Here is a 57,671-nt window from a genome sequence, read left to right on the forward strand (position 1 = left end):
CAGCGTCTCGTGCCGATGCACCAGGGCGGCGATCGCGGCCAGGAATTCCGCCACAGTGGTGTCCGCCGGGACGGGCACGCTGAAGCAGAGGTCGTAGTTCAGGCTCCGGCCCTGTTCCAGGCCCGGTCCGATCCACCCCCAGACGTGTTCCTGCGCCCAGCTCAGCGTCCCGGAGCGGTGTGAGCAGCCGATGAACGGGATCGGGCAGGGTGCGGCCATGAACACGGCGGACGAAAAGCTGGTGTGCATGTCGGGATCCACCTCGTTCTGTCGGGCGGGGGAGCAGGCGCCGGGCGCGGCCGGATCATCGCAGCAGGGCTTCGAGCGCGTCCAGGCCGAAGGCCAGAGAGCCGTGGCGGTAGCGGATGTCGGCTTGGGGGTCGATCCCGGCCGCCGGGAAGGCCGCGAAGAACGCCGGCAGGACGGTGTACATCTCCAGTCGCGCCAGCGGCGCGCCCAGGCAGTAGTGGATGCCGTGCCCGAAGGCGAGGTGCGGTGCCGCCTCGCGCAGCGGCCGGAACTGCCCGGCGTCGTGATACCGGCGCTGGTCCCAGTTGGCGACGGGGATCGAGCACAGCACCCGGTCACCGGCTTCGATCACGGTCCCTGCGATGGTCGTCCGGAACACTGCGGTGCGCGGGAAGGAGAAGTGAAAAACAGTCAGGTACCGTAGCAGCTCTTCCACACCACGCGTCAATGATTGCTCGTCGTGCAGCACCTGCTCGCGCAGCGCCGGCTGCCCAAGCAGGAACAGCAGGCTCTGCGCGATGAGGCCGGCGGTCGTCTCGTGGCCGGCCAGCAACAGCATGTTGCCGGTCGCGACCAGCTCGGCGTCGCTCATGTCCGCGCCGTGGCGGGTGATCAGCGCCCCGAGCAGCCCGGTACCTGGGTCGTCGCGCAACTCGGTGACGAGCCGCAGCATGTAGGCCAGCATCTCGGCCCTGTTGTCGGCCCGCGTCAGAGCGGGCAGCCGGGTGTCGAGGGCCACCGCGCTGCGTCGGCAGAATTCGCCGCGATCGGTCGGCGGCACGCCGAGCAGTTCGGCGATGACCACCGCCGGGATCGGCTGGGCGACGGTGGCGACGAGATCAGCACGGTCCTGGCCGCCGATCGCGGCCAGCGCGTCCGCTGTGGCGGCCTCGACCGCTGGGCGCAGGGCCGCGACCCGGCGCGCGCTGAACTCGGCGGAGACCAGTCGGCGTAGCCGGGTGTGCAGCGGCGGGTCGAGCCCGGGCAGCGATCCCTGGCCGGTGGGGGAGATGGTTCCGCCAGGCCCGCCTTCGGGCAGCCGCAGGACATTGCTGAACGACATGGGGTTCCCGAGTACGGCACGCACATCGTCGTACCGGGTGACCAGCCAGGTCCGTCCGGCTCCGGGCGTGGGGACCGGCATGGAGATCTCGGTGATGCCGCCCGCCGCGTCGACCGCCAGCAGGTCAGGAGCCGGACACAATGGCTGGCGGGGGTCGCGCCGCATCGCCAGCGGCGCATCCGCATGCGCGTCCGGTGCCGTCATCAGCTCATGGCCAGCTTCGTGGCCAGCGCTGAGGACAGCGCCGAGACGGACGGGTAGTCCCACATCATGGTCGCGTCGATGGCGATATCGAGGTAGTTCTCGATCTCATCGACGATCGCCAGCGCGTACAGCGAGTCGAGGCCGTAGTCGGCCAGCGGGGTATCTGCGTCGATGGCGGACGGCTCCCGTTTCAGGTGTCTGGCCAGGCGCTCGGTGAGCCAGGTGCGGAAGTCGGCCTCGTCGAAGGGCGTCGACGCCATGGTGTCTCTCCTGTGCGTCTAGGCGTGATCGGTGGTTGATCTGACGAATGGTTGACGATCGGTTGCGTACGCTCGTCGTCGCTTGCCCGTGCACGTCCGGTCCGGGTAGCCGTCAGAGTGCACGTTGACGCGATGAAGGAGCGGAGCCTCCGCTCCCCGTGACGACACCCGGTCCGCGGACGGACACTCGGGTCTCACCACCCGTCCCCACGGACAGGGGAGGCTCTGATGAGGACAGGGTACGACGGACAACAGATCGCCGGAATGGACCTGCACCGTCAGCGCGGCTGCTGCGCACCGCCCGGTGGGACGCCAACGGGGCATCGCCGAACACGGCCGACATCTTCGGACCCGGTGACCGCACCCTGCTCGCTATCCGTGGCAGCTACCACGTGATCCAAGCCTGCGACGAGGTCGGCTCGGTCCTGGCCGCCGTCATCGTGGCCGAGATCGGCGACATCCATCGATCCAAGGGCCCCGGACAGCTGTCCAGGAAGCCTCTGAGCTGGTGGTTCAGAAGTTGAGGGCTGGCCAGGTCGTCTCGCGTCTTCTGCGCGGCGAGATACGTTTTAAAACAACTCGGTCTTGCGCTGGAGGTAGTTCATCCCGGCGATCCAGCGGCCGGTGTCGGCGGCCCTGGCCTGGTAGAGGCCGGCGGTCTCCGGGTGGGTCAGGATGAGGAACCGGCCGTCGGCCATGGCCTCGAAGACGGTGTCCGCGACCTGCTCAGGGCTGATGGCGGTCGGGTTCACCAGGGCGCGCACTCTCCGGCCCGCGCCGGCCAGCATGTTGGTGTGCACTCCCTGGGGGCAAAGGGCCTGCACGGTGATGCCCCGGTGGGCGTAGGTGGCGGCGAGCCATTCCGCGAAGGCGAGCGCCCCGTGCTTGGTGACCGTGTAGGGCGCTGAGCCGAGCATGGTGAGCAGCCCGGCGGCGGAGGCGGTGGCCAGGAACCGGCCGCGTCCGCGTTCCAGCCAGGCGGGCAGGAGCAGTCCGGCGGCCCGGACGTGCGCCATCACGTTGACCTCCCAAGCGCTGGCCCAGGCAGCCTCGAGGGCTTCCGGGCCGCCTTCCGGCGCGACGCCGGCGTTGGCGCAGTACAGGTCGATGGCGCCGAGTGCGTCAGTGGCCGTGGCGATCAGCCCCCGGACCCCGGCTTCGCTGGCGGCGTCCGCGGCGACCGCGATGCCCCCGATCTGGCCGGCGATCTCGCGGGCCGCGCTGCCATGGGTGTCTGCGACCACAACCCGCGCGCCCGCCGCCGCGAACCGGCGGGCCAGCGCTGCTCCGATACCGCCGCCACCACCGGTGATGACCACACCCGCATCTTTGAAATCAAATCCGGTTCCCGGCATGATAGGTGATCCTTCCGTCCGCGCTGGCAATTGAATTTCCCTGGCGGTGCAGAGCCCGTCAAATTATCGTGCGATACATGACGGACGCATTACCGCTGATATCTCTTGATCAAGAATCCTATTTCCAGTCTCCGGCGAATTTCTTCGCGCAATTCCGGGAATCGCAGCCGGTCACCCCGGTGCGAATGCTGGACGGCAGGCGGGCCTGGATCATCACCCGCTATGCGGACGCGCGGGCGGCCCTGACCGACCGGCGGCTGGCGAATGATGTCCGGCGCTGGCCAGGCGGCTCCAGGTCCTGGCCGAGCGAGGACGCGGGCGGCGTCCATGCGCACCTGCTGCACAACGACCCGCCGGTGCACTCCCGGATGCGCCGCCTGGTGCAGAAGGCGCTCATGCCGCGCAACGTCGCGCGGCTGCGGACCCGCACCGAAGAGATCGCCGCTGACCTGCTGGACCAGATGTCAGCCGTGCCGAGCGATGTCATTGACCTGCTCCCCGCCTTCGCCAGCCAGCTCCCGCTCACCGTCCTCGGTGAGCTGCTGGGCATCCCACCGGAGGGCCGGGGCATGATCCTGGCCGCTCTGGCGGCTTACGACGATCCGGGTGAGGCCAACCGGGTGACCAGGGAACTGGCGGCCCTGTTCACTGACCTGCTCGCCGCTAAGCGCGCCGTCCCCGCTGATGATGTGCTCTCCGTCCTGGCAAGCGTCCGTGATGACGGCGAAGGAGACGCGGGTGAGGGACTGACCAGCGCCGAGATTCTCTCCTTGGCCTTCCAGCTCGTGATGGCCGGGTTCGACACCACCGTCAACCTGATCGCCTCCGGCACACTGGCGCTGCTGACCAACCCCGAGGAACTGGCCAAGTTGCGCAAGACCCCGGCGCTGATTCCGGCGGCGGTGGAGGAACTGCTCCGGTTCGTGAACCCGGTGAGCCATTCCAGCGACCGGTTCACCCTTGAGGACCTGCCCATCGGGGATGTGGTGATCCCGGCGGGCGAGTGGGTGTTCATCGCGATCAGCTCCGGTAACAGGGACCCGGACCGATTCCCGGAACCGGACCTGCTCGACCTGGGCAGGGAGGCTACCGGGCACATCGCCTTCGGGTACGGGATCCACTACTGCATCGGCGCTCCGCTGGCCCGGATGGAGGGCGAGGTCGCACTCTCAGCACTGCTTGACCGCTTCCCGAACCTGGCGCTCGCAGTCCCGCCTGATCAGCTCCGTTGGCGCCGCAACAGCCTGATGCACGGCCTGGCGGCCCTGCCCGTACGACTCAGGTGAAGCCGTTCGTCGACGCTTCCAGCCGCCCAGGTCAAAGGACGCCTCGTGAGTGCGGTTCTTTCGCCCCGCTACACACACCGCTGCTGCCGGGTGCGCGAGTGCTGTGTGCTGGTGCGCCGGCTGAACGTGCTGACGGTCACGTCGGCGACGCCGCCGGCCGCGACAAGGCTGCGCGGGGGCAACGCGGGGCTCGGCGCGGGGCTCAGATGGCGGCCAGCACTGTGACGCAGTTCTGGCCGCCGAACCCGAAGGCGGTGGTCAGCGCCGTGCGTACCGGCAGCCTCCGCGCCACGTTCGCCACGTGGTCCAGGCCGCAGTCAGGATCGGGTGCGGTCAGGTTAACGGTAGGCGGCACGATGCCGTCCCTGATAGCGAGCGCGCAGACCATGGCTGACAGCGCGCCGGCAGCGCCGATCAGGTGGCCAGTCACTGATTTGGGGCTGGAGACGGCGATCTGGCCGGCGGTGCACCCGAGGGCCTGGCGGATGGCGGACGCCTCGGCGCGGTCCCCGGCGACCGTGCCCGTGGCGTGCGCGCAGATGAAGTCGAGACTGGCCGGGTCGATGCCCGATCGCCGGACCGCCAGCCGGATCGCCTCGGCGGCGTGCCGGCCCGCAGGGTCGGGCGCGGTGATGTGGAAGGCATCGGCGGTGAGCGCCCCCGCCCGCAGTTCGGCGTACGCTTTGACGCCGCGCCTGGCGGCGTGCCCGGCCGATTCCACGATCGCGATGACGGCACCCTCGCCGTAGACGAAGCCGTCGCGTCCGGCGTCGAACGGGCGGCAGGCGCGGGCCGGGCAGTCATTGCGCCGGGACAGTGCGCCGGACGGAATCAGGCCGGCGAAGGTCACCGGCGTGATCCCCGCGTCCGTCCCGCCGGCGATCACCACCTCAGCCTCGCCTGCCAGGATGAGCTGCCTGGCCCGCAGCAGCGCCTCGCTGCCGCTGGCACAGGCGTACGCTCCGGCGTGCACGGGACCGTGCACGCCGAGGTCGATGGCGACCTCGCAAGCGGGCATGTTGTTCAGCGAGGACGGGACGAAGCTGGGGCTCAGCGGGCGATCAGCCAGCAGCCGTCTGGTCGCGGCCTCGATGGTGTCGAACCCGGCGACGGCGCTGTTGATCACTATTCCGGTGTCCCGTCCATCACCGATGTCCAGGTGCGCGTCGGCCACCGCTTCACGTGCGGCGGCCACCGCGAACTGGGTGAACCGCGCGGTACGGCGTACCCGCTTGCGGTCCAGGTAGTCGGCCGGGTCGAAGCCCCGGACCTCGGCGGCGATCCGCACCGCCAGGCCGCTGGCATCAAAGGCGGTGATCGGGCCGACACCCGAGTTCCCCTCGATCAGGTTCTGCCAGGTGATCTCCCGGCCGATGCCGACGGGCGTGACCGCCCCGAAGCCGGTGATGACGACCGGTTCCATCATGTCTCTTCGGGCGGGTACCAGTGGGGCTCGTTGATCGGCCGGTCGTCGAGCCGGATGCCGGAGGCCGCAGCGACGCTGTCGGCGATCAGGAAGCGGCCGGCGGCGACCTGCCGGGACGAGGACCGGATGCGCTCGAGGTAGCGGCTGGGCCATGCGGTGGTTTCCGTCCAGGTCACCGCGCTCAGCAGCGCCCCCTGCAGGCTGGCGCCGCGTAGGTCCGCGCCGCCTACGTCGGCTTCGCGCAGGTCGGCGCCGGCCAGGGTCGCCTCACGCAGGTCCGCTCCGGTCAGGTCGGCGTCGCCGAGAAAGGCGCCGCACAGGTCAGCACCGTTCAGGAACGCTCCGCGCAGGTTCACTTCGCGCAGGTCGGCGCCGCGTAGGCACGCACCGCTGAGGATGGCCTCGGTCAGCAGGGCCGATTTCAGGCACGCGCCGTCCAGGAACGCCATGCTCAGATTCGCCTGGCGCAGGTCGGCCTCGACGATCGAGGCCCCGTTGAGGGCGGCCTCGCGCAAGTCCGCTCCCGCCAGATCAGTGCCGCGCAGGTCGTGCCCGCGCATGAAGCCGCTGCTCAAGTCCTTGCCCTCGCTCACTGCCTCGGTAAGTACTGCATGAGGTGCGCGCGGTTCTCGGACGAGCGCGCGCACCTGGTCATCGGGAGTCCGGGCGACCGGGTGCAGGAAGAACGCGCTCGGGTGATCCAGCGCGAGCGCGAGGTCCTGCGCCGTCTGGAACGGCCGGTACCGGTTGAAGAGGGATATGGCATCCGGGTAGGACCGGGCGGTCAGTCCGAACCGATCGGCCAGGGTGGGTAGGAGCAGTTCTTGCAGCGAGTACGAGTGGCCGGCTCGCTGGTTGCGTTCGACGAAACCGCGCAGCGCCGGATAGATATCGCTGGTCACGACGGCGCGGAGGTAATCGCGGCCGAATACCTGGCCTGGACTGAAACTGCGGTTGGTGTGTGTCATGCCCAGGATCGACAACAGCTCGGGCAGCTCCGGCTTCAGGCTGAGGTAGGCGGGCCACTGGGAGCTGGCTGGGATGTTGCGCCGCAGTCCGGGAGCGAGGTAGTCGGCATCTTTCATCTGCTCCGCGATGAACCGGGTGAATCCCGGTTTGATGAAGACCATGTCGGTCTCGACGGTTATCACATGATCGTAGTCCTGGCCCGCCGCCCATTCGAATATGTCGAAGTAGGCCGGCATGATCTTCCGATACATGAGTGGACGCGAGAGCGGTATCGCGAGCGTGCCTTCCAGGGTCCGGCGCCGTGATCCTGAATTGTACCAGGCGATATCCGATTCCGGGCAGAAATGTTGGAGTCGGCGTATCAGGTCGAGGAAATATTCATCGGACCGGTCGCTGATGATGACAAAACATGTGCGTGTCGTCACGCGGGCACTGTACTTTTACGGACCCGTGCGGTCAACAGGTTGGCGCGGGCGGCTGGTGTTCGTTTTAAACCAGTCTCAAAATTGTTGATCTGTGGCAATCACGGATCTCTGCAATTTCGAAAATAACTGACCTGCGACGATGGCGATCGCCTGGTGCAGAAAGCCACGACCGGCTTGGATCTTGATTGATGGGTGTGCCGGTACGGGATCGGGGCATCGTGCTCGTGTAACTCGCGGTGGCGATGGCGCTAGGGTGACCAGCATGCGGACCACATGCAGTTGATCGATGCCGTCCACCGTGATCATGCCGAGGTCGAGGACGGGGTGCGCTGCAACAAAGCGATGGGCCCGCGCGACCTGCCGTTGGCGCGAGCCGAACCGCGGACTCTGCACCAACACGAAACCGAACCCCGTACGCCGAACCGAGTTGGACAACCAGGCGAAAATTTCCGCCACATCGATCAATTCAGCCATGACGAATACGGTCTGCGTCGTCGAGGCTGATCCGTGTGCCTTTCTAAAGACGCTTCTGCGGAACCCGGGGTACAGTACGACGAAAGTCGCCTGTGCTGTGCAGGTAAATACTGGGTGCCGAGTGAACCCGTGCGACATCGTGGATAGGGAAATGCCGTATGAGGTATGAAGAGAGATTCTATGCTGACCACGGCGGAATTTATGCTGCGACAAGCGCTATCGGCGCAGAGTGGGTGGCAACGCAGCAGCCGGAGACTCCCGCGGATCGGATCTGGCCCCAGGATCTGAAGATCGATCGGCTGCGGGCCGCGCATGAACGCGACCGCATCGGGGTGAACGCCGTACACCCCGTGCTCCGGTTGGGGGTGTACTCATGAGTGCCGACCGGCGCTCGACGAGGAGGCTTGCCATCGAGGGAGGGCGGCCTGTCGGTAACGCCACTGTGCCGTCGTGGCCCCAGCTCGCACCCCGGGCGCTCGCCGCTGTGGCTGCGGTGCTCGAATCGGGCCGCTGGTCCCTGCCCGGTGTCCGGCGCGGCGGGCCGTCGGCGGAGGAATGCTTCGCCCGGCGGTTCGGGCAATTCCTTGGCGCGCCGCACTGCGTGCCCGTCAATAACGGCAGCGCAGCGCTGGTGATCGCTCTGGAAGCACTCGATGTCGGTGCTGGCGATGAGGTCATCATTCCGGCTCTGACCTGGGTCGCGAACGCCACATCGGTGCTCGCCGTGAATGCCACGCCAGTCATGGCCGACATTGACCCGGCAACGCTGTGCATCTCCGCCACCGCGATCGAGGCGGCGATAACAGAGCGCACCCGGGCCATCGTGGTCGTACACCTGTTCAGCTCGGTGGCCGACCTGGATGCGATCACGGCGATCGGGAAATCTCTCGGGATACCGGTCATCGAAGACTGCTCCCATGCCCACGGGGCGAGCTGGCGGGGGCGCCGGGCCGGTACTTGGGGGGCCGTCGGCACCTTCAGTATGCAGGAACAGAAACTGCTGACCTCGGGGGAAGGCGGAGCCGCGGTCTGCCAGAACCCTGAGCTCTATGACCGGCTCTACCAGTTACGGTCAGACGGCCGGCGGCCCCGGGCGCACACGGTTGACGGCGAGAGCGACCTGCTCTTCGATGGGTCGGTCTCCGGGACCAATTACTGCATGGCGCAGGTGTGCGCGGCACTGCTCGATGCGCAGCTCGATCTGCTGTCCGAGCAGAACGACCGCCGCGCCAAGAGAGCGGCGGTACTGGATGAGGTGATCAGCGCGGTGCCGGGAGCGACTCCGGTCAGCGCCCTGGACGGGGTGACCGAGCGCACCTACTACCGCTACGCGCTGCGCATCGACCCGGACGGTTTCGACGGAGTCAGCGCCGCGACGCTCTGCCGGGCGCTGCACGCGGAGACGGGCCTGCCATGGCAGCCGGCCTATCCGCCGCTGTATCGGCATCCGCTCTACAGGCCGCGCACGAAGCGGCGATTCACCGGCGGCGGTCCGTCCCAGCGGCCCGCGCCCGATGCCTACCCGGAGGCTGAGCGCGCGCACAGGGAGATCATGACGCTGCAGCATCCGGCGCTGCTCGCCGGGCCGGACGCCTTCGACGTGCTGCCGGCCGCCTTCGGCAAGCTCCGTCGCCATATGGCGCGGCTGAGGCTGATCGACAGGACAGGCGATGCGTGAACCGGGCACGTTCGACGCGGTGATCGTCGGCTCTGGGTTCGCCGGCTCCTGGGCCGCCAAGGAGCTGACCGAGGCCGGGTTCCGCACGCTGCTCCTGGAAGCCGGGCCGCTGCTGACTCCAGGTGACATCCCGGTCAGGAATCACCGCCGGGACGGCATCAGCAGCGGGCCGGGGGACTGGCAGTCCCAGCGGATCCAGCACGAGCATCCGGCGTTCCTCGAACGTGGCCCGCACCTGTTCGTCGATGACGGCGAGCACCCGTACGAGACGCCGGCCGGGCTGCCGTTCTACTGGATCCGGGGTATGCAGGTCGGCGGCCGCTCGCTGACCTGGGGCGGCACCGCGCTCCGGCTGTCACCGCACGAGCTTGACGCCGCTGACCTGGATGGCTGCGAGCTGCGCTGGCCGCTGCGCTACCGCGACCTGACCGGCGCCTACCGTGCGGTCGAGGAGATGATGGGCCTGTGCGGGACGGCCGAGGGGATGGCGCGGCTGCCGGACAGTTCCTTCCGGACCCGCGGCGGGCCGCTGACCCCAGCCGAGCAGGACTTCCAGCTCGGCTACCGCGCGACGGGCACCCGCCCGGTGCCGGTCCGCTACATCCCGGACATGCCCCGGCAGGGAGAGTGGCCAGGTCACACCATGCAGGCGACCGCGCTCGCGGCGGCCATCCGGACCGGGCTGCTGCGGGTCCGTACCGACTCGGTCGCCACACAGGTGACCACCGATGCCCAGACCGGCCTTGCGACCGGCATCCGGTACGTCGATACCCGGACCAGGACAGTGCGGCACGCCCGTGGCCGGGTCGTGTTCCTGTGCTGCGGGACGATCGAAACCGCCAGGCTGATGTTGAACAGCCGTGGCGACCGGCACCCGGACGGGCTCGGGAACTCCAGCGGATGGCTGGGCCGCGGTCTGATGGATCACCCGGTGCTGTACGCCGATGGCATCCTGGACAGCTACCCGCCGGTGTCTGGCTACGATCCCTCGTTCCGGCAGAGCGGCCTGTTGGTGCCGCCGCCGACCCGCGAGCAGGACAACGTGCGGCCGTTCGGGATCTGGGCCAATCTGCAACGGCGTACCGAGGCCGGCTCTGGTGCGCCGCTGGGCTTCTTTTCGGCGCAGGGCGAAGTGCTGCCGTACTGGGGGAACCGGGTCACGCTGAGCGAGCGGCGGGACAAGTGGGGAGTGCCCGTCCCGGTCATCGAGTGCCGCTACGGGTCGCACGAGAAGCGGCAGTATGAGGCGATGCGTGCCGCTGTGGAGCATGCGGCGACCGTCGTCGGACTCCGGATCACGGCCATCGCGGCCAGCCTCACGGCACCGGGGCTGAATGTACACGAGTTGGGGACCGCCCGGATGGGATCGTCTCCAGGTACTTCGGTGCTCAGCTCCGAGAACCGCTGCTGGGACTGCCTGAACGTCTTCGTGACCGATGGTGCCTGCTTCCCGTCCGCCGGGTGGCAGAACCCGACGCTGACCATCATGGCGCTGTCGGCCAGGGCCGGGCGCATCGCGGCGACGCTGCTGCGCGAATCGACGTACTAGCTAAGGAACGGGTTCCCTCATGCTGCTACTCGGCCTCAGCGGGCACCTCTCGGCTGACGATGGCGACCTGACCCCGCAGATGCAGATGGGGACGGCGTTCTTCAGCGATGGCGGTGCCTTCCACGATGCGGCGGCCTGTTTGATCTCCGGCGGTGAGCTGCTGGCCGCAGTGGAGGAAGAGCGGTTCAACCGGATCAAGAAGACCACCCGGTTCCCGGTCAACGCGATCAGGGCTTGCCTCCAGGTTGCCGGGGTCGCGCCGTCCGAAATCGACGCGGTCGGGCATTTCTTCGGTGAGGACATGCTCGATGAGTGGCTGGATACCACCTACCTGAGCAACCCGCGGCTGCCGCTGCACAGCTCCCGCGAGCTGATGGCGGGCCAGCTGGCAGCGGCGCTGGGCCGGGACATACCGGATGAGCGGCTGTTTTTCGTCAAGCACCATGTCGCCCACGGCCTGTCCGCCTACATCCGCTCCGGGATGAGCGACGCGCTGGTCGCGGTCATGGACGGACGCGGGGAGAAGCACTCGATCACCATCTATCGCGGGAAGAACAGGGAACTGGAAAGCCTCGCCACCTACGGCCTGGGGAAATCGCTCGGCGGTCTCTACCTGGCCAATACCCATCTGCTGGGGTACGGGCTCGGTGATGAGTACAAGGTCATGGGCCTGGCTCCTTACGGGAACCCGGAGACGTTCCGCGATCTCTTCCGGTCCATGTACGAGCTGCGGGACAACGGGGATTTCATCCTGCGCCGGCTGGTCGCGCCCGGCTTCGCGCCGCGCCGCAGTGGCGCGGAGTTCACCCAGGCGCACATGGATTTCGCAGCGGCCCTTCAGGAGACCCTGGAAGAGATAGCCTTGCACGTCCTGTTCCACTGGGCGCGGGAGACCGGGCTGCGGGACCTGTGCTTCACCGGCGGCGTGGCGCACAACAGCACACTGAACGGGCGCATCCTCGCGTCGGGGAAATTCCGCGAAGTGTTCATCCACCCCGCCTCGCATGATGCGGGAGCCGCCGAGGGCGCCGCCCTGGCCATCGGGCCGCTGCTCGGCGCAACCCCGGTCAGGCAGTCCCGGATGTACAGCGCCAGTACCGGGCCTGATCTCGGTACCACCATCGGTATCGAGAAGGAGGTGGCGTCCTGGAGCGACCTCGTCGACTATGAGCGGCCGACCGACATCGTGGCGGAGGCCGCGCGGCTACTGGCCGGCGGCGCTGTCCTCGGCTGGGCGCAGGGCCGCTCCGAATTTGGACCGCGCGCGCTCGGCAACCGGAGCATCCTGGCGGATGCCAGGCCGGCCAGCAACAAGGAGCGGATCAACGCCATGATCAAGAAGCGGGAAGCGTACCGCCCGTTCGCCCCGGTTGTCACCCAGCTGGACGCGGACACCTACTTCGAGCTGCCGCCGACCCGGGCGAATCATGACTTCATGTCGTTCGTGGTGCAGGTGCGCCCGCAGCGCCAGGCTGAACTCGGGGCCGTCACGCATGTCGACGGCAGCGCCCGGATCCAGATCGTCAACCCGGTCGCCAATCGGCGGTTCCATGATCTCGTCCGCGCCTTCGGGGAGTTGACCGGCACGCCGGTGCTGCTGAACACCTCGTTCAACAACAATGCCGAGCCGATCGTGCAGACGGTCCAGGATGCCCTGACCTGTTTCCTCACCACTGGCCTGGACTTCCTGGTGATCGACGAGTTCGTGGTGCGCCGCCGCCCGGGCGCCACGCTTGCCCTCGGCGGGCTGATCCCTCAGCTCCGTCCACAGGCCCGGCTCATCAAGCGGATCAGGCAGACCGCCCAGGGACATCGCCAGGTATGCCACGAGATACGCCTGGAGCACAGCAAGGGGCCGGTGGCCGAGATCTCTCCCGCGCTCTTCGCCCTCCTGGAGGGCGCTGACGGCGTGCGGCCGCTGCGGGATATCGCCGGCCCAGCCGGGCTGAGTCCGGATATCCGGGATGAGCTCTTCGGCCTGTGGCGGCAGCGGTTCTTCACGCTCCGCCCGGTCCGATAGTCACGGGCCTTTCCGGGCCCAGCCCCAGTTGCTGTCGCGCCGGAACTGGCGGTAACCCGGATGGGGCCTTACCAGCAGGTCGAATACCTTGCCGATTTGTGGTGTGTCCCGTTCTTCGGCGGGCATGGCCCGGACGTATCCGGTCTCGCGCAGGCTGGGGCTGCTGCCGTAGGTCCAGTCCAGATCGTCGAACAGCACCCACCCGCCCGGCTTCAGCAGCCGGTCCACCAGGAAGAACGCGAGCCCATCCACGAACCAGCTGTGCGCACCGTCGATGAAGGCGAAATCGAATCGCCATTGGCCGGCCGGGGTGTTTTCGAGCAAGTGCATCAGCTCCCAGTTGTAGGACGTGGGAGTGAAGACCGGCTCGACCCAGTCTTCCAGCTCGGTGGTTTTCAGCAGAGTTCTGATGTCTGGGTCCCATGGGCTTATGTCGAGCAGGTTCGCCAGCTCGGGACGCGGACGGGTGCGATCCAGATCCATGGTCGTCAGCAACCCGCTCCCGTTGGCTTTCAGTGCCGCGCCGATATAACAGGATGAGACGCCGTGCGCGAATCCGAGCTCCAGCACGGCCTCGGGTTTGTTCGCGCGGACGAATTCGTAAAGTTCCCGCCCGCGCTCCTTCGGTATGAAGGGAATCTCGCCGATAGCGCTGATGACCTGCTCGATGTCCATGGTTCTCGACTTTCACTGTTTCTGAGATCTTGGGTGCTGTCCGGACATGCCGGTTCGGGTTGATCGCATGAAGAAGTGAGCATCGGTGCTGACTGCGTAGGCTGACGCAGGAGATGGATGTACGCCGTGGCGAAGCCGGTCTCGGTCTCCCATGGGTAACCGTGCGTACATGAAGTGCGGCCGTTTGTCTTGATCTGGTCTGTCGAAGAACCGATCTTGAGAACGACCGCGAAGCCATCATGCGCCATGAGTGCGTCTGCGGGGAAGCGTGCAGGTGGCCGGGTGAGCCGGAAACCCCTCACCCGAACCGGTCATTGTTTACGTCACAGCACCAGCGAATGCCGGCTGCTGTACCGGCCGCGGGCACGTCGGCTCATTCTAAAACCACACCTGACGAGAGAGCGCGGCGCCACCGCCTCGCCCGGCCGCACCGCTCCGTTGAATGCCGCCGCCACTCCCGGCTGTGGCGATACCGTGAGCTCTGTGGGTAATCGCGAGATAAGGGTTCCGCCGTACATCACCGCGGCTGAGAAAAGGCGGCCGGGCGGCCTGCTCCGCACCCGGAACTTCGGCCTGCTGTGGGCCGGGGAGTCGGTCAGCGGGTTAGGCTCGGCGATTACCACGGTGGCCGTCCCGTTCCTGGCGATAACCGTCCTGCATGCCAGCACCGGCACGGTGGCCCTGCTGACCGCAGCCAGCTGGCTGCCCTGGTTCCTGATCGGCCTCCCGGCCGGTACCTGGGTTGACCGCTGGCCACGCCGCCGCATCCTCGTGTCCGCCAACCTGGTGTCCGCCGCGGTCCTGACCGCCATCCCGGTCGCCGCCTGGACCGGTGTGCTGACCGTGCCCATGCTGCTGGCCGCGGTGCTGATCGCCGGCACGTCCAGCATGTTCTTCACCCTGGCGTTCAACGCCTACTTGCCGCACCTCCTGGCCCCGGAGGAGCGGATGGAGGGCAACGCCAAGCTCCAGGCCAGCGCCTCGGCCGCCGAGGTCGCCGGCCCGGGTCTCGGCGGTCTGCTCACCGAGGTGGCCGGAGCGGTCGGCGGCCTCCTCATCGACGCGGTCACCTTCATCGTCTCGGCCACCTGCCTGCTCAGACTGCGGACCACGCCCGAGCCGAGGGCGGCGGCGGGCGAGCGGCCCAGCATGCTCCGGCAGCTCAGCGAAGGCCTGAGGTACTTCAAGTACGGCGAGTTCATGCTGCCCATGCTCATCGTGGCGGCGATGATCAACCTTGGGATGCTCGGCGTGTTCTCGTTGCGCATCGTGTTCCTGGTGCGCGCCGAAGGCGTCGCGCCGGGAACCGTGGGTGTCCTGATCAGCCTCGCCAGCCTGGGCGGCCTGCTGGGCGCCGTGCTCGCGTCCCGGGCCGTCGCCCGCTTCGGCAGCGCGCGCACCTACGTGGGGGTCAATGTCGTGACCGCGCCGTTCATGCTGCTGCTGCCAGCCAGCGGTCCTGGCTGGCAGCTGGCGCTGTTCACGGTGGGATCGTTCGTGGTCATGCTCGGCGCCACGCTGTCGGGCACCGTCACCGCTACCTTCCGCGTGAACTACATACCGGCGCACCTCCTGGGCAGGGTCACGGCGGTCTCCCGCTTCGTCATCTCCGGCACCGTGCCGCTCGGTGCAGCCATCGCCGGCGTCCTGGCGACAGCCTTCGGGATCGGCACCGCGATGTGGGTGTTGGCCACCTTCTTCGCCGTCACCCCGCTGCTCCTGCTCGCCACCTCGATGCGCAGCATGCGTGACTTCCCGGCCCTCTCCAGCCAGCCTTCCGTATCCAGCAATCCGGCCAGCGCACCCGGCTGCGGCGATCAGGCGGGGGGCTGAGTAGGGGGCACGCAGGACATAGGCCTGGTCGTGCTCTTCCAGGAACGATCGCACATGGCTCGGCGACCAGGCGGTCGGGCTTCAGTGTGCGGCCAGCCGCATCTCGGGGGTCGGCCGGGCGTAGCAGAATTGCACTTACGTGTGTCCTTTGAACGGGCGGCCGGAAACGATAAGAAATCCCCTTGCGGATTTCACGCCGGCTGTTCTTCGTTGACCGGCCCGATATTGGCGTCAACGCGCATCCGGTAATAACATCAGAAATGGCAGCGTTCACGTGTGTGCATCATGTTCAGACCCTTAGATTAATGGCGGGAGCTCAACGATGCGGCTGCTAGTAAAACAGGTTACGGGTCGCGTCGCTGGCGACCTGATAATTCCCAGCTCCAAGTATCACGCACACCGAGCGCTGATCCTCGCGGCGCTGGCTCCGGGTCTGAGCCGGATAGCGGGCCTGTCCGATGCCGGTCACGTCCGGCACACGATCGCGGCGCTGCGCGCGCTCGGCACCGAGATCACGACTGAAGGAGACGTGTTCCTGGTCCGCGGCGGTCAGCTCCGCCCGGCCCGCCGCAAGATCTGGGTGGGCAGCTCGGGGACGACGCTGTATTTCCTGACGGGCCTGGCCGGCTTGGCCAGTGCCCCGGTCCTGATCACCGGACAGAAGTATCTCCAGCGGCGCCCGATCACCCCGCTGCTGGCCGCGCTGAGCGACCTGGGTGTGCAGCTCAGCTCACCGACAGGCGCCCCGCCCGTCCAGGTCTGGCCAAGCCGGCCCTCGGGCGGGCGGGTGACGATCGCCGGCACGCTGTCGCAGTGGATATCCGGCCTGCTGCTGCTCGCCCCGTTCGCGACAGGCCCCAGCGTCATCGAAGTCGAGGGGCCGCTCAACGAGCGCGGCTATATAGACCTGACCATCGCCATGATGGCCCGGTTCGGTCTGCACGTGGCGGTCAGCCCGGACGGACTACGGTATGAGATCGAGCCGGGGCAGCAGGCCGTTCCCGCGTCCATCACCCTGCCGCCCGACATCGGCGCGGCGGCGTTCGGGCTCGCCGCCGCCGCGCTGCATCCAGCCGACGTGCGGCTGGTCGGCCTGACCGCCAGTTCGTCCGCCCAGGCGGACCATCCCGAGGCCGCCGTGCTCGACATCCTGGCCCGGATGGGGCTGTCCATTTCCGCCGAGGAGGGCAGCGGGTTCGTACGGGTGCGGCACGACGGTATCCGGCTCGCCCCGGTAGAGGTGAACTGCAGCTCGGTCCCCGACATGCTGCCGGTGCTCAGTGTCCTGGCCAGCACCGCCAGCGGCACCAGCGTGCTGTCCGATGTCGCCCATGTGCGGTTGAAAGAGTCCGACCGGGTTTCCGCGATGATGCAGATCAACCGGATGGGCGGACATGCCGAGCTGGCGGGTGACCGGCTGTTTGTGACCGGCACCGGTGTGCTGCACGGCGCGGACCTGTCCTCCTACAACGATCATCGGGTGCTGATGGCGCTGGCGATCGCCGGCTCCCGCGCCGAGGGCGAGACCCGGCTCACCTACCCGAACGCCTACCGCATCTCCTACCCCCGGTTCCTGCAGGAGATGAACGCGATCGGCATCGAGATGGCGGTCAGCCGTGCGGATCGGTGACCAGGTACGCCGCTGGGCGCGGGAGCTGCCTGCCGAGCCGGCAGTGATCAGCGCCCACGGTGAAACCGGACAGAGCGGGACCGCGCGGTGCTGGACCTGGCGGGATCTGGACGCCGAAGCGGACCGGCTGGCCATGCTGCTTCTCGAACTCGGTGTCGCGCCGGGTGAGCCGGTCGCCTGGCAGTTGCCCAATGTCGCTGAGTTCGCCGCGCTGACCCTGGCAGCCACCCGGATCGGTGCGATCTGCTGCCCGCTGATGCCGATCTTCCGTGCCCGGGAACTGAGCGACATGCTTCGGCGCTCCAAGGCACGGATCATCGTCATCCCGGACTCCTACCGGGGCCGCGACTGCCCGGGGGAGATCGCCGGCGTGGCGCGGGCCGGCGGCCTGCGCCTGGAACATGTGGTGGTGCTCAGCGACAAGCGCCGCGAGCCAGGCATCGCACCAGGCGACGAGCAGTCTCGTCAAGGGCCCTGTCTGTCTTGGCACCGGTATGCCGATGCGACCGCGCGCCAGGTGCCGGACCGGCGGCTGCTGGAGCGCCTGGCGCCAGAGCCCGGCGCGATCGCCCAGCTCATGTTCACCTCCGGCACCTCCGGTGAGCCCAAAGGGGTGCTGCACCGGATGGACGTACTGACCCGCGCGGCGGCGGCACAGGCCCGCGCGCTCGGCCTGACCGGCCAGGACCGCATCCTGGTGCCGTCCCCGCTGGCGCACCAGACAGGTTTCCTGTACGGAATGTGGCTGGCGTTCAATTTGGGCGCCCCGCAGATACTCATGCCGGCATGGGATGGCGGTGCCGGGCTCGACCTGCTGCGCCGCCACAAGGTCACCTTCATCCAGGCCGCTACGCCTTTCCTCGCCGACCTGGTGGAGATCGTCCAGGCCACCGGACAGCGGCCAGGCACCCTGCGGATCTTCGTCGCGACCGGCGCCGCGATCCCCCGCCACCTGGCGGAGCGGGCGACGCGGGTGCTGGGCGCCGCCGTCTGCGGGGCCTGGGGCAGCACCGAGACCTGTCTCGGCTCGCTGTCGGTACCCGGCGACGAGCCCGCCAAGGCATGGGGCACCGACGGGCGGGCGCTGCCAGGCACGCTGCTGCGGGTCACCGACGACCGGGCGAACGTTCTCCCGCCAGGCCAGGAAGGCAACTTCGAGGTGCACAGCGACTGCCTGTTCGCCGGCTACCTGGACCGACCGGACCTGACCGAGCAGGCGGTGACACCGGACGGCTGGTACCGCAGCGGGGATCTCGCGGTGCTCGACGACCAAGGGTACGTACGGATCAGCGGCCGGGTGAAAGACATCATCAACCGGGGCGGGGAGAAGATACCGGTCGCTGAGATCGAACAGCTCCTGATGCGGCACCCGGCGGTGCGGGATGCCGCCCTGGTCGCCATCCCCGATGACCGGCTCGGGGAGCGGGCCTGCGCTTTCATCACCACGGTGCCCGTGCCTGACGGACCGGGCGGACCCGGTACGGAGTTCGGCTTCACCGAGATGCAGCACTTCCTGGACCGCGCCCAGGTGGCCAGGCAGTACTGGCCGGAACGGTTGGAGATCATCGACGCCATGCCGCGCACCCAGACCGGAAAGGTGCGCAAGTTCGTGCTGCGCGAGCATGCACGGGCACTGATCGACGCCGGGAAACACGTGAGCGGGACCGGACGGGAGCGTGAATGAAGTCCGTGCGTACATCCGTCGCCCAGGAGAGCAGATGAGCATGACCGACAGCAGGGTAACCGAACTGAGGAAAGAGATAGAGGACTGGGTCCGCGGTCCCGGCGAGGAGTACGCGGCGGAGATCGAGCGGACCCGTCAAGCTCCGGCGAGGCTGCGGGCCGAGCTGCGGGAACTCGGATATCTGCGGCTGGCGGCGCCGGAGAACTACGGCGGCCAGGGGATACCGTTCTCCCGGTACCTCGAACTCGCCGAGCTCTTCTCCATGTCGCACGCATCAGTGCGAATGATCGTGCACGTCGCCAACGGGATATGGCGAGCGATCAGCCAGTTCGCTGATGATGAGCAACACAGAAAATTTGTCCTCCCCCAGGTGGCGGGCGCGATCAACGTGGCCTTCGCCCTGACCGAGCCCGCCCATGGGACCGGAGCGGACCTGCGGTCCGCGGTGACCCGTGACGGCGGCACCTATTATCTGTCTGGGGAGAAGCACCTGATCACCTTCGGTGTGGACTGCGACTACTGGCTGGTCTTCGCCCGGGTGGCGGGCAGCACAGGCAAGGACGGCACGGTCGCGCTGCTGGTGGACCGGCACTCTCCCGGCGTCACGGTCACGGCCATGCCCCTGACGATGGGCGTGCGCGGCACCGACCACGCACATCTGCTCTTCGACCGGGTGCCGGTCCCCGTGACCAGCCGGCTCGGCGCGGAAGGGCAGGGGCTGGATGTGGCGCTCGGCGGTTTCCTCACCCCCAGCCGGATCTCGGTGGCGATGAGCTGTGTCGGGCTGGCCCGCCGGGCCCAGGAGCTCGCGGTCGGCTACGCCAGGAACCGAGTGACGTTCGGCAAGCCGTTGACCGCCCGGCAGGCGGTCGCGTTCGCGCTCGCGGAGAACGCCGCCGATATCGAGGCGGCCCGGCAGCTCACGCTGCACGCCGCGCGGCAGTGGGAAGACGGTGCCCCCGGGGCGGGCGCGCTGGCCTCGATGGCCAAGCTGACCGCAGTGGACATGCTCACCAGGGTCACCGACAAGGCACTCCAGGCCCACGGCGGCATCGGCTACTGGGAGTCCAGCCCGATCGAGCGGGTGTACCGGGACGCCCGCGCGCAGCGCTTCGAAGAGGGCACCAACGAGATACAGAAGACCGTGATCGCCCGGATGATCTTCGAGGAGGGTCAGTGAACGGGCCGACGGACGGCAAGGTCGTACTGATCACCGGCGCGTCGCGCGGCATCGGCAGGACGCTCGCGCTCACCCTGGCGCGCGATCGGGCGTCGGTGGTGATCGGCTACAAGAAGAACGCGGACCTGGCGAAGAAGACCCAGGCGGAGGTTGAGCAGCTTGGCGGGCAGGCCATGACCATCGCCGCCGATATGGAGCGGCCCGAGGACATCGCCCGGCTGTTCGCCGCGGCCGCCGATGCGTACGGGCGCCTGGACTACTACGTGTGCAACGCGGCGGCCAGCGCGTTCAAGAACATCACCGACCTGAAGATCCACAATCTGGACCGGACGTATGCGATGAACGTGCGCGCGTTCGTGCTCGGCGCGCAGCACGCGCTGCCGCTGATGAGCGGCGGGGGCCGGATCGTGGCGCTGACCAGCTACGGTGCCTCCCACGCCTACCCGGCGTATGCGGCCCTGGGCTCGGCCAAGGCGGCGATCGAGGCCTGGGTGCGGTACATGGCGCTGGAGTTCGCCCCGCACGGAGTGAATGTCAACGCGGTCAACGCCGGGCTGGTCGAGTCCGATTCCCTGGACTACTTCTACGCGGTACCGGGGATAGCGCCGCTGTCCACGGTGCTGGCGAAGATACCGAAACGCAGACCGGGGACCCAGCAGGAGGTGGCCGACACGGTCGCGTTCCTGCTGTCGTCGGCGGCGGAGTACATCACCGGGCAGGTGATCGTCGTGGACGGCGGGCTGTCGGTCGTCTCGCCGCCGTTCACCAGCGACCTGCCCGCCGGCGACTGGCCCGATGACCGGCCTCAGCATCCAGGTCAGCCGTGAGCGATCCGCTCCCCGCGGTGTTCTCCCCTGCCGCCATTGGCACCCTGTCGTTGCCGCACCGCGTCATCATGGGGGCAATGCACCTGGGGCTCGAGGCCCGCGACGACGGCGGGGCCGCGCTGGCCGCCTTCTACCTGGACCGGGTGCGCGGCGGCGCCGGCCTGATGGTGACCGGCGGCGCGGCGGTCAGCCAAGCCGGGGCGGGCGGGCCGCGGTACGGCGTGCTCACGGATCCCGCGTTCACCCGGCGGCTGGGCCATGTCGCCGCACGGGTGCACGGCGCCGGCGGGCTGATCGCCCTCCAGCTTTTCCACGCCGGCCGCTACGCGCCCGCTGGGGCCGGCGGGCCGGTGGCGCCGTCACCGGTATTCAGCAAGCTCTCGGGCGCGTTGCCGTCGGAGCTGACCGGCGCGCAGATCGACAGGACGCTCCTGGACTTCGCCCATGGCGCGACACTGGCTCGCGGCCTCGGGTTCGACGCGGTGGAGATCATGGGCTCGGAGGGGTACCTGATCGACCAGTTCCTGTCCCCGCTGACCAACCGGCGCGACGATGACTGGGGCGGCGATGCGGTCCGGCGTGCGCGGTTGGGGATCGAGGTCATGCTGCGGGTCCGGGCCGCCGTAGGGGACGGATTTCCGGTGATCTTCCGGATGTCGGGAACCGATCTGATGGACGGCGGGGTAACCCGCCAGGAAACGATGAGTTTCGCCCGCGCGCTGGTCGCGGCGGGTGCGGACGCGCTCAGCATCGGCATCGGCTGGCATGAGTCGCCGATCCCCGCCGTCCAGGGCGGCGTACCGCCCGGTAGCTGGTCGCCCGTCGCCGCCGCCATCAAGGCCGCCATCACAACAACGGCGTGCACGGTACCGGTGATCACCAGCACTCGGGTGAACCGGCTGGAGACCGCGCAGCGGATCCTGGCCTCCGGCCAGGCCGACTTCGTGTCGATGGCCCGTCCGTTCCTGGCCGATCCGGACCTGATGCGTTCCGCGCGCCGGCGGCGCCCGGTCAACATCTGCGTGGCCTGCAATCAGGCGTGCATCGACCGCTCACTCACCCATTCCGGGCCATCGGTTTCCTGCATGGTCAACCCGCGTGCCGGGCGTGAAGCGGAGCTGCCGCCGCCCACACGGACCGTCCGCCCGGCGGCTGTCGCCGTCGTCGGCGGTGGTCCCGCCGGGCTCGTGGCGGCGCGGGAACTGGCCGCCGCCGGCCACAGGGTCACGCTGCTGGAGGCCGCAGGGCAGCTCGGCGGCCAGTTCTGCCTGGCCACGCAGGTGCCGGGCAAGGACGACTACATCTCCTCGATCCACTACCTGACCGCGGAGCTGGCCGCGCTCGGCGCCGAGATCAGGCTGGGGCACGCTGTCCCAGGCGGCAGCGACCTGCTGCGCGGCTTCGCCGGCGTGATCGTGGCCACCGGCACGAAGCCGCGCCGCCTGGACATTCCCGGCACGGCGCTGCCTCATGTGCTCAGCTACCCCGCCGCGTTCACGGCGCAGCTCGGGGAACGGGTGGTGATCATCGGCGGCGGCGGCGTCGCGGTGGATGTCGCGCACTACGCCAGTCAGACCGGCCCGCCGGGCAGGGCTGTGACCGTGCTGCACCGGGGCGGCCGGATCGGCGCGCGCCTGGGTAGGTCAACCCGGTGGGCTGTCTTGGGCGCGCTGCGGGCCCGGGGCACCGTCCTGCGCACGCAGGTGCGCTGCGAGCGGATCACCCCGCACGAGGTCTGGTTCGCGCGCGGTGACGGTACCCCGGATCGGGTGCCCGCGGACACGGTGGTGATCGCCGTCGGGCAGGTAGCCGACGCCTCGGCCGCTGCGGCGGCCCGGCGGTCCCACGTGTGGCACCGGGTGGTCGGCGGCGCCCGCGACGCGGCTGGAATGGACGCCGTACAGGCCACGGCGGAAGGATTGCACGCCGCCCGTGAATTCATCAGGCGAGGTTGACGTACCAGCATCGCCGTTGCGTTTTCGCATCAAATCAACTCGCCTGACTTCAATGAGGAAATCGGATGCCGATGACATCTCGATCCAGTACGGCCCGCTGCTTCACCAAGGTAATTCAAGAACAAGTGGCTGATTACCCCAGTTCTCCGGCTGTTGAGTATGTCTCTTATAGTGGAACTCCGGCTGACATTGTTTCCCTCTCGTACCGTGAGCTGGACCTGGCGGCTCGGCAGGTGGCAGCCGCGCTCATGCGGGTGTGCGCGCCGGGAGATCGCGCCCTGCTGCTTTTCCCCGAAGGGCTCGACTTCGCCACGGCATTCCTGGGCTGCCTGTACGCGGGCGTGATCGCGGTGCCCTCGCCGCTGCCCGGCAGGTACGCCCACCAGCAACGGCGGGTCGCGGCGATCACTCTCGACGCCAGACCAGGCGCCATCCTCACCACCGCCGCGACCCGGGACGAGGTGCGGACCTTCGCGAGCTCCTACGGCCAGGGCCAGGTCCCGCTGCTGGTTCTCCCGCTGGCTGATGAGGCGCCTGCCGATGCACTGCGCCCGCGCCGCGCGGACTCGCTCGCCCTGCTCCAGTACACCTCGGGCTCAACAGGCCGCCCCAAGGGCGTGATGCTGACCAACGGCAACCTCATCGCGAACGTGGCGAACCTGGTGGCCACGTTCGGCCTGACCGCACAGACCAGGCTGGGCGGCTGGGTCCCGCATTACCACGACATGGGGCTGATGGCCCTGATCCTCCCGGCCTGGTATACGGGCAGTTCGGCCACCATGATGAGCCCGGCGGCGTTCCTGCGCCGCCCGGTGCGCTGGCTGGAAATGGTGGACAACCGTAACCTCACCTGGTCCGCCGGCCCCAATTTCGCGTATGACCAGTGCACCCGGACGGTGACCGATGAGCAGATCGCCGGCCTCGACCTGGGGAATTGGCGGTACGCCTCCAACGGTTCCGAGCCGGTGCGGGCCAGCATTCTGGATGCCTTCGCGCAGCGCTTCGCCCCGGCCGGGTTCCGGAGAGAAGCGCTCAATCCCTGCTACGGCCTCGCGGAGGCCACCGTATTCGTCTCGGGGACCGGCTGCCGCGCCCCGGTGATACTGCGCGCCGACGAGGCGTCACTGGCTGCTGGAATACTCCGCGCGGCCGATGCCGCCGAGGAGCAGACCGCCACCCGCGACCTGGTGAGCAACGGAACGGTTCGCGGGCTGGAGATCCTCGTCGTCGATCCGGACTCCGGCGCGATATGCGGTGATGGCCAGATCGGGGAACTGTGGCTGCGCGGCACCAGCGTCGGCGCCGGCTACTGGCGAAACCCCGGCGAGACCGAACGGGTCTTCAACGCCACGACGGCGGATGGCCGCTCGGGTTACCTGCGCACCGGCGACCTCGGCGCCATCCGCCAGGGCGAGCTGTTCGTCACCGGGCGGATCAAGGAGCTGATCATCGTACGGGGCCGCAACATCTACCCCCAGGACATCGAGCACATCATCCGCGAGGAGATCCCCGACCTGCGCGGCCTCTTCGGCGCGGCTTTCAGCGTGACCGGCGCCGACGGCGACGAGCTGCTGGCGGTGATCCACGAGATCAGGCCGAGCACGAAAGCGGACCGCCTGGCGGGCATCGGGGCCGAGATCAGGCAGGCAGTGGCACGGGAGACCGGGGCGACAATCATGGGGCTGGCGCTCGTCCGGCGCGGGACGGTGCGGCGGACCACCAGCGGGAAAATACAGCGCCTGGCCATGCGTGATCTGTTCCAGGCCGGGGAGATCGCCGCGCTCTGGTCATCGGTGCACCCGTCAATGCCGGCCCAGCCGCTCCAAGCCCCGCCGGAGCGTGCCTGGTGACCTGGCATGTCAGCGCGGCGCTGGATCAGACTGAGCTGGCTCAGGCCGAGGAGGCGATAAGCGCCGCGACCGGTCCTGGCGGGCCGCTGTCACTCGATGTCCTGCTCGCCCTCGATGACCGGCAGGAGTTCCCGGCGGACGCCACGGCATTCCTGGACGCCATCGGGGCCGCGGAGTTCTACGCTGACCACCCGGACGGCGATGTGCTGCGGCGGCTGCCCGCACTGACAGCGCTGATCAGGCTGCTGGCCCGCCAAGATCTCACACTCGCCGTGGCGCACGCCAAGACCTACCTGGGTGCGGCCTGCGTCTGGGTGGCCGGTGACGACGCGCAGCGCAGGCGGCTCGCGACCCAGGTACGTGACGGCGCCATCGTCTCCTGGGGGCTCACCGAGCGCGGGCACGGTGGCGACCTGCTCGCCGGCCAGGTACACGCCGAGCCGTCCGGGGATGGATGGTCCTTGACCGGGGAGAAATGGCTCATCAACAACGCCACCCGCGCCCAGCTCATCTGCGTCCTGGCCAGGACCAGCCGCGAGGGCGGCCCGCGCGGCTTCAGCCTGCTCCTGTTCGACAAGCGGCACGCTGAGCCGGGCACCTGGTACGCGCTGCCCAAGGTGCCCACCCACGGTGTCCGGGGAGCGGACATCAGCGGGATCGGGTTCACCGGGGCGCACCTGCGCTCCAGCGCCCTGATCGGCCGGCCGGGCACCGGCCTGGAAACGACCCTGAAGACACTGCAGCTCACCAGGGTCGCGGCCTGCGGGCTGTCGCTCGGGGCACTGGAGCACGCGCTGGTGCTCGGTGCCGATTTCGCGCAGCACCGGACCCTGTACGGCAAGCGGCTGGCCGAGGTGCCGAATATCCGGCAGACGCTGGGACGGTGCCTGGCGACGCTGCATGTCGCGGAGGCGGTCACCTTCGCCGCCGCAAGGCTCGCTGCCACCGCGACCAGCGAGATGGCCGTGGCCAGCGCGGTCGCCAAGGCTCTCGTACCCGAGCTGTGCCAAGAAGCGATATCCGCGATCGGCGAACTGCTCGGGCTGCGCGGCTTCCTGACCGCCGATGAGCCATACCGGGCCTTCCAGAAACTGGACCGGGATCACCGCATCGTCCCCATCTTCGACGGAAGCACCGCGGTCTGCCGCTCCCTGCTCGTCGAGCACTTTCCGCTGCTGGCCCGCGGCGCTCCCACCGCGACCTGGGACAACGATCTCCTGGCGGTTCCGGCGCGGTCCGCGCACGTGTCCCTGCTGAGTTTGCTGTCCCGCCGGTGTTCGCTGACGGACCAGCTCGGCCCACTCAGCGAGCAGATGACGATTGAGGCCCAGGCAGGCCGCCTGCCGGACCGGGTACCGGCGCTGGCCGCCGCTGCCTCGGCGGCCCTTGACGCGACCCGCGCCCGGATGGCCGGCCTCTCCTGGAGGCCGCACCAGGTACCGCAGGAAGCCTTCGATGTCGCCCGCGACTTCGAGCTGTGCTTCGCCGCATCAGCCAGCTGCCATCTGTGGGCGCACTGGCGGGACCACGGCCCCGCCAGTGCGCCGCCACTGTCAGGCCAATGGCTGGGCAGCGCACTCGCGGTGATCGAGGAGAAACTTCCGGAGCAGCACCGCACCGAGCTCACCCACGGCGCTGCCTTCGACTCACTGGCCCAGATTCTGCTGGACGCCCGCGATGACGACCGGATGCCATCGCTGTCCCGCTCCGGGGTGACAGCGATATGAACCTGGCTGACGGCCCAGCGCGGCTCGCCCGCCTGGAGCACGAGTTCGGGGATCCCTTCGAACCCGGCAATCCTCTCGGGTTCGCCCCGGTTCTCGCCGCGGATGAGGCCGGGACCCCCTTCGGCCCCGGGGAGGACACGCTCGCGGAGTTCGGACTCAACGCGGAGTTCGTGCCGTCGCGGCTCGGTGGGCGGCTGGACCGGCTCGATGACCTGGTCCAGATCATGCGGGCGATCTACCGCCGTGACCCCTGCCTGGGGCTGGGATACGGCGTCAGCTCGTTCATCGCCGGCGTCAACATCTGGGCGGCGGGCACCCCGGAGCAGCAGCAATCCGCCGCTGACCTGCTGCGTTCCGGGCAGCGGATCGCCGTCGCCTACCACGAGCTGGCCCACGGCAACGATATGGCGGGTACCGAGTGCCGGGCTGACTGCCAGGCCGGGCGAATCACGCTCAACGGGCGCAAGGAAGTCGTCACCAACCTCCAGCGCAGCGAGGCGTTCGTGCTCTTTGCCCGCACCTCCGCCCAGCCTGGTCCCCGGAGCCACTCCCCGCTGCTGATCAGCAAGGCGTCGCTGGACCCCCGGCGGTTCCGTTACCTGCCCCGGTTCGCGACGATGGGGATGCGCGGGGTGCAACTCGGCGGCATCGAGTTCCGCGATTGCCCGGCGCCGGAGTCAGCGCTGCTCGGGCAGCTGGGCCATGGAATGGAGATCGCGCTCCGCTCCTTCCAGATCACCAGGACGACCCTGGTGTCGATGTTCTGCGGGATACTGGACACGGGGCTTCGCACCGTCATCCGGCACACGACCAGGCGTCGGTTGTACGGCGGCCCGGTCATCGCCATGCCGCATGTGCGGTCGGTGATCGCCGGCGCATACGCCGACCTGCTGGCAGCCGACTGCCTCGCGTCCGTGGCCACTCGCGCACTGCACCTGCTGCCGGCACAAACCCCTGTATACGCCCAGGCGGTCAAGTTCTTCACGTCCAAGATCCTCATCGACGCGATGAACGACCTGTCGCACGTCCTCGGCGCGCACTTCTACGTCCGCGACGGTGAGGCGGCCATCTTCGCCAAGCTGTTGCGCGACATCCAGCCCGCCGGCTTCGGGCATGCCGCCCGGGCCGCTTGCCAGGTGTCGCTGCTGTCCCAGCTCCCGCCGCTGGCCCGGCGCGGGTGGGCGGAGCCCGCCGTCGTTCCCGGCGAACTGTTCGCCATCCGCCCCGCCCTGCCGGAGCTGAGCCTGGCCGGCCTCGCCATCAGCGCCGCTGGCCGGGAAGTATTGTCCGGTGCGCTCGCCGCCGGGCTCGCGGCCTCCCCAGCCGGTGCCCTGGACGAGGACGTCGCCCAGCACGCCGGGTACTTCGCAGCCGAGCACCGCCTGCTGACCGCGCAGTGCCGGGACCTCGGCATCGACTCGCTGGGCATCATGGCGGACCCCCGGTCCTATGACCTGGTCACCAGGTATGTCAGGGTCCTGGTGGCAAGTGCCTGCTTCGAGACCTGGCGGCGCGCCAGCAGCACCGGCAGCACTGGTGGCATCGGCGACGGAGCCGGCGACCCGGCGGCGTTCATCGCGGACCAGCGCTGGCTCGCGGCGGTGCTGCATCGACTGCGGGCCGCTGCGCGGAACCGGCCCGCGAGCCTGCCGTCAGAACTGGCCGACTTCCTGGTCCACGAGGCGGCCGGCCGGCTGGACCGGCGGCAAGGGCTGGGCCTGGAGGCTCCGATCTGTCTGTGAATCTTCCTGACGATGCGGCTTGCTGAAGACGGCTCCCGTGAGGTCCCAAGGCCGCGGGGACAAAATCTCGGGGTGGTGGGTGTGACTGATTTTGAGGTTTATCGGCGCGCGGCGGTGGCGGACCCTGAGGGTTGGCCAGACAATGAAATGAAGGTTATTGTTAAATGGCATGATCCGCGATATCAAAGACTCTTCGTGGGGCCCTATGAATAATTTCATACCGCGCTGTCCATTTGTCTCGGATGCCACCGATCTCACGGCGCTCGTCGACTCCGCCTTTCACGGCGAGGGCGTGCCGCATGGAGTATGGGCGCGGCTGCGCAGGGACAGCCCGGTAGCGAGCCACGCGCTGCCGGACGGGCGGACGTTCTGGTCGGTCGCGTCGTACCGTGACGTTGACGCGGTACTCCGGGACACCCTGACGTTCACCTCGCAACGCGGGACCCTGCTGGACCAGCTCGGCACCGACGACCCGGCGGCCGGCATCCAGCTCGTGGCGACCGACCCGCCGCGCCACGCCACGCTTCGGATGCCGCTGCAGCGATCACTCGCGGCCAAGCGGATAGCCGCGATGCGCGGACGGCTCCGCGTGGTCACCCGCGAACTGCTTGCTCCGCTGGCCGATGGCGGACCCTATGATCTCGCTGACCACATGCGTCGCCTCAGCATGGCGGTCATGGGCATCCTGATGGATCTTCCGCCCGGCGACTGGCCCCGTCTGGCGGCGCTCAGTTTCGCCGCCATCGCGCCCGAGGACCCGATCTTCGGCCAGCCGGGCTCGGCGGAGTCCGCGCTGCGGGCAGCACACCGCGAGCTGTTCGCCTATTTCCGCGACATCGCCCGCCGGCGGCGTGACCGTCCGGGTGATGACCTGGTCAGCCTACTGACCCGGACCAGGTGGGATGACCGCCCGCTGAACCAGGGCGAGGTGGTGGCCAACTGCTACAGCCTGCTGGTCGGTGGGGCCGTGACCACGTCCCAGGTCCCGGCCACCACGCTGGCGGACTTCATGGGAACCGCGACACTGGCCCAGTGGGCCGCTGCCCCGCACCTGCTGGCGGGCGGGGTGGAGGAGGCGCTGCGCTGGGCCACCCCGACGATGAACCTGCTGCGGTACGCCGTAACGGACACCGTTCTGGGGGGATACCGGATTCGAGCCGGCGACGCGGTCGTCACCTGGCTGGCCTCGGCCAACCGCGACGCGGACGTCTTCCCGGACCCGTTCACCTTCGATATCCGGCGGCAGCCGAACAAGCACCTGACGTTCGGAATCGGAGCGCATTATTGCGTGGGCAATTCCATTGTCCGGGCAACCCTCGGCCTGGTCTTCGCTGAATTGTTCAGCCATTTCACCGACCTGGCTCCGGCCGGGCCCGGCACGAGGCTGCGTTCCAACACGATATCCGGGTGGGTGACCCTGCCGATGACAGCTCAAACCCGATCATGAGGAGGACCGCGTCGTGGGGCGATCTGTGCTGGTAACAGGGGGCAACCGGGGGATCGGGCTGGCAATCGCCCGGCGGATGGCCGCCGGAGGGGACAGCGTCACGGTCACCTCGCGTACCGGTGAGCCGGTCGAGGGAGTGGCGGTGGTGCGGTGCGACGTGCGGGACGCTGCCTCGGTGGATGCCGCGTTCACCGAGGTGGAGCAGGATCAGGGACCGGTCGAGGTGCTGGTCGCCAACGCGGGCATCACGTCGGACCAGATGCTCGCCCTGATGAAGGAGGAAACGTTCACCGACGTGGTGGACACCAACCTGACCGGCTCCTACCGGGTCGCGAAGCGTGCGGTGCGCCCCATGATGAAGATGCAACGGGGAAGGATGATCTTCATCTCCTCCATCACAGGGCTACATGGGTGGCCGGGCCAGGCCAACTACGCCGCCTCAAAGGCGGGGCTGGTCGGGCTCGCCAGGTCGCTGGTGCGTGAGCTCGGCTCGCGGGGGATCACCGCGAACGTGGTGGCGCCGGGGCTGATCGCCACCGACATGTCCGCGGTGCTCCCCGCAGCACGTAAGGCGGCGATTCTCGGTATGGTGCCGCTGGGCAGGGAAGCGGACCCGGACGAGGTCGCCGGCCTGGTGGCGTTCCTCGCCGGGCCGGACGCAGGCTACATCACCGGCGCCGTGATCGCGGTCGACGGCGGCCTTGGGATGGGGCACTGACCTCGATGGGTGCGGTTCCTTTCCACGACTGCTCGGCCGCCTTCGAGCAGTCCTGTCAGCGGCTCGGGATGGCCCGCTTCACGAGGCTCGGCCGGCACCAGCGCCGACGGGCTTGTCCAGCGTCAGCGTGTGGTGCTGGCCGCCGCTGAGGCGGATCCGGGGCGATGTACTGGCCGGCCTTGTCCGGTGTGATGTCGGTGATGAGCAAGCGGGCGATGCGTCCGCGTTCCCGCATCGGGGTGGCAAGGGCGTGCGGCGAGCGCGGTCAGGCGCGCCCGGGTGGCCTGCGCGAGCGGTGCGAGGCTGCTGGTGGCCGCCTCGTACTCGGCCTGGGCGGTGCGTACGTCGCGCATGGCGCCGTTCCGGTCGGCTTCCAGGTGTCGGCGACCAGTCGGTTGTCGGAGTCGACGGCCAGGTAGCGGCGGCGGGCCAGGTCGGCGCGCTGTTCGGCGCGTCGGACGTGAGCCGCGCAGGCGGTCGGCGTCACGTTTGCACGCGACGATCTGGTCGGTGACGGCCAGGGCGGTCTCCACCGCGGACGTCTCCCTGCCGGCGCGTAGCACGCTAAAATCCATACCGATGAGCCGAACTCGCCCCGGAGCGGTCCTGATCGGTGTCGATCACGGTGGTCTGCGCGTCCGTCCAGCCCGGTGTGACCGCTCGTCCGCGTAGGTCATACCGATCATCGCCACCTGAACGATCAAGAGAACTGCTGCTCAGAGGACGTCATGCAATAATGACGCCCTACCCGATGGCATTGGACCTTGCCGGATCAGGCCCAGTCATCGATGCCATTGGCTCCGACCATATTGGTGGCCAGGCTAGCGACCTTGGGCCATCGCGTCACATATCAGACGGGCGGCGACGGCGTCCTGGGTCAGGTTCATTTCCTTCGCTCGCGATTGAAGAGCCCGGTGCACGGCTTCCGGCAGTGTCACCAGAATCTGTCGGTCCCGCTCATTCTCGTTCCAGAAGTTCTCCAGGATACCCCGGATAGGCTTTTCCGGATTCGCGCGCTTCTCCTGGAGAATCTGCCGCCGTTCGGCCCCGGTCATCGTCTCCAGCGCCTCGGCCAAGTCTAGCGCTTCTGCTGATCTCGCGGACCCGCCCAGGCTCTCGACAGCATCCTGCGCCTTCAGCGCGATATTGAGGCTGACCTCACCGGAATCAACCTTGGACTGAAGCTCAGGGGTCAGGCGGTCATACTTGAGGTGCTTCAAGACCTGCGCATACGGGATACCGGTCTCCTTCGCCACGGCGCGGGCGCTTCCGTACCTCTTGTATAACCAGGAGCAGGCGTCGATGATGTCTTTCGCGTCCAGGTCCCGCCGGATAATGTTCTCCGTCAGTGAGATGGCCTTGGCGTTCTCCCCATCGACCGGCTCGTCGACAATGGCGGCCATGATCTTCTCCCGGCCCAGCCTCTGGTGGGCGAGAACCCGGCGTTGCCCCGCTAGGACTTCAAAGGCCCCGCCCCCGTTATCGGACGAGCAGACCAGGATGGGTTCCAGGAGGCCGTGGATACGGATACTGGTGGCGAGCTCGTCGATATCGGCCTCTATCTTGCGAACTCTCGCTTGCCCTTCACTCATCACCAGTGAAGCGATCTCGATCTCTCGTACCTCAAGAATTTTAGCCACCAGTGCTCTCTCCTTCTCTTCATTCTTGACTGCGTGGACAGCTTGTCACCTGTAGTGTTCAACTATCACTCTGAGCAATGAAGAGTCTTCTTTGTCTATTACCGAATCCTTTCCGAGTATGCGATTTCGAGTTCGTTGAGGGCTTCGCGCCGGCCTTGATGCACGGGCCCTCGATGAGGCGGGCGGGCTGATCGCCGCGTTCGCCTTCTTTGGTCCGGCTGGCCGCCCCAAAATCGCCCGGCCCGTCGACGGCGGCGATGACCATGTCGCGCACGCCGCCGTTTCCAGGTCGGTCATGACGCTTGTCCACAAGCGGACGGACTCACCCATGGCGGCGTCGAGCGGGGTTTTGGCCAGCCGGATGCCCTGCACGTGCTTGTCGCCGCCGACGTAGGCGGGGTTGGCGGCCACGGGTTGTTGTCGCGGACCTTGACCACGATCGCGCCGAAGAACACCGCCGGGTAGCAGGGGTCCAAGAGCCGGGACTGCCAGGCCCGCGCCTCGGGCAGCACCGGGTCGGCACCGCCGGCCGCATCGGACCCACCCCGGCCTGCACCGTCTTGCCGATCTTCCCGTTGCGGGCGTTCCCGGCCGCGACGCTCACGCCCTGCTCATGCCGCTCGAACCCCAGATGCGCCGACGTCTCGGCCTCCAACGCCCGCATCGGCGCCGCCTGGACGACCTCACCGAGCAAAGACGCCTGCCTGGTCAGCCGCAGCCCGCCCTCGCCAGCGCGCGAACCGGCCGGCAGCAGGTAGGCCCAGCGCAGCGCTATTCCTCGCGTTTTGAACATGATGTGCATTCCCCGATGTCATGCAGTGATCTTTATTTCCGTCATCCACCTGTGAGGTGATCATTTCCACATTTGAAGCCCCGTGGGGGGTGCGGCTCTTGGTAGGGGTGCTTCTTACTGGAGGTCATTGATGGTGGGGCACTCGCGTTCATGCTGCTTCCGCTGTGGCGAGTGGATGGCCAAGGAACAGAGGGCAAGGACGATTTGGGCTCCCTCCGCGGTCCAGCGGGCGCCGACGATGTCGAGCCGGTCGTCGATGACCTGGCAGCAGGCGCCTTCCATCAGGCCGGTGGCGATCGGCCAGCCGGCTTCCAGAGTGGTGGGATGGTCCAGGGAGGTCAGGTGTTAGTCAGTAGGTGACGCACGCGTCGATCTTGTCGCGGTCGAAGGTCTTGGCGTGAGCGTGGAGATGACGCCTTGGGCCTGGCCGTTGCCCCAGGCATGAGCGGTGGCTATGAAGTCCAAGATGACAGAGACCTCCAGGTGCCGGGCCTGCCGCTGGGCGATGGCGGTCAGCTGAGTCTTGTTGCCGTCGACCAGGAAGATGCGCGGGCGGTGGTGGCCGGGGTCGCCGCGGTCGGCTTCCTCGAACGCTGCTGCAATCGTGGTGGGGGTGTCGTCGCCGATGCCGGCGGTGGGTGCATGGCGAGGGTGTCAGGTAGGCGACCGTGACGATCTCGGCGAAGAGGTTGGTTCCGGAGTGGGTGGCGTCGGTGCGGCCGACGTTCTCGCGGAGTTCGGACGGCATCAGGATGCCCTTGCCGTCGGCTTGCGTCATGAGCACGTCGCTGTCGGGCCGTTGGCCGTCGACGGCGCGACAGCTGTGGTAGGCGCGGATGTGCGCGCCTGGGCTTCGGTGATCCCGGCCAGTTGGCCGTTGCCCACCATGACGCCGGTGACCTGCTCGATGGTGGCCTCGGCGGCCGGCCGAGGCGTGGTGGCGACCTGCCGGGCCATCAGGCCACGCAGGCCATGGAGTTGCGGTCAGGCAGTAGCCGCAGCCGGGGATCGGCCGGTCACTGAAGCTGGGCTCACGTGCCTTGCGGTAGGCCAGGCGTTCCCCAGTGACCTGCCCGAACACCGTGGTCAGGGTGCGCTCGTGTCCGGCGCCGATGGTGCCGTGACGGCGCCCGTCACTGCTGGTCACATCGACAGCCCGCGCCTCGCGCAGCGTGTCCAGCTCCAGGCTGTCTTGCGGCAGGCTGCGCACCAGTTCCCGGCCGGCGGGTCTGTAGATGCGCTCCCCGCGCGGCATGGTCATCGCCTCCGGCGTCCTGGGCGGCCCAGTTCAGCGTCGCCTCCATCCGGCCGATGGTGCCTGACGGGACCGCCGGCAGCTCCTCGGTCACCGGGCTCCTGGCACCGTCCGAACCGCTGCACAGGTACTTGCGCGTACGCCGTCCACGACAAGCGGCCGTATGTGCGGCTCACATGTCGTAACCTGCGCATACCACACTCCGTAGCGTCCATGTTGCGCGGAAAACTATGACACTCCGAAAATCCTGAACATCGATTCGCCCGAAGGTCCGTAACTTCGCAAGAATGAAGCACCGCAGCCGCTGCCAACGCCGACCGCCATGATCACGAGCCCGAATGTCCACCTTCAGGAAGGCTGTACTCCTAGCGGTTCCCTCTATTATTCGAACATGAGCGGCATGTCACGGCAACCGCTTTCCTGCGTCCGAAGATATGTGATCTATGTCACATGTTGTCAGCTGCTGCACGCCACACGCCGTTCCCGCCGAGCTGGTCGTGCACGACGATCAGACGCTGCGGACATTCGCCCCGGACATCGTGTCCTACCTGCACACCACGGGATAGTACGCGGTCGGCCTGCGCATGGCGGAGGCGGTCGCCGCCGGCTGGGAGGCAGACGACGACCGAAACAGGCCACTCCTGGCGATTCGTGAACAGGCCGCGTTCCCGGGGTGCTGGGACGGTATCAGGAAGCCGCGGAGATGACCGAGGCCGTTTGAGCCAATACGCCGCCGGTGGATGGGTCCATGATGATCGACGGGACGGTGACCTGCTCGATCGCGGCGGCAGCGGCGTTGAGCGCCTCGACCTCGAAGCAGGGGGCAGGCGCGGGCCAGGACCTACACCGGGCCTGCCGGTGGGCGGCGGCGCAGTGCATGTGGATGGCACTGGCCTTCCGCGCGTCAGTATGCGCTCTCCTGTCGTGTTCGCCGATGCTCCGGCAGCGTCGATCGAGTAGCTGCAGGCGGAGTTACGAGGGCGCAGGCGACGCGGTCGGTGTATGCGGCCCATCAATGTCGACTCACGTCTCGCATGAACGTCGTAATTGTTCAGGGTCTTCTGTGTGCCCCCGGAGCGGCACAAATGCACCTACAACCCGCCGAGGATCTCCGTGACGAAGTGGAACAGGCCGGGCGTGTACGAGTTGCAGAGTGCGGCGACTCCGGTGCGACGGCCGGGGAGCCACCACAACTCGGCGCGGTAGCCGGGCCAGGCACCGCTGTGGCCGACGGCGAGTTCCCCGCCGATCTCCCGGCTGCGTACGCCAAGTCCTTGGCGGGCTGGGTGGCGGGGAATCTCCACCGCGCCCTGGTTCATCAGCCCGATCGTGTCATCCGTGAGGAATCCGTCCGGGCGACCGGGCAGCAGCCCGATGCACAGGCGGGCCAAGTCCGCGGCGGTGCTCGCCAGGCCGCCGGCGCCGGGCACCAGGACGGCGCTGTCGCGCACAGTGTGCAGGCGGCCACGGTCGACAACATGGCCCATGGCTGCCCCGGCAGGCAGGCGGTCGCCGTGAGAGGAGGCCGTCATGCCGAGCGGCGCGAGGACCTGCTCGTGGTGGTCACGGCCGGACACGTCCGCGATCACCTGGGCGAGGACGGCGTAACCGAGATTGCTGTAGCTCCATCTCCCCGGGTCGGACTCGGCGCGCAGGCCATCGCGGTACCGCTGCGCGAACGGGACGACCGGGCCGTCGTATTGGCGCAGCCCCTGGCCCGGGGCGAGGCCGGCGGTGTGGGTGAGCAGTTGCCGGACCGTGGCAGAGGAGGGCGTGCCGTCGGGCGCGTGCAGCGGCAGGGAGTGCAGGTAGGCGCCGGCGGGCTCGTCCAGGCTCAGCAGCCCCTTCTCGGCCAGCCGGAGCACCGCCGCGGCGGTCACGATCTTGGTCACCGAACAGGCGTGGCTGGGCACGCTGGGCGTCAGCGCGCGGCGCGGGTCCAGCGATGCACAGCCGAAGGAGACCACTTCGGCGATCGCGCCGCCGGTGACGGTGGCCAGCGACAGGCCCACGATCGGCTCCCTGGCGAACAGCCTGCCCACCGCTGCTGCCACCGGCGGAGAGGCATGCCCGTCCACCGGGTCTTCGAGCACCAGATCGACTGGATGCTCTCTCACCGACTGCCATGTCCCGCCGGGGCTCGTGTCGAGAGCCGAGCGCCACAGCTGCGCCCGCAGCATTTTTGGGCTGGTCCCGAACTTCCGCAGAATCCTGGACCAGCGATCGGGGGCCAGGTCGAGAGCGGCGTCCACCAAGTGCTCGGTGCCGACGAACTCGTGGTCGGCGCGGTGGGCCGCCGCGGTTGCGCGGGCGCGCCAGCCGTCGCGGCCGATCGGCTCTACGTGCCCGTCCACCTCCTCCGCCGTTCTCCGGACGAACGTGTCCACGTCGATGTCCAGCGCCTGGAACGCTTGCGCGGCCACACCGGCGGGCACCCGCAGCACGGCGGCGAGCACCGCGCTCGCGCCACCGGCCAGGTCGGTTTCGTCGAGCGCTGCCGCCAGGCGCGGCCGGAGGACTTGCGTCATGTGCAGCATGTTGCAACGAACGCGTAGCTCTCGGCGCAGCGGGGCCGCCTCGTGCCGCCGGTGGCGTCACGCGTACGGAAAGGTGCCGCTCGCGCGTCACGAGCGCGCCGAGTCATTCAGCGCCGCCTTGATCTCCTTGGCCAGCTGCGGCTTGGCCTGCGCGGGCTTGAGGTCGGGCCGGAAGACGACCTTGCCGCCCTCGGGCATGTCGCCCTTGAACGCCTTCCTGGCGACGTCCGGAACAGAACTCACGGCAGCGAAGGCCAGATCAAGGGGAAGGGCTCAGCAGGGGATGTTCTCGCGAGACGCCTCAGGCGACACCACGGTCCTGTCCCTGGTGGCCAGGTAGCGCTCGCCCAGGTAGTGGTAGGTCTGCCGGTCGAAGATCATCTCGGAGCGGATGCCGTTGCCCTCGTCCATGCCGACGGCCAGCCCGGGGCGGCCCGCAACGTCCACCGCGTCGCCGTGTCGGCCACGATCTTCGCGCGACCGGCGGGGGGCGGGACCCTCGGCCGACAGGCTCTGCTCGCGGCTCAGCCAGGGGCTTGCCCACGTCGGCCGCCTCCCAGCGTTCCTCGCCGGCCAGCACCTTGGTGTGGAGCGTCCGTCCCGACTCGTCCTTGGTGTAAAGGCTGCGCTGGGCCGGCAGCTCGGTGAAGTACCGGTCGTACAGGAGGGCGAAGAGCTCGGGATCGTCCAGCGGCCGGTCATCCGTCAGCCGGGGCCGAAGGCCTGGATCATCGCCTGCGCGGCTGCGATCAGAGGGGCGTTGCCCGTGGCGGGAGACCCGTCGGGCAGGTGAAGCACGTCCTCCAAGCCGATGCGGGTGTCCAGCCCGCGAGAGACCGCCTTACGCAGGACGCTCCAAGCCGCGTCCCCCTCCCCGTGCAGAAGAACCGGCAGGCCATCCGCGCCGCCGAGCTCGTCCAGCAGGGAGACGGCGACGTCCGGGGCGGTCCGCGGGTCGGTGTCGGTGATCTCCGCCAGGACCCGCAGCACGTGGCGTCGCTGCGGCCAGGCGAGGAAGCGCCGGGCGGCCGCTGTCCCGGAGTAAATTCCGGCCTCGATGCCGACACCCCGTTCCAGCAGGGCGTTCGCGACGATCGTGGCGCCGTCCTCGTGCCAGTTCACGGAGGCGTGATCGGGCAGCACGCTCCAGGAGCCGACGAGCGCGGCTCGCTGCCGGGCGTCGGGCACGGCCCACGCCCCGGTGGTGACCCCGACGGGGATGCCCGGGACGGCCGCCCGTACGGCGGTGACCGCCGCGGCGACGGGTGCGGGCTGGAGGGTGTCCTCGCCGTCGGGGTTCTTGGGGTGGAGGTGGATGTCCTGAGCCCCGGCCCCGACGGCTTCGCGGGCGGCCTCGGCCAGCTCTTCCGGGGTCATGGGGAGGTACGGGGACTCGCTCCGGTTCCTGGCGCCGTTCAGACAGACCTGCAGCATGTGCTGCATCGTCTCAGCGTTGTCAACGCGGCCTGTCCTCAGGCGCGGGCGAGTTCTAGGCTGGCGGGGATGACGGGATCGGCGGCGGGCGCGCGGACGCAGGAGCAGATGCGGCAGCGGAACCTGAGCGAGGTGCTGCGGCGCGTCCACAAGGACGGGGCGATCTCGCGGGCCGCGCTCAGCCGCCGGATGGGCCTCAACCGCAGCACCATCATGGACCTGACCGCCGAGCTCACCGCGGCGGGGCTGGTCCGCGAGGGTGTCCCCACCGGGCAGGGCCGCGCGGGGCGGCCGTCGATCGTGGTCATGCCCGAGCGGGGGACGGTGTACGGGCTCGCGTTCGACGTGGCCGTGGACCGGCTGCTCGCGGCCCGGGTCGGGCTCGGCGGCCAGGTGTTCGAGCGCCGCGAGGCGGTGCGCGCCCGCGCCGGGGTCGATCTGGAGAACGTCGTCGACGTCCTGGCCGCGTTCGGCCGCGAGCTGGTCGCCGGGGCCGATCCGGAGGCGTTGTGCGTGGGGGTCGGCGCGTCGTACTGCGGGCTGATCAGGCGCGCCGACGGCACCGTCCGGTACGGGCCGCACCTCGGCTGGGTGGATCAGGCGTTCGGCGCGAAACTCGCCGCCGGGCTGGGTCTCGGCCTGCCCATCGAGGTGGGCAACGAGGCGCACCTGGGCGCGATCGCCGAGCACGTACGCGGCGCGGGACGCGACGTCGACAACCTCATCTACCTGCACGGGGACGTCGGCGTCGGCGGCGGGATCATCGTCGGCGGCAGACTCCTGGACGGCGATTCCGGCTACGGCTGCGAGCTGGGCCACATGCTGGTCAACCCGTTCGACGGCCGCCCCTGCCTGTGCGGGTCGCGCGGGTGCCTGGAGGCGGAGGTGGGGGAGCAGGCGCTGCTCGACTACGCGGGACGGTCCGGCGACCTCATCGGACGCGACGGCATCCAGGCCGTCGTCGCCCTCGCCGGGGCCGGCGAAGCGCGGGCGCGGGACGCCCTGGACCGCGTCGGCGACTGGCTCGGCGTCGGCGTCGTCAACCTGATCAACCTGTTCAACCCGGCGCTCGTGGTCTTCGGCGGGATGCTCCGCGACGTCTATCCGGGCGCCGCCGCACGCGTCCGCGCCCGGATAGACGCGCATGTCCTGCCGGTGTCGCGCGAACGTGTTCACCTGGCCGTGACGGCCCTCGGTGACGACACCACGCTCGCGGGGGCCGCCGAGCTCGCCTTCGCCAGGCTGCTGGACGACCCCCTCAACACCCTGGCCGCCGTACGGTGATCAGCGCACGCCGTACGCCTCGTGCACCGTCTGGGTGACGGTGTTGCCGGCCGCGTCGGACGCCCGCACCCGCAGGCTGACCGGCACGCCACGGGCGGGCGCGGCCGGGACGAGGGCGCTCACCGTGCCGCCGGACGGAGCGGAGGCGGGCGCGGCCTGCCAGGTCTTCTCGCCGTCGAAGCTCACCCACACCTTGATCGAGGTGATCCTTGGCGCCTTGGCCGCCGCCGCCTCGTGGTAGGCGTGCAGCTTGATCCGGTGCGGGCCCCTGCCGGTGCTGTTGTCGAGGTTCAGGCCGAGGTCGTGGCGCAGGTACACCAGCGGCTGCACCGCGCACGGCTCCCCGGAGGTCCCGACCAGGGTGCCGAGGCAGTCCAGCCGGCTCTTGTCGTCCTCGGTGACCCGCGCGGAGGTGAACTCCCACTCGCTGCTGACCCGCCGGTCGTAGAACCGGTCCGTCAGCCCGGCGGGCAGGGTGGCCAGCTCGTGGGTGAGCCGGTAGCGGGCCTTCCCGGCGGGCAGGGTGAAGGCCGTGTAGACGCCGCCCAGCGGGGTGGGCGGCACCTCCGCGCCGTCCCGGTAGAGGTGCAGCCGGCCGGTCTCGACGGCCTCGGTGTAGAACGACTCGACCTCCGGCTCGGGGAAGGTCAGCGGGAGCAGCGGGCTGAACACGTCCCCCTGCCTGCACGCGCCGCACGCCAGCATCTCCGAGTAGAGCGGCTCCTCCTCGAACGCGCCGGGCACCGCCGGCCCGCCGAACCACTCCTCGCCGCTCCTCGAACCGGCCTTGAGCTGCTGGACGATGCCCGATAGCGGCGTCTCCGCCTCCAGGGCCGCGCCGTCGAGGGTGTTGCGCTGGACGAAGCTCTTCATCGCCTGCTTCGGGTCGATGACCGGGCCGACGTACTCCTCGCGTTCCGACGGCCCGCGGTACTGGAAGCCCTGCGCGAAGCTGACCGTCTCGCGCTCGGGGATCCACTGGTGCCAGGCCGCCGTCAGGTCGAGCGGCTGCTCGGCGTGGTAGTCGCGGTCGATCCGGGCCAGCTCCCTGGTGCCGGGCCGGTAGCGCTGGTCGGCGCCCACCTGGTCGAGCTGGTAGAACTTCAGGTGATAGAGGTACGGGCTGACCGCCTGCCCCTGCACCCGTACCGGCACCTTGCCCTTGCTCCTCACCAGCTCACGCAGCGCCAGCCCCTGGGCGGGCGGCACGGTGACGGCGGGCAGCGCGGGCCGCAGCACCCCGGCCAGCGGCGTGTCGGCGGTGCACATGCGGCCCTTCAGGAAGAGCAACACGCCTGCCGCGCCGGCGGCGTGCAGGGCGTCCAGGTACTCCTGCGGCGTGGTGCAGTCCCACTGGCCGTCGTGGAAGTCGTCGTCGTGCTCCACCAGCACCAGCTTGCCCCTGACCCCGCTCAGGTCGGCGGGGATCTGGGAGGCCGGGTCGGCCAGGCCGTGGATCGTCCCGAGATCGACCACGTCCAGGCTCCGGGTGCCGTCGAACTTCGGGATCATCTCGCCGTAGTGCTTGTACCGGGGATCCAGCCGCAGGCCGGAGGCCTCCATCCGCAGCAGCGGGGCGACCGCGTCGCGGGCGTGCTGGAAGACCAGCGAGCCCTTGGCCACCTTCGGCGTGGGGGTGACCCAGAAGTCGTCGAGCCCGTACGCGTACAGGGTCGCCCAGCCCGAGGACGAGCCGTTGCCGTCGTGGCGCATGACGCCGATCTCGTTGGTGGTGCCCTCGCTCGGCTTCGGCGTCTCGACGGTGATCCGGCGCGCCTTGGAGGCGTCGAGCGTCACCGTGACGGGGCCGCTGACGTCCACGTTCTCGGCGAGGACCACGGCCGTCTGCTGGCGCCGGTCGGCGTCGATCCACGAGACCGAGCTCTGGAAGGAGTACTGGCCGGCCGTGAGCCGCACGGTCTGCGAGTCGTAGCCGAGCTGGAAGGCGCTGCGGCCGTTGTCGAGGTTCAGATAGGACAGCGCGCCGACGTACCAGCAGCCGTACGCGTCCGTGTCGGCGCACGGCTTGCCGTCGTGGCCGACGACGTCGATGCGCACCGGGTAGGACTGCGGCTCGATCAGGAAGCCGATCGGGACGCGGGCGACGGCCTGCCCGGCGGCGTCGGACGCGGTGACGGCGCCGGTGTACTCGCCCTTGGCCAGCGCAGGCACGTCCACGGAGACGGTGGCGGAGGCCGTGCCGCCGGCCGGGACGGTGAGCGAGGCGTCGCCGGTGATCGCCCCGGCAGGTATCTCGGCGCCCGAACCGGAGGCCAGCGTGGGCTTCAGCGACAGCGTGACGGGCTCCGGCCCGGTGTTGCCGAAGGTGACGGTACGGCTGAGCGGTGCCTGGTCGAAGGCGAGGGTTCCCAGGTCGAGCGCCGGGGTCACTGGGTGCACCCGCTGCTCGGCCGCCCTGGCCACGTCCAGCCGCCCGGCGCCCTGCTCGTAGGCCGTCAGCCCGACGTCGGTGGACGCGCCCATCAGCGCGGCCTTGAGCTCGGCCGCCTTCCAGCCCGGGTGCTGCTGCGCGAGCAGCGCCGCCGCCCCCGACACGTGCGGGGTCGCCATGGACGTGCCCGACATGGTGGTGTAAAGCTCGCCGGGCAGGCTGCTGGCCGACGAGCGGGCCGCCATGATGGACGCGCCAGGCGCGGCGATGTCCGGCTTGAGCGAACGGTCGGAGTACCACAGGGGGCCGCGGCTGGAGAACGGCGCGAGCCGGTCGCGCTTGTCGGTCGCCGCGACGGTCAGCGCGGACGCGGCCACCCCCGGCGACTGGACGGTCTCCTTGGCGCCCTCGTTCCCCGCCGCGACCACGAACAGCGTGCCGGTCGACTCGGTCAGCTCGTCGATCGTCCGCGACAGCAGGTCCGGGTACTCCAGCGGGGCGTCCCCGCCGATGCTGATGCTCACCACCGAGACGTCCTGCTCGGCCGCCCACTGCATGCCGGCGATGAGCGCCGAGTCGAAGCAGCTTCCGTCGTCGCCGCAGGTCTTGCCCACCAGCAGGGACGCGCCGGGCGCCACGCCCCGGTACTTGCCCGCCGAACCGGCGCCCGTCCCGGCGATGGTGGAGGCCACGTGCGTGCCGTGGCCGTGCCCGTCCACCGCCTCGGGGGACGTGCCGGTGAAGTCGGCCGCGACGGCCACCCGGTCGGCGAGGTCCGGGTGCGTGCGGTCCACGCCCGTGTCGAGCACCGCGACCTTCACGCCCGCGCCGTCGTAACCGGCCTCCCACACCTGCGGCGCGCCGATCAGCGGGACGCTCTCGCTGAGCGAGACGTGCTTGACCCGGTCCAGCCACAACCGGCCCACCTCGCCCGCCAGCCGCAGCTCGTCGCGGCGCATCGCCTCCGCCGGTCGCACCTCGGTGCTCTGCAGGGCCTTCCAGAACTGGGAGCTGTCCCCCTTGCCGATCGCCAGGGCCGCGCCGTTCACGCTCGGCAACTGCCGGCTCACCTTGACCCCCGCGACCGCCGCCGCCGCGCGCCGGTTCCCGCCCGCGTACTGGGCGATCAGCGGGACGTCGGCGCGTTCGGCGTCGCCGTAGCCGTTCTCGGCCAGGTACGTGACGTTGAACAGGCCCTCGTCCAGGACGCCCGAGCGGAGGTAGGGCTGGACGTCGTCCGGCACCACGTACGTGTCGCCCTCACGGGTGTAGGTGGTGAAGTTGCTCCTGCTGCCGTCGCTGCGGGTGGCGGGGGTGACGGTCACGTCCGCCAGGCCGCCGGCGTTCCTGCCGTACGTCACCGTGTCGCCGGTCACCAGCGTGATCGTGACGTGTCCGCCCGAGGTGGCGGGCTTCGCGGCGGTGGCGGCGTCCGGCGGAGGGGTGGCCGCCGATGCGTTCGACAGGGGGACGATCGTGGTCGCGGCCGTCAGCACCGCGCCGATCAGCAGGCGGCGTCCGGTCGATAAGGGGATGGACATGGGCGCTCCCAGGGGGTGAGGGGATGGGATGACCCGGCCCGGCGAAGGTCCGCCGGGCAGATTCGGTCACAGGGTGACACGCGCCTGCGACGACCGAAAAGGTTGACGGCTGGCCACTTCGGGCGCTGACCGTCACCGGCCAAGCGCGTCGCCGATCGGCCGCGCGCACCTGGCCGGAGCGAGCGGCCATGCCCGCCGGGGCGTTCACTATATTCAGAAAATGCTGAATCGATCTTTTGGTCTGGACGGTTGCGAGATTAGATACGCCGACAGCGGCGGCGACGGCATCCCGGTGGTGTTCTCGCACGGCGCCGGGGCCGATCACGTGATGTTCGACGCCCAGCGGGACCACCTGTCGGCGCTCGGCCACCGCGTCGTCACCTGGGACCTGCGCGGCCACGGCCTCTCCCGCCCGGCCGGCGCGCCGGTCACCGCCGACCGGCTGATCGCGGACCTGAGCGCGCTCATCGGGCGCCTGCGGCTCGATCGGCCGGTGCTGGTGGGCCAGTCGCTGGGCGGCAACTTGAGCCAGGCGCTGGTCCGGCGGCAGCCGGGGCTGTGCCGGGCGCTGGTGATCATCGGTTCGACCTGGAACACCGCGCCGCTGTCCGCCGGAGACCGGTTCCTGTTGCGCCTGGCGGCGCCCTCTCTGTCGGTGATCCCGGCCGGACGGCTCCCTGAGGTGATGGCCGGCGCCTCAGCGGTCACCCCGGCGGCCAAAGCCGATGCGCGCAGGGCGTTCTCGCAGCTCACGAAGGGAGAGTTCGTGAAGGTGTGGCGGGCGACCGTGGGCTTCCTCGACCCGGATCCCGGCTATCGCACCCCTGTGCCTCTCTGCCTGATCCGGGGGGAGCGGGACCGCACCGGGAACATCGCCAAGGCCATGCCGAGGTGGGCCGCGGCCGAGGGCGTCGAGGAGGTGGTCGTGCCCGGCGCCGGACACATCGCCAACCAGGACGCGCCCGAGGCGGTCAACGCCGCCATCGAGACGTTTCTCCGTACGAAGGGGGTGGTGTGAACGCGGAGCCGCCGGGCTGCTGGACGGTCCGGCGCAGACGTTCGCGGACGGGTGCGCGCCGGTCGGCGGGAGGTGATCGTCATCTGCGTGCGTCGCGGATCGTCAGCCGCCCGTAGGGAAGCTCTCCGGTGACGTGCACGTGCAGCCCGCCCGTGCCGAGGCGGCCCGGCACCTTGCAGACCACCCGCCCCCAATCCGTCCGCACCTCATCGACGTCGGCACTCGCACCCGCAGGCAAGATGATCAGCGCGCGCCCGTAAGCGAGCCGCAGCTCGATGTCCACCCGCCCGTACGGGACATGAGCCTGGGACAGGTCGAGCCGGACGTTGCCGTACTCGGAGTCGACGCGCAGGCGGCGCGGGACCTTCCAGTCGCCCGTCCGGATGACGCGTCCGCCGACGGACTCGATGCGCACCACCTCGTCGCCCGGCAGGTCGGCGACGACCGGCGTCAGTTCGCAGGCGGAGGTGGCGGTGAGCGCGCGTTCGAGCCGCGCCTCCAGCTCCGCCGGGTCGAGCCGGCCGTCGGCGTACGCCTGCTGGACGAGCTCCACCGCCCGGTCGCGGTCGAGGTCGGTGACGCGGGTCACCGGCTGACCGCTCTCTTGTAGAGCCGCGTGGCCAGCGGCGCGAAGACGAGCAGCAGCACGGCCGACCACAGCAGTGAGACCGGCACCGCGTGCTGGAGCGGCCAGGCGGTGGGCGCCGGCATGGCCGGGCTGGTGTTGCCGAAGAGCTCGCGCGCGGCCTGGACGAGCGTGGAGACCGGGTTCCACTCGGCGACCACCCGCAGCGGCGCGGGCAGGCGGGTGCTGTCGACGAAGGCGTTGGACAGGAAGATCAGCGGGAACGACATCAGGGTCGCCACGTTGTTGAAGACCTCCGGGGTGCGCAGGGACAGCGCGACGGTCGCCGTCACCCAGGAGAACGCGTACGCGAACAGCAGCAGCATCAGGAACCCGAGCGCGCCCTCCAGCGGCGAGCTGTGGATGCGCCAGCCCACCAGCAGCCCGACGAGCGCCATGGTGACGATGCTGGTCACGTTCATGATCAGGTCGGCGGCGGTCTGGCCGGTCAGCACGGCCGACGGGGACATCGGCAGGGTGCGGAACCGGTCGAAGACGCCCTTCTGCAGGTCCTGCGTCAGGGTGTAGCCGGTGATCTGGCCGCTGCTGACGATCGTCATGACGAAGATGCCGGGCAGCAGGTACTCGCCGTACGACATGCCGGGCAGCTCGATCATGCTGCCGAAGACGTAGGTGAACAGCAGCACGAACACGACCGGCAGCATGACCACGCCGCCCAGCAGGTCAGGGGCGCGCCGGATCTTCAGCGCGTTGCGCTTGGTGATCGTCATGCCGTCGGCGACGGCGATCCGCAGGGCGTCCATCAGGCGTTCTCCTTCACCTTCTGCTCGGCCTGGTGTCCCGTGAGGCTGAGGAAGACGTCGTCGAGGGTGGGCCGGCGCAGGCCGGCGTCGCGCACGGTGACGCGCTCGGCGGCCAGGTGCCCGAGCGCGCTGGTCAGCGCGGCGGCGCCGCCCGCGACCGGGATCGTCAGCCGCAGGGCGGTGGCGTCGATCTGCGGGTCGCCGACGGCCAGCGGCGTCAGCGTCCGCACGGCGGCGCGCAGGTCGGCCGCGCTCGTCACCGACAGCTCGATGCGGTCGCCGCCGACCTGGTCCTTGAGCTGGTCGGCGGTGCCGAGGGCGATCACCCGCCCGTGGTCCACCACCGCGATGCGGTGCGCGAGCCGGTCGGCCTCCTCCATGTACTGGGTGGTGAGCAGCACCGTGGTGCCGCCGTCCACCAGCTCACCGATGACCTCCCACAGGCTCGCCCTGGCCCGCGGGTCCAGGCCGGTGGTGGGCTCGTCCAGGAACAGCACCGGCGGGTCGGCGACCAGCGCGCCCGCCAGGTCGAGCCGCCGCCGCATGCCGCCCGAATAGCCCTGCACCGGGCGGTCGGCGGCCTCGCCGAGGTCGAAGCGTTCCAGCAGCTCGCGGGCGCGCTGCCGGCTGCGCTTGACGCCCAGGTGGTAGAGGCGGCCGACCATCTCCAGGTTCTCGGCGCCGGTGAGGTGGTCGTCCACGGCGGCGTACTGGCCGGAGGCGCCGATGCGGGCGCGCAGCCTGGCGGCGTCGCGAACGACGTCGAACCCCGCCACCCGGGCGTGCCCGGCGTCCGGTTTCAGTAACGTCGTCAGGATTCGCACAGTGGTGGTCTTGCCCGCGCCGTTCGGGCCGAGCAGCCCGAACACGGTGCCCTCGGGGACGGCCAGCTCCATCCCGTCGAGGGCGGTCAGCTCGCCGTACCTCTTGATCAGGCCCTCGGCCACGATCGCGTCGGTCACAGGTTCCTCCTCAGGAGTGGTGGATGACGATGTCGCCGTAGTCGGTGTGGGCCCGCACCTCGACGACCGGCTCCGACTCGGCGGGGGCGTCGCTGGGGTCGAGGGAGACGTCCACGGTGCCGTACCTGGAGCTGACGTCCAGCCAGGCGGCGGTGCCCCTGCGGATGCCCAGGTCGAGGCCGCCGCCGGTGGTCTGCATGACGATCGAGCCGGCGGCCGCCTCGCCGATCCGCACGCCGGCGTACGAGGTCATGGCCCTGACGCCGGCCAGCGCCAGATCCACGGTGGCGTCACCGTGGGCGCTGTTGAGCCGCAGGTCGCCCGTCACCGTGCCCAGGCGGATGTCGCCGTGCGAGTTCTTGACCGCGGCGGTGCCGTCGATCCGGCCGATGTCGATGTCGCCGTGGCTGTTGGTGACCTCCGTGTGCCCGTAGGCGTGCGTGACGTGGATGTCGCCGTAGGTGTTCCGCAGGCGCAACCGGCTGGCGCGCTCGACCTGGAGATCGCCGTACGAGGTGGACAGCGACACCTCGCCGACCGGCCCCTGGCACACGACGCTCCCCGCCGTCCTGACGTCGAGGCGGGAGCCGGTCGGCAGCTCGATCGTCACGTCGATCGAGCCGGGGCCGAGCACCAGCGAGCGCGCCCAGTCGGCGGGCGACTCGACGAGCTTACCGAGCGACAGCCCCCAGTCGGTGCCCCAGCCGGTGGGCTCCTTGTCGCTGCGCACCAGGAGCCTGCCGTTGGCGTAGTCGACGTGGGTCTGCTCGGCCGCCTGCACGTCGGCGTCGTTGTGGGCGTCACTCGGGCGGACCTCGACGACGGTGTCGGCGCGGTCGCTCGCGGAGACGCGGATGTTGGCGGTCGCCGTGTCGATGACGGCGGCGATGGGCTCAGAGGTGTCGAAGGCCGGCATACCGATCCCCTCGTGGTGGGTGATTGTCGTGGTCATCAGCGCACCCAGCCGCTGTAACGGTTGCCGGACCGCTGAGTGGGGCGCTGGCCGGAACGGCTGCCTGCGTTGCCGGGGTCGAGCGCGGCGGAGACGGCCCGCACCAGCCAGGCGTTGACCGACAGGCCGTCACGGGCGGCGGCGTCCTCGATGCGGGGCTTGAGGTGCTCAGGGACCCGGAGCGAGATCCGGGACGTGCCGCCCTCGTCGGCGTCCGGAGGCAGCGGGGGCGGGGGAGGCGGCCTGTCGGCGTCGCTCTCCTCCAGCGGCCGGACGGCCGGCGGTGGCGTCACGACGAAGTCGGGGTCGCGGCCACGCAGGCGCACCTCGACAGAGCCGGGGCTGAGGTCGTGGGTGATCTCGTCTGCGGCGGCGGACAGGGCTTCGAGCAGCGCGAGCCTGGTGGCTGATTCGAGCGTCGCGGCGAGCCGCTCGGCCAGCGCACGAGCTTCCTCGCCGCCGGCTCCTGCCGCGATCGCCAGCTCACGGCGGAGGTGGTCCACATACGGCGCAAGGTCCATGACGTCATGATGACATCAAAGTGGCGTCACTTCTACCGGTGTGGTGACGTCGTCCTGACGTCGTCGATGAAGGGTCGGCGGGCGGGCGCTAGCGTGCCTCCATGTCCAATGAGCGATTCGTGGCCTCGGGGCCGCTGCGGATCTGGACCGAGCGGGCCGGCGACCCTGGGCTGCCCGCGGTCTTGATGATCATGGGGTCGGCTGCTCAGGGCGTCAGTTGCCCTGACGCGCTGGTCGGCCGGCTCGTCGAACGCGGGGTGCAGGTGATCCGGTTCGACCATCGGGACACCGGCCGGTCCAGCGTCGTCGACTTCGACGCGCACCCGTACACGATCGGGGACATGGCCCGCGACTGCCTCGCCGTGCTCGATGGCTATGGGCTGGAATCCGCCCATGTGGCCGGGGCGTCCCTGGGTGGCATGCTCGCGCAGTGGCTGGCGGTGCACGCGCCGGGCCGGGTGCGGTCCCTGACCGTGATGTCCAGCTCGCCGATGGGCCACGATCCGCGTCCCGTGTGGGAACGGGCGCTGGCCGGGGAACCGGCCGACCCGGACGATCTGCCGCCGCCGTCGCCCCGGTTCCTCGCGCACCTGGCCGCGGGGCTGCCGCCGGGGGTGGAGTCCGACGTGGCCCTGCTCCGGGTCTTCAACGGCTCCGTCCGGCCGTTCGACGAGCCCGCCGCCCGGGCGATGCTGGAGCTGGCGCTGTCGCGCGCCACCGATTCGGCGGCGGCGGCCAACCATCACCGGGCCGTGTGGCTGGAGGATCCCAGCCTGCTCGCTCCGCTGTCGTCGATCACCGCGCCGACGTCGATCGTGCACGGGGACCAGGATCCGGTCTACCCGCTCGGTCACGGCGAGGCGCTGGCGGACGCTATCCCGGGCGCGGAGCTGCACGTCGTGCCCGGGATGGGGCACGTCATGACGTCACCCGGCCTGCCCGAGGAGGTCGCCGACCTGATCCGGCTGTGACGGCTCGCGGGGCTGTGGCGGCTCGCGGGGCTGTGGCGGCTCGCGGGTCACCCCGGCGCGTCGTCCCCCCAGGTGACGCCCGGTGTCACGGCCCCCAGCTCCAGCTCCAGCAGCAAGCGGTGCGTCGGGTTGTCCAGCGCGACGCCGAACAGCTCCTGCGCGCGCCTGATCCGCTTGCGGACGGTGTTCTCGTGCAGCGTCAGCTCCGCGCCGGCGGCCCGGACGTCCCCGAAGTTACGCAGATAGGACAACAGCGTCGCCCGGTAGGCGGTGCCGTGCGTGACATCGTACGCGTCGATGACGCCACCGAAGCCCGCCCGCAACATCGGATCGCTGCGCACGGCGTCGAACAGCCGTTGCTGGACGATCTCGGCGTGCAGGTCCCGCGCCGCGTAGCTGCCCGGCCGGGCGCCCGTGTCCCGCAGGTGGCTGATGGCGCGGTCGAGGTCGTCGCGGGCCTGGCGCAACCCGTCGGGATCCTCGACGGGCTCGCTGCGGACGATCAGCAGGTTCGTGTGCAGCAGCCGGGTCGCCCGCTGGTGGAAGTGGGCGGCCAGGGTGGCGACGGTGACCGAGCCGCGGGGCGCGGCTTCGAGCAGCACGTACATCCGGTCCTTGACCAGGCTGACGGTCGGCTCGTGGCCGAGGGAACGGGCGTCGAGCTCGAGCAGCCCGAGGGCGCGCAACAGGCTCGCGCGGTGGTCGGGCCGATGGCCAGGGCGATGGTCAGGGCGATGGTCAGGGGGGTAGCCGGGGTTCGCGGCTAGGCAGAGCAGGGTCGCGGGCAGGGGGAGGGCGCGGTCGGCGTGGCCCGGATGCTGCAGCGCCGTCTGCAGGGCGGCGTTGCGGCTCTCCTGGTCGGCGTCCAGATGCCGGCGGATGGTGAGCAGGTGCAGCGCGGCCAGCTTGGCCGCGGTGGCGAGCACGGCCTCGCTGTCGGTGATCGCGTCCTCGTCGGGGAAGGTCGCCCACAGCGAGCCGAGAGCCGTGTCCCCGGCGCGGATCACGACGGCGAGCCGCGGGTCGTAGCCGTCGCGGCGGATCAGCTTCACCGAGTCGCTGCGCCACAGCTCGTCGGTCAGGTGGTGGGGCAGCGCGTGGTCGGGGACCTGCCGGGAGAGGATGCCGACGCGCCGGGTCTCGTCGATCGGCTGGCCGGGCAGGTTGGAGTAGGCGACGATCGTCTGGTTGGTGTCCATGATCGCCACCGCGCCGCCGCAGATCGCGGCGACCGAGTTGGCCAGCGAGAACAGATCGCCGCCCGCGGGCTCGGGGGAGTTCGGCTGGGTGGCGAGCAGCGTGGAGGCCAGGCCGTAGAGGCGGCTCCACGGGATGTCCGGATTGACGGCCACGACCGTGGCGCCCGCCGCCCGCGCCTGCTCGGCGACGCCGGCGGGCAGGCCGCTCGCGTACTTGACCGCCAGTGCCCCGCCCGTCTCGGACGCGAGCCGCAGCGCCTGGCCGACGGCCCTGGGGGAGGAGAGGTCCAGTCCGAGCGCGAGGAGCAGGCACTGCGGCGCGACCGGTTCGAGCGCGCCGGCGTCGAGGAGCTCGACGCCGGCCACCGCGAGCTGCGCGTCGCCGGTCGCGAGCTGCACCACGTCAGGACGCAGCGCGTCGAGCAGGGTCCCCAGCGTGGCCATGGTCATGCCCCAGATCGGTGTCCGATCCGACACCGCGAACGAGAGATCCGGGTCGGATCAGACATTGTTTCACATGCGGCCATCCCGCACTGTTGTCCCACTCCGGTTTTGCCGCCCCACCAGGAAGGAAGGATCGCCAGATGCAGGAGCTCCGCGTGGCGGTAGGTGCCGGGAACGTGCTGACGTCGGCCACCGACCTGATCCGCTACTCCGCCGACGCGAGCCCCTACCACCAGGTGCCCCGCGTCGTGGTGCTGGCCCGCAACGGCGACGACGTCGCCGCCGTCTTCCGGTACGCCTCCCGCAACGGACGCCGGGTCGTCCTGCGCGCCGCCGGGACCAGCCTCAACGGCCAGGCGCAAGGAGACGACATCCTGCTCGACGTCCGCCGCCACTTCGACCACGCGACCGTCGAGGAGGCGGGCGCGATCCTGCGCAGCGCCCCCGGAGTGGTGCTGGCCAGGGCGAACGCCCGCCTGGCCCGCTACGGGCGGATGCTCGGCCCCGACCCGGCCAGCGCCGCGGCGGCGTGCGTCGGCGGCGTGGTCGCCAACAACGCCAGCGGCATGACCTGCGGCGTGCACGCCAACTCCTACCGGACGGTCGAGTCGCTGCGGGTCGTGCTGCCGTCGGGGACCAGGATCGACACCGCCGCCCCGGACGCCGACCGGCGCCTCACCGAGGCCGAGCCCGAGCTGGTCGCCCGGCTGCTCGCGATCCGCGACGAGATCCGCGCCGACCCGCAGCTCGTCGCACGGATCCGGACCAAGTTCGCGATCAAGAACACCAACGGGTACCGGCTCGACGCCTTCCTCGACGGCGACACCCCGGCGCAGCTCGTGCGCGGCCTCCTCGTCGGCTCCCAGGGCACGCTGGGCTTCCTGGAGGAGATCACCTTCCGTACCGTCCCCAGCCCGAGGTGGGCGAGCACGGCGTTCCTGCACTTCGCCGACCTGGCCGCCGCCGCGTCGGTCGTCCCCGCGCTGATGGGCCTCGGCGCGCGGGCCGCGGAGCTGCTGGACAACCTCTCGCTGCGCGCGATCCGTCCCATGGACGGAGCACCAGCCTGGACGCGCGAGCTCGGCGGCGACGACGCCGGGCTGCTCGTCGAGTTCCGCGCCGGCGACCAGGCCGAGCTGGACCGCTTCGAGGACGAGGCCCGCCGGCTGCTCGACGGCGTCGTCCTGAACGGCGGCTTCACCCGCGACGCCAGGATCGCGGGCGGCTTCTGGGCCGTGCGCAAGGGGCTGCTCACCGCCCTGGGCGCGAACCGGCCACCGGGCACGATCCTGCTCGGCGAGGACGTCTGCGTGCCCCCGGCGCGCGTCGCCGAGGCGGCGGTCGCGCTGCGCGACATCCTCGCCCGCCACCGGTTCGACGCCTCCGTCGCCGGGCATGCCTCAGCCGGGAACCTGCACTTCACCATGGTGTTCGACCCGGCCGACCCGGCTGACGTCGAACGGTACGCCCGATGCGTGGAGGACGTCGTCGCGCTGATCGTGGACCGCTTCGACGGCTCGCTGAAGGGCGAGCACGGCACCGGCCGCAACATGGCGCCGTTCCTCGAACGCGAGTGGGGGCCGCGGCTGACCGAGCTGATGCGCCGGGTCAAACGCGCCTTCGACCCGCACGGCATCCTCGGCGCCGGCGTGCTGTTCACCGACGATCCCCGCGCCCACCTGCGCCATCTCAAGGCGCTCCCGGCCGTGCACCCCCTGCTCGACGGCTGCATCGAATGCGGCTTCTGCGAGCCGGTGTGCCCGAGCCGCGACCTGACCACCACCCCGCGCCAGCGCATCGTGCTGCAACGCGAGATCGCCCGGCGCGGCGGCTCGCACGCCGCCCTGGAGAGCGAGTACGGCTACGCCGCCGTCGACACCTGCGCCGCCGACGGGTCCTGCGCGACGGCGTGCCCGGTCGGCATCGACACCGGCCAGGTGATGAAGGAGCTGCGGCAGGCCAGGCACGGCGGCGCGGCCGGACGCCTCACGCCGGCCATCGCACGGAACTGGGCCACGGCCGAACGCCTCGCCCGGGTCCTGCTGCGGCTCGCTCGGCTGACCGGTGATCGGCCGGTGCGGGCGATGAGCCTGCTGGGCAGGAAGGTGCTCGGCGCGAACCGCGTACCGGAATGGCTGCCCGCGACCCCAGGCCCAGCCCCCGCGATCGCGGCGCGGCGACACCGACCGGCGGGGACGACGGCCGTGTACGTCCCGTCCTGCGTCAACCGGATCTTCGGTGCGCCGCCCGGCGCGCCCGACCCCACCACGGTCACGGCCGCGCTGCCCGCGCTCGCCGATCGTGCGGGCCTCGCGCTGTGGACGCCGCCCGGCCTGGCGGGCGCCTGCTGCGGCACCGTCTGGCACAGCAAGGGCCACCGGGCCGCGCACGCCCACGCCGCCGGCGACCTCGTGCGGCGCCTGTGGGACTGGTCGGACGGCGGCCGGCTGCCCGTCGTGGTGGACGCCGCCTCCTGCACGCTCGGCATCCTGCGCGAGGCGCCGCCCGTCCTCGACGACGGTGACCGGGCCAGGCACGCCGCGCTCACCGTGCTCGACGCGCTCACCTGGGCGCGTACCGACCTGCTGCCGAAACTCACCGTCAGCCGCCGCCTGGCCCCCGCCGTCCTGCACCCGACCTGCGCGATGACCCATCTCGGCACCGCCGCCGACCTGCGCGCCGTGGCGGACGCGCTCGCCGAGGACGTGATCGAACCCCTCACCGCCACCTGCTGCGGCTTCGCCGGAGACCGCGGCTTCCTGCACCGCGAGCTGACCGAGAGCGCCACCCGCGCCGAGACCGCCGAACTCGCCGGGATCACGGCCGACGCCTACCTGAGCGGCAACCGTACCTGCGAGATCGGCCTCCAGCACGCCGGCGGGCACCCCTACGAGAACGCCCTGGTGGCGCTCGAACGAGCCACCAGACCCCCCGAGGCAAGGAACGGAGCCCAACCGTGACGAGTGAACCACGCGCCATGACGCGCGACGACCGCAAGGTCCTCGCCGGCACCCTGGCAGGCACCACCATCGAGTGGTACGACTTCTTCATCTACGCCCAGGCCGCCGGCCTGGTGTTCGGCCCGCTCTTCCTGGCCCCCGTCAACGAGCAGGCCCCCGGCCTGGCCACGCTCATCTCGCTGGCCACGATCGGCATCAGCTTCCTGTTCCGGCCGCTCGGCGCGATCGTCGCCGGTCGGTACGGCGACCGGCTCGGACGCAAGCGCATGCTCGTCCTGACGCTGCTGCTCATGGGCGCGGCCACCACCCTCATCGGCCTTTTGCCCACCTACGAGACGATCGGCGTGGCCGCGCCCATCGCCCTCATCCTGCTGCGCATCGTGCAGGGCTTCTCCGCGGGCGGCGAATGGGGCGGCGCCGCCCTGCTGTCGGTGGAGCACGCGCCCCGCGAGCGGCGCGGCTGGTGGGGCGCCTTCCCGCAGATCGGCGTGCCCATCGGGCTCATCCTGGCCACCGGCGTCCTGTGGGTCATGAGCACGGTCACCACCCCCGAGCAGTTCCAGGCGTGGGGCTGGCGGGTGCCGTTCCTGCTCTCCCTGACCCTGATCGTCGTCGGCTACCTGGTGCGGCGGGCCGTCGACGAGAGCCCCGTGTTCAAGGAGCTGCAGCAGCGCACCAAGACCTCCTCCGCGCCGCTGCGCGACCTGTTCCGCGGCAACACCAGGAACGTCATCCTCACCGCGCTCATCTTCGTGGCCAACAACGCCGCCGGCTACCTGCTCATCGCCTACTTCATCAGCTACGGCACCACCGCGCTCGGCCTGTCCCGCCCGTCCGTCCTGCTCGCCACCGTCGCCGGGTCCGCCGGCTGGCTGGTCTTCACCCTGTACGGCGGAGCGCTGTCGGACCGGATCGGCCGGGTGCGCACCTTCCAGCTCGGCTATGGGCTCATCTTTGTGTGGATGATCCCGCTCTTCCTGCTGATGGAGACGCGCGACATCTGGCTCTTCACCGTCGCGATCGTCGTGCTGACCGTCGGGCTGGGGCTGTCGTACGGGCCCATGTCGGCCATGTACGCCGAGATGTTCCCCGTCTCGGTGCGCTACTCCGGCGTGGCCATCGGCTACGCGCTCGGCGCCATCCTGGGCGGTGCCTTCGCTCCCACGATCGCTCAGGCGCTGGTGCAGAGCACGGGGTCCGCTTTTTCGGTGGGCGTCTACATCATGGTGCTGTGTGTGATCTCGCTGGCGGCTGTCACGGTGGTCAAGGAGCCGAAGGGCACCGATCTGGGGCTGAGCGAGCAGCCGATCGCCTGACGAACGCTCTGCCGGGGCGAGCCGCCACATCCTTGGAGGTGCCGGACAGGCTGACCAGGAATTCGCTGGCGGGTCGCCCCGAGCGTGCCCGATGCTGGGGTCATGATCAGGATTCCGCCGCGTACGGCCACTGACGACTATCTCGCCAGGATGGGTGAGAAGAGGCGTCTCGACCTCGCCTTCGACATCGATCTGGGGGAGCTGGCGGAAGGCCACCGCGTGGTCGCCCGCGGCCTGGAGTTGCTGGACGGCGGTGCCGTGTTGCACTACGAGTTCGTCCCGGGGATCCGGCCGCACGAGACGGAGGCCAAGGGGCCGTTCTTCTGGTACTGGATGTTGTCCGCCGAGGACGATCTCGACACTCCGTACCGCGACGACAACCTTGGCGCCTTCGATCCGGAGGGCAAGGCGGCCGCCCACGGAGTTCGTCAGCTGGGCGGGCCGGTTCCCGGCGCGGCGCGACGGCTGCGGGTGAGCTTCAGACCGGCCGAGGGGTGGGCGCCGACGGGGTCGTGGTGCTCGCAGTTGGAGATCGCGCTGCCGGACGGCCCCGTCGAGCAGGTGTGGAGCGGTCCGGACGCCGGATGATCAAGGGGGCCGTGTTCGGCTGAGGTTGCCGGAAAGAACAAGTCTGTTGTTCGCGGAATTCTTCATGCACGGTTGTCGGCATCCCCACCCCCTGCCGACAGGAGTTCCCCCATGTCCGAAGCGGTGCCGCTGCACCTGGCGGGCAACAACGCGCCGGTCGCCGACGAGGTGACCCTGGAGCCGTCCAAGATCGTCGGTGAGATCCCGGCCGAGCTCAGCGGGCAGTTCTTCCGCAACGGGCCCAACCCGCGTACCGGCTGGTCGCCGCACTCCTTCGCGGGCGACGGAATGATCCACACCATCGCCCTCGACGGCGGCAGGGCGCGCTGGTACCGCAACCGGTACGTGCGCACCCCCCTGTACGAGCACCCCGGCCGGTCCCGCCTCGCCCTCGCCTTCGACCGGGACAGCGGCCGCATCGACTACCGCGTCACCACGGCCAACACGCACCTGATCGCGCACGCCGGCCGGCTGTTCGCGCTGGAGGAGGGCGGCTTCCCGTACGAGGTGACGCCGGACCTCGCCACCGTCGGCCCGCACACGTTCGACGGAGCGCTGCGGACCCCGATGACCGCGCATCCGAAGACCTGCCCGATCACGGGGGAGCTGCTGTTCTTCGGCTACCAGTTGCGCCCGCCGTACCTGACCTTCCATCGCGCCTCGGCCGTCGGCGAGCTGGTGCAGACGCGGGTCGTGGACGTGCCGCGGGCGACGATGACGCACGACTTCGCCGTCACCCGCAATCACGTGATCTTCATGGATCTGCCGGTCGTCTTCGACGCCGCGCAGGCCGCGGCGGGCGGGCCGCCGTGGCGCTGGGACGACGGGCATCGCGCCCGGTTCGGGGTGCTGCCGCGCGGCGCCGGCGAGGATGCGCCGGTGCGCTGGTTCGACGTCGCGCCGTGCTACGTGTGGCACACCATGAACGCCTTCGAGGACGCCGGGGGCGACACGATCACGGTCACCGGCACCCGCGTCCCCAGCCTGTGGCGTGGCGGCGCCGGCGATCTGGAGGGCGGGCTGCCGGTGGTGTACCGGTGGCGGCTGGATCTGCGGTCGGGGGCGGTCGCCGAGGAGGCGCTGGACGACGCGTCCAGCGAGTACCCGAGGGTGGCGGACGCGGTGCTCGGGCTTCCGCATCGGTACGGGTACACGACGAGCTTCTCGCTGGAGGCCGAGCCGGAGCGGTCGGAGATCTACGCCTACGACCTCACCGGCGGGGGCGGTGCACGGGCGGTGCATCGCCTGCCGCCGGGACACACCTGTGGCGAGGCCGTCTTCGTGGCGCGGGCCGGGGGCGGGGAGAACGCGGGGTATCTGATGACGTTCGCCCATGATCGCGGCGCCGGGACGAGTTACCTGGCGATTCTGGACGCCGCCGATCTGGCCGCGCCTCCGGTGGCCGAGGTGCACGTCCCGGTGCGCATCCCCGCGGGCTTCCACGGGAACTGGATGGCCACACCGTCGTGAGCCTCCTATCGGTACGGCACGTGCCGTGTTGACAGGGGGAGTGCCGGATGTCGAGAATGGCCGCGTCCCATTCGGCACGGCGCGTGCCGTTAAGGTGAAACGGAAAGAAGGCCGTGCTCGATCCCACCGTCCCCGCCATCGAAGTAACGCACCTCACCCAGCGCTTCGGACCCGTGCTCGCCGTGGACAACCTCAGCCTGACCGTCCCACCCGGCATGTTCTACGGCGTCGTCGGCCCGAACGGAGCGGGCAAGACCACTACCCTGACGGCCGTGTGCGGGCTGCGCGAGCCGACGGCCGGGACGATCAGAATCGCCGGTCACGACCTGCGCACCGACCGCGAGGCCGCCCTCGCCCAGCTCGGCATCATGATGGACGGGCTGTCGCTGCCCGAGCGGCTGACCGCCACCGAGGTCCTGCGTTACAGCGCCGGGCTGCGCGGCCTGGACAGGGGCTGGCAGAAACGCGCGGGAGACCTGCTGGAGATCCGCTGCGGCCGTGGCGGGTGGCGCGGGCGCTGTCGTGGACGGAGCTGGCCGGCGTCGGCCCGCTGATCACGCTGGTGTCCTTGTCGTCGCTGGTGGTGCTGGCCGCGCCGGGCGGGCCAACGGCGGCCGTGATCGCCGCCGGGGCGGTGGTGGCGCAGCTCTACCTGCTGATCTGGGCGGGCAAGACGGTGGCGGCGCTGGCGGCCTGGCTGCTGCAGACCCGGGCCGGGATGACCATGGCCGCCGTGCAGACCGCCGTCATGCTCGCGGTGTCGTTCGCCGGATGGGTGC

48 protein-coding genes (2 of these 48 cut by a window edge) are annotated in these 57,671 nt (G+C 69.9%); 26 read left to right on the plus strand and 22 right to left on the minus strand.

Translation table 11 applies throughout. The features are described from left to right. The 4 genes from ABD331_RS03180 to ABD331_RS03195 all read right to left on the minus strand — a co-directional run. Positions 1-249, minus strand: partial view of a condensation domain-containing protein gene (locus tag ABD331_RS03180; RefSeq protein ID WP_344470679.1) — the start only. 1,197 nt of this gene lie to the left of the window's left edge; 249 of the gene's 1,446 nt are visible here — the first part of the coding sequence; the start codon lies at positions 247-249; the stop codon falls past the left edge of the window. A 55-nt stretch (positions 250-304) separates the two neighbouring features. Continuing rightward, positions 305-1,516, minus strand: coding sequence for a cytochrome P450 (locus ABD331_RS03185; RefSeq protein WP_344470680.1), 1,212 nt, complete (start codon positions 1,514-1,516; stop codon positions 305-307). Next, positions 1,516-1,776, minus strand: coding sequence for an acyl carrier protein (locus ABD331_RS03190; protein ID WP_344470681.1), 261 nt, complete (start codon positions 1,774-1,776; stop codon positions 1,516-1,518). The genes ABD331_RS03185 and ABD331_RS03190 overlap by 1 nt, the downstream gene beginning before the upstream one ends. Positions 1,777-2,345: 569 nt before the next feature. Next, positions 2,346-3,131 (minus strand): SDR family NAD(P)-dependent oxidoreductase, encoded by a 786-nt coding sequence (locus ABD331_RS03195; protein WP_344470682.1) that lies wholly within the window; start codon positions 3,129-3,131, stop codon positions 2,346-2,348. Between the two features lie 77 nt (positions 3,132-3,208). On the opposite strand from ABD331_RS03195, the gene ABD331_RS03200 reads away from it, so the two are divergent. Beyond that, complete coding sequence (locus ABD331_RS03200) at positions 3,209-4,417, plus strand: cytochrome P450 family protein (protein ID WP_344470683.1); 1,209 nt, start codon at positions 3,209-3,211, stop codon at positions 4,415-4,417. 45 nt (positions 4,418-4,462) lie between these two features. Next, positions 4,463-4,642 carry a hypothetical protein gene (locus ABD331_RS03205; RefSeq protein ID WP_344470684.1) on the plus strand — a complete coding sequence of 60 codons (180 nt, stop codon included), beginning with the start codon at positions 4,463-4,465 and terminating at the stop codon, positions 4,640-4,642. Here the strand turns inward: ABD331_RS03205 and ABD331_RS03210 are convergent. The 3 genes from ABD331_RS03210 to ABD331_RS03220 all read right to left on the minus strand — a co-directional run bounded on the left by ABD331_RS03210 (position 4,620) and on the right by ABD331_RS03220 (position 7,711). Then, the gene (locus ABD331_RS03210) at positions 4,620-5,843 is read right to left on the minus strand and encodes a beta-ketoacyl-[acyl-carrier-protein] synthase family protein (protein WP_344470685.1); all 1,224 of its coding nucleotides are present in this window, start codon (positions 5,841-5,843) and stop codon (positions 4,620-4,622) included. The genes ABD331_RS03205 and ABD331_RS03210 overlap by 23 nt on opposite strands. Then, entirely contained in the window at positions 5,840-7,237 is a 1,398-nt protein-coding gene (locus tag ABD331_RS03215) for a pentapeptide repeat-containing protein (protein ID WP_344470686.1), read from the minus strand. The genes ABD331_RS03210 and ABD331_RS03215 overlap by 4 nt, the downstream gene beginning before the upstream one ends. A 75-nt stretch (positions 7,238-7,312) precedes the next feature. Beyond that, positions 7,313-7,711, minus strand: coding sequence for a hypothetical protein (locus ABD331_RS03220; RefSeq protein ID WP_344470687.1), 399 nt, complete (start codon positions 7,709-7,711; stop codon positions 7,313-7,315). Between the two features lie 373 nt (positions 7,712-8,084). On the opposite strand from ABD331_RS03220, the gene ABD331_RS03225 reads away from it, so the two are divergent. From ABD331_RS03225 to ABD331_RS03235, 3 genes are read left to right on the plus strand one after another with little or no spacing between them, the layout of a single operon-like run. After that, positions 8,085-9,389, plus strand: a complete 1,305-nt coding sequence (locus tag ABD331_RS03225) for a DegT/DnrJ/EryC1/StrS aminotransferase family protein (RefSeq protein ID WP_344470688.1) — start codon at positions 8,085-8,087, stop codon at positions 9,387-9,389. Continuing rightward, on the plus strand, positions 9,382-10,938 hold the full coding sequence (locus tag ABD331_RS03230; RefSeq protein WP_344470689.1) for a GMC oxidoreductase: 1,557 nt from the start codon (positions 9,382-9,384) through the stop codon (positions 10,936-10,938). Before ABD331_RS03225 ends, ABD331_RS03230 begins: the two co-directional genes overlap by 8 nt. Before the next feature lie 19 nt (positions 10,939-10,957). Beyond that, a complete protein-coding gene (locus ABD331_RS03235; protein ID WP_344470690.1) occupies positions 10,958-12,958 on the plus strand; it encodes a carbamoyltransferase family protein in 2,001 nt (666 codons plus the stop codon). Here ABD331_RS03235 and ABD331_RS03240 read toward each other — a convergent pair whose 3' ends face one another. Further along, positions 12,959-13,633 (minus strand): class I SAM-dependent methyltransferase, encoded by a 675-nt coding sequence (locus ABD331_RS03240; RefSeq protein ID WP_344470691.1) that lies wholly within the window; start codon positions 13,631-13,633, stop codon positions 12,959-12,961. Between the two features lie 282 nt (positions 13,634-13,915). Between ABD331_RS03240 and ABD331_RS03245 the strand changes: the two genes are divergently transcribed. The 11 genes from ABD331_RS03245 (at position 13,916) to fabG (ending at position 30,226) form a co-directional block, all read left to right on the plus strand. After that, a complete protein-coding gene (locus ABD331_RS03245; RefSeq protein WP_344470692.1) occupies positions 13,916-15,466 on the plus strand; it encodes an MFS transporter in 1,551 nt (516 codons plus the stop codon). A gap of 322 nt (positions 15,467-15,788) precedes the next feature. Then, positions 15,789-17,096, plus strand: a complete 1,308-nt coding sequence (gene aroA / locus ABD331_RS03250) for a 3-phosphoshikimate 1-carboxyvinyltransferase (protein ID WP_344470693.1) — start codon at positions 15,789-15,791, stop codon at positions 17,094-17,096. Continuing rightward, positions 17,083-18,780 (plus strand): AMP-binding protein, encoded by a 1,698-nt coding sequence (locus tag ABD331_RS03255; RefSeq protein ID WP_344470694.1) that lies wholly within the window; start codon positions 17,083-17,085, stop codon positions 18,778-18,780. Before aroA ends, ABD331_RS03255 begins: the two co-directional genes overlap by 14 nt. A 34-nt stretch (positions 18,781-18,814) precedes the next feature. Next, entirely contained in the window at positions 18,815-19,960 is a 1,146-nt protein-coding gene (locus ABD331_RS03260; protein ID WP_344470695.1) for an acyl-CoA dehydrogenase family protein, read from the plus strand. Next, a complete protein-coding gene (locus ABD331_RS03265) occupies positions 19,957-20,787 on the plus strand; it encodes an SDR family oxidoreductase (RefSeq protein WP_344470696.1) in 831 nt (276 codons plus the stop codon). Before ABD331_RS03260 ends, ABD331_RS03265 begins: the two co-directional genes overlap by 4 nt. Positions 20,788-20,804: 17 nt before the next feature. Then, complete coding sequence (locus ABD331_RS03270) at positions 20,805-22,742, plus strand: oxidoreductase (protein WP_344470748.1); 1,938 nt, start codon at positions 20,805-20,807, stop codon at positions 22,740-22,742. Positions 22,743-22,807: 65 nt separating this feature from the next. Beyond that, entirely contained in the window at positions 22,808-24,592 is a 1,785-nt protein-coding gene (locus ABD331_RS03275) for a fatty acyl-AMP ligase (RefSeq protein ID WP_344470697.1), read from the plus strand. Further along, positions 24,589-26,319: an acyl-CoA dehydrogenase family protein gene (locus ABD331_RS03280; RefSeq protein ID WP_344470698.1), complete on the plus strand. Its 1,731-nt coding sequence runs from the start codon at positions 24,589-24,591 to the stop codon at positions 26,317-26,319. Before ABD331_RS03275 ends, ABD331_RS03280 begins: the two co-directional genes overlap by 4 nt. After that, positions 26,316-28,061: an acyl-CoA dehydrogenase family protein gene (locus ABD331_RS03285; RefSeq protein WP_344470699.1), complete on the plus strand. Its 1,746-nt coding sequence runs from the start codon at positions 26,316-26,318 to the stop codon at positions 28,059-28,061. Before ABD331_RS03280 ends, ABD331_RS03285 begins: the two co-directional genes overlap by 4 nt. Before the next feature lie 169 nt (positions 28,062-28,230). Then, positions 28,231-29,508 carry a cytochrome P450 gene (locus tag ABD331_RS03290; RefSeq protein ID WP_344470700.1) on the plus strand — a complete coding sequence of 426 codons (1,278 nt, stop codon included), beginning with the start codon at positions 28,231-28,233 and terminating at the stop codon, positions 29,506-29,508. A 13-nt stretch (positions 29,509-29,521) separates the two neighbouring features. Then, entirely contained in the window at positions 29,522-30,226 is a 705-nt protein-coding gene (fabG, locus tag ABD331_RS03295) for a 3-oxoacyl-ACP reductase FabG (protein WP_344470701.1), read from the plus strand. Positions 30,227-31,047: 821 nt separating this feature from the next. Here the strand turns inward: fabG and ABD331_RS03300 are convergent. The 3 genes from ABD331_RS03300 to ABD331_RS03310 all read right to left on the minus strand — a co-directional run bounded on the left by ABD331_RS03300 (position 31,048) and on the right by ABD331_RS03310 (position 33,616). Further along, entirely contained in the window at positions 31,048-31,866 is an 819-nt protein-coding gene (locus tag ABD331_RS03300) for a ParB/RepB/Spo0J family partition protein (RefSeq protein ID WP_344470702.1), read from the minus strand. Positions 31,867-32,159: 293 nt separating this feature from the next. Then, positions 32,160-32,378: a transposase gene (locus ABD331_RS60880; protein ID WP_425565922.1), complete on the minus strand. Its 219-nt coding sequence runs from the start codon at positions 32,376-32,378 to the stop codon at positions 32,160-32,162. Positions 32,379-33,433: 1,055 nt separating this feature from the next. Continuing rightward, on the minus strand, positions 33,434-33,616 hold the full coding sequence (locus ABD331_RS03310; RefSeq protein ID WP_344470703.1) for a hypothetical protein: 183 nt from the start codon (positions 33,614-33,616) through the stop codon (positions 33,434-33,436). Between the two features lie 741 nt (positions 33,617-34,357). Here ABD331_RS03310 and ABD331_RS03315 point away from each other — a divergent pair. Next, complete coding sequence (locus ABD331_RS03315) at positions 34,358-34,480, plus strand: hypothetical protein (protein ID WP_344470704.1); 123 nt, start codon at positions 34,358-34,360, stop codon at positions 34,478-34,480. 525 nt (positions 34,481-35,005) lie between these two features. On the opposite strand, the gene ABD331_RS03320 is transcribed toward ABD331_RS03315, so the two are convergent. The 4 genes from ABD331_RS03320 to ABD331_RS03335 form a co-directional block, all read right to left on the minus strand. Next, positions 35,006-36,442, minus strand: coding sequence for a serine hydrolase domain-containing protein (locus ABD331_RS03320; RefSeq protein WP_344470705.1), 1,437 nt, complete (start codon positions 36,440-36,442; stop codon positions 35,006-35,008). Positions 36,443-36,538: 96 nt separating this feature from the next. Further along, entirely contained in the window at positions 36,539-36,694 is a 156-nt protein-coding gene (locus tag ABD331_RS03325) for a hypothetical protein (protein WP_344470706.1), read from the minus strand. Between the two features lie 30 nt (positions 36,695-36,724). Then, entirely contained in the window at positions 36,725-36,898 is a 174-nt protein-coding gene (locus ABD331_RS03330; RefSeq protein ID WP_344470707.1) for a hypothetical protein, read from the minus strand. Positions 36,899-37,156: 258 nt separating this feature from the next. Then, complete coding sequence (locus ABD331_RS03335) at positions 37,157-37,885, minus strand: 3-keto-5-aminohexanoate cleavage protein (protein ID WP_344470708.1); 729 nt, start codon at positions 37,883-37,885, stop codon at positions 37,157-37,159. Positions 37,886-37,954: 69 nt separating this feature from the next. Here ABD331_RS03335 and ABD331_RS03340 point away from each other — a divergent pair, with 69 nt between their 5' ends. Further along, on the plus strand, positions 37,955-39,169 hold the full coding sequence (locus ABD331_RS03340; RefSeq protein WP_344470709.1) for an ROK family transcriptional regulator: 1,215 nt from the start codon (positions 37,955-37,957) through the stop codon (positions 39,167-39,169). Here the strand turns inward: ABD331_RS03340 and ABD331_RS03345 are convergent, their stop codons facing one another. Further along, the gene (locus ABD331_RS03345; RefSeq protein WP_344470710.1) at positions 39,170-43,102 is read right to left on the minus strand and encodes a S8 family peptidase; all 3,933 of its coding nucleotides are present in this window, start codon (positions 43,100-43,102) and stop codon (positions 39,170-39,172) included. 220 nt (positions 43,103-43,322) lie between these two features. Between ABD331_RS03345 and ABD331_RS03350 the strand changes: the two genes are divergently transcribed. Then, the gene (locus ABD331_RS03350; RefSeq protein WP_344470711.1) at positions 43,323-44,120 is read left to right on the plus strand and encodes an alpha/beta fold hydrolase; all 798 of its coding nucleotides are present in this window, start codon (positions 43,323-43,325) and stop codon (positions 44,118-44,120) included. A 79-nt stretch (positions 44,121-44,199) separates the two neighbouring features. Here the strand turns inward: ABD331_RS03350 and ABD331_RS03355 are convergent, their stop codons facing one another. From ABD331_RS03355 to ABD331_RS03375, 5 genes are read right to left on the minus strand one after another with little or no spacing between them, the layout of a single operon-like run. Next, positions 44,200-44,709 (minus strand): DUF1707 SHOCT-like domain-containing protein, encoded by a 510-nt coding sequence (locus tag ABD331_RS03355; protein WP_344470712.1) that lies wholly within the window; start codon positions 44,707-44,709, stop codon positions 44,200-44,202. Next, entirely contained in the window at positions 44,706-45,509 is an 804-nt protein-coding gene (locus tag ABD331_RS03360) for an ABC transporter permease (protein WP_344470713.1), read from the minus strand. Before ABD331_RS03360 ends, ABD331_RS03355 begins: the two co-directional genes overlap by 4 nt. Further along, positions 45,509-46,471, minus strand: a complete 963-nt coding sequence (locus tag ABD331_RS03365; protein WP_344470714.1) for an ATP-binding cassette domain-containing protein — start codon at positions 46,469-46,471, stop codon at positions 45,509-45,511. The genes ABD331_RS03360 and ABD331_RS03365 overlap by 1 nt, the downstream gene beginning before the upstream one ends. 10 nt (positions 46,472-46,481) lie before the next feature. Then, complete coding sequence (locus ABD331_RS03370) at positions 46,482-47,423, minus strand: DUF4097 family beta strand repeat-containing protein (protein ID WP_344470715.1); 942 nt, start codon at positions 47,421-47,423, stop codon at positions 46,482-46,484. Further along, positions 47,423-47,944, minus strand: a complete 522-nt coding sequence (locus ABD331_RS03375; protein WP_344470716.1) for a hypothetical protein — start codon at positions 47,942-47,944, stop codon at positions 47,423-47,425. The genes ABD331_RS03370 and ABD331_RS03375 overlap by 1 nt, the downstream gene beginning before the upstream one ends. Positions 47,945-48,045: 101 nt before the next feature. Here ABD331_RS03375 and ABD331_RS03380 point away from each other — a divergent pair, with 101 nt between their 5' ends. After that, on the plus strand, positions 48,046-48,915 hold the full coding sequence (locus ABD331_RS03380; RefSeq protein WP_344470717.1) for an alpha/beta fold hydrolase: 870 nt from the start codon (positions 48,046-48,048) through the stop codon (positions 48,913-48,915). A 47-nt stretch (positions 48,916-48,962) separates the two neighbouring features. On the opposite strand, the gene ABD331_RS03385 is transcribed toward ABD331_RS03380, so the two are convergent. Then, on the minus strand, positions 48,963-50,564 hold the full coding sequence (locus ABD331_RS03385) for a helix-turn-helix domain-containing protein (RefSeq protein ID WP_344470718.1): 1,602 nt from the start codon (positions 50,562-50,564) through the stop codon (positions 48,963-48,965). Positions 50,565-50,698: 134 nt separating this feature from the next. Between ABD331_RS03385 and ABD331_RS03390 the strand changes: the two genes are divergently transcribed. From ABD331_RS03390 to ABD331_RS03415, 6 genes are all read left to right on the plus strand, one after another. After that, complete coding sequence (locus ABD331_RS03390; RefSeq protein ID WP_344470719.1) at positions 50,699-53,518, plus strand: FAD-binding and (Fe-S)-binding domain-containing protein; 2,820 nt, start codon at positions 50,699-50,701, stop codon at positions 53,516-53,518. A gap of 17 nt (positions 53,519-53,535) precedes the next feature. Next, a complete protein-coding gene (locus tag ABD331_RS03395; protein ID WP_344470749.1) occupies positions 53,536-54,834 on the plus strand; it encodes an MFS transporter in 1,299 nt (432 codons plus the stop codon). A 102-nt stretch (positions 54,835-54,936) separates the two neighbouring features. Beyond that, positions 54,937-55,422 (plus strand): hypothetical protein, encoded by a 486-nt coding sequence (locus ABD331_RS03400; protein WP_344470720.1) that lies wholly within the window; start codon positions 54,937-54,939, stop codon positions 55,420-55,422. A 111-nt stretch (positions 55,423-55,533) separates the two neighbouring features. Further along, positions 55,534-56,892 (plus strand): carotenoid oxygenase family protein, encoded by a 1,359-nt coding sequence (locus tag ABD331_RS03405; RefSeq protein WP_344470721.1) that lies wholly within the window; start codon positions 55,534-55,536, stop codon positions 56,890-56,892. Positions 56,893-57,005: 113 nt separating this feature from the next. Continuing rightward, the gene (locus ABD331_RS03410; protein WP_344470722.1) at positions 57,006-57,446 is read left to right on the plus strand and encodes an ATP-binding cassette domain-containing protein; all 441 of its coding nucleotides are present in this window, start codon (positions 57,006-57,008) and stop codon (positions 57,444-57,446) included. Then, positions 57,398-57,671, plus strand: the beginning of a protein-coding gene (locus ABD331_RS03415) for a hypothetical protein (protein ID WP_344470723.1). It continues 1,001 nt past the right edge of the window; 274 of the gene's 1,275 nt are visible here — the first part of the coding sequence; its start codon is at positions 57,398-57,400; the stop codon falls past the right edge of the window. Before ABD331_RS03410 ends, ABD331_RS03415 begins: the two co-directional genes overlap by 49 nt.

Source organism: Nonomuraea monospora (assembly GCF_039531895.1).
GTDB classification, from domain to species: Bacteria; Actinomycetota; Actinomycetes; order Streptosporangiales; family Streptosporangiaceae; genus Nonomuraea; species Nonomuraea monospora.

Coding starts and splice junctions, on each gene's coding strand:
- ABD331_RS03210 (WP_344470685.1), bottom strand. CDS start 5,843: ATGATGGAACCGGTCGTCATCACCGGCTTCGGGGCGGTCACGCCCGTC.
- ABD331_RS03360 (WP_344470713.1), bottom strand. CDS start 45,509: ATGGACGCCCTGCGGATCGCCGTCGCCGACGGCATGACGATCACCAAG.
- aroA (WP_344470693.1), top strand. CDS start 15,789: ATGCGGCTGCTAGTAAAACAGGTTACGGGTCGCGTCGCTGGCGACCTG.
- ABD331_RS03400 (WP_344470720.1), top strand. CDS start 54,937: ATGATCAGGATTCCGCCGCGTACGGCCACTGACGACTATCTCGCCAGG.
- ABD331_RS03200 (WP_344470683.1), top strand. CDS start 3,209: ATGACGGACGCATTACCGCTGATATCTCTTGATCAAGAATCCTATTTC.
- ABD331_RS03385 (WP_344470718.1), bottom strand. CDS start 50,564: ATGACCATGGCCACGCTGGGGACCCTGCTCGACGCGCTGCGTCCTGAC.
- ABD331_RS03185 (WP_344470680.1), bottom strand. CDS start 1,516: ATGACGGCACCGGACGCGCATGCGGATGCGCCGCTGGCGATGCGGCGC.
- ABD331_RS03335 (WP_344470708.1), bottom strand. CDS start 37,885: ATGCTGCAGGTCTGTCTGAACGGCGCCAGGAACCGGAGCGAGTCCCCG.
- ABD331_RS03220 (WP_344470687.1), bottom strand. CDS start 7,711: ATGGCTGAATTGATCGATGTGGCGGAAATTTTCGCCTGGTTGTCCAAC.
- ABD331_RS03370 (WP_344470715.1), bottom strand. CDS start 47,423: ATGACCACGACAATCACCCACCACGAGGGGATCGGTATGCCGGCCTTC.
- ABD331_RS03260 (WP_344470695.1), top strand. CDS start 18,815: ATGAGCATGACCGACAGCAGGGTAACCGAACTGAGGAAAGAGATAGAG.
- ABD331_RS03310 (WP_344470703.1), bottom strand. CDS start 33,616: ATGGCCCGGCAGGTCGCCACCACGCCTCGGCCGGCCGCCGAGGCCACC.
- ABD331_RS03235 (WP_344470690.1), top strand. CDS start 10,958: ATGCTGCTACTCGGCCTCAGCGGGCACCTCTCGGCTGACGATGGCGAC.
- ABD331_RS03230 (WP_344470689.1), top strand. CDS start 9,382: ATGCGTGAACCGGGCACGTTCGACGCGGTGATCGTCGGCTCTGGGTTC.
- ABD331_RS03195 (WP_344470682.1), bottom strand. CDS start 3,131: ATGCCGGGAACCGGATTTGATTTCAAAGATGCGGGTGTGGTCATCACC.
- ABD331_RS03380 (WP_344470717.1), top strand. CDS start 48,046: ATGTCCAATGAGCGATTCGTGGCCTCGGGGCCGCTGCGGATCTGGACC.
- ABD331_RS03405 (WP_344470721.1), top strand. CDS start 55,534: ATGTCCGAAGCGGTGCCGCTGCACCTGGCGGGCAACAACGCGCCGGTC.
- ABD331_RS03375 (WP_344470716.1), bottom strand. CDS start 47,944: ATGGACCTTGCGCCGTATGTGGACCACCTCCGCCGTGAGCTGGCGATC.
- ABD331_RS03395 (WP_344470749.1), top strand. CDS start 53,536: ATGACGCGCGACGACCGCAAGGTCCTCGCCGGCACCCTGGCAGGCACC.
- ABD331_RS03340 (WP_344470709.1), top strand. CDS start 37,955: ATGACGGGATCGGCGGCGGGCGCGCGGACGCAGGAGCAGATGCGGCAG.
- ABD331_RS03275 (WP_344470697.1), top strand. CDS start 22,808: ATGCCGATGACATCTCGATCCAGTACGGCCCGCTGCTTCACCAAGGTA.
- ABD331_RS03285 (WP_344470699.1), top strand. CDS start 26,316: ATGAACCTGGCTGACGGCCCAGCGCGGCTCGCCCGCCTGGAGCACGAG.
- ABD331_RS03320 (WP_344470705.1), bottom strand. CDS start 36,442: ATGACGCAAGTCCTCCGGCCGCGCCTGGCGGCAGCGCTCGACGAAACC.
- ABD331_RS03390 (WP_344470719.1), top strand. CDS start 50,699: ATGCAGGAGCTCCGCGTGGCGGTAGGTGCCGGGAACGTGCTGACGTCG.
- ABD331_RS03345 (WP_344470710.1), bottom strand. CDS start 43,102: ATGTCCATCCCCTTATCGACCGGACGCCGCCTGCTGATCGGCGCGGTG.
- ABD331_RS03290 (WP_344470700.1), top strand. CDS start 28,231: ATGATCCGCGATATCAAAGACTCTTCGTGGGGCCCTATGAATAATTTC.
- ABD331_RS03315 (WP_344470704.1), top strand. CDS start 34,358: ATGTCACATGTTGTCAGCTGCTGCACGCCACACGCCGTTCCCGCCGAG.
- ABD331_RS03190 (WP_344470681.1), bottom strand. CDS start 1,776: ATGGCGTCGACGCCCTTCGACGAGGCCGACTTCCGCACCTGGCTCACC.
- ABD331_RS03350 (WP_344470711.1), top strand. CDS start 43,323: ATGCTGAATCGATCTTTTGGTCTGGACGGTTGCGAGATTAGATACGCC.
- ABD331_RS03240 (WP_344470691.1), bottom strand. CDS start 13,633: ATGGACATCGAGCAGGTCATCAGCGCTATCGGCGAGATTCCCTTCATA.
- ABD331_RS03225 (WP_344470688.1), top strand. CDS start 8,085: ATGAGTGCCGACCGGCGCTCGACGAGGAGGCTTGCCATCGAGGGAGGG.